At 61.2% G+C, this 48,039-nt stretch carries 44 protein-coding genes and 3 tRNA genes (1 of these 47 running past the window's edge); 31 read left to right on the top strand and 16 right to left on the bottom strand.

What is annotated here, in order from left to right; all coding sequences use genetic code 11:
• The 3 genes from QZ564_RS01890 to QZ564_RS01880 form a co-directional block, all read left to right on the top strand.
• Positions 1-1,448: sulfatase-like hydrolase/transferase (locus tag QZ564_RS01890; RefSeq protein WP_297103815.1), on the top strand; the 1,448-nt coding region annotated here is incomplete at its 5' end.
• 396 nt (positions 1,449-1,844) lie between these two features.
• Positions 1,845-1,921, top strand: a tRNA-Pro gene (locus QZ564_RS01885).
• Between the two features lie 59 nt (positions 1,922-1,980).
• A complete protein-coding gene (locus QZ564_RS01880) occupies positions 1,981-2,955 on the top strand; it encodes a phosphotransferase (RefSeq protein WP_297103813.1) in 975 nt (324 codons plus the stop codon).
• A gap of 4 nt (positions 2,956-2,959) precedes the next feature.
• Here QZ564_RS01880 and QZ564_RS01875 read toward each other — a convergent pair whose 3' ends face one another.
• From QZ564_RS01875 to QZ564_RS01860, 4 genes are all read right to left on the bottom strand, one after another.
• Positions 2,960-4,249: an O-antigen ligase family protein gene (locus tag QZ564_RS01875; protein ID WP_297103811.1), complete on the bottom strand. Its 1,290-nt coding sequence runs from the start codon at positions 4,247-4,249 to the stop codon at positions 2,960-2,962.
• Positions 4,246-5,763, bottom strand: coding sequence for an undecaprenyl-phosphate glucose phosphotransferase (locus QZ564_RS01870; RefSeq protein ID WP_297103809.1), 1,518 nt, complete (start codon positions 5,761-5,763; stop codon positions 4,246-4,248). Before QZ564_RS01870 ends, QZ564_RS01875 begins: the two co-directional genes overlap by 4 nt.
• Positions 5,764-5,856: 93 nt before the next feature.
• On the bottom strand, positions 5,857-6,993 hold the full coding sequence (locus tag QZ564_RS01865) for a glycosyltransferase family 4 protein (protein WP_297103807.1): 1,137 nt from the start codon (positions 6,991-6,993) through the stop codon (positions 5,857-5,859).
• On the bottom strand, positions 6,993-7,544 hold the full coding sequence (locus tag QZ564_RS01860) for a polysaccharide export protein (protein ID WP_297103805.1): 552 nt from the start codon (positions 7,542-7,544) through the stop codon (positions 6,993-6,995). Before QZ564_RS01860 ends, QZ564_RS01865 begins: the two co-directional genes overlap by 1 nt.
• A 152-nt stretch (positions 7,545-7,696) precedes the next feature.
• On the opposite strand from QZ564_RS01860, the gene QZ564_RS01855 reads away from it, so the two are divergent.
• The 3 genes from QZ564_RS01855 to QZ564_RS01845 all read left to right on the top strand — a co-directional run bounded on the left by QZ564_RS01855 (position 7,697) and on the right by QZ564_RS01845 (position 12,715).
• Positions 7,697-10,126 (top strand): GumC family protein, encoded by a 2,430-nt coding sequence (locus QZ564_RS01855; protein ID WP_297103803.1) that lies wholly within the window; start codon positions 7,697-7,699, stop codon positions 10,124-10,126.
• Positions 10,127-10,142: 16 nt separating this feature from the next.
• Positions 10,143-11,183: a polysaccharide deacetylase family protein gene (locus tag QZ564_RS01850; protein ID WP_297103800.1), complete on the top strand. Its 1,041-nt coding sequence runs from the start codon at positions 10,143-10,145 to the stop codon at positions 11,181-11,183.
• 194 nt (positions 11,184-11,377) lie between these two features.
• Positions 11,378-12,715: a PRC-barrel domain-containing protein gene (locus tag QZ564_RS01845; RefSeq protein WP_297103798.1), complete on the top strand. Its 1,338-nt coding sequence runs from the start codon at positions 11,378-11,380 to the stop codon at positions 12,713-12,715.
• A gap of 72 nt (positions 12,716-12,787) precedes the next feature.
• Here the strand turns inward: QZ564_RS01845 and QZ564_RS01840 are convergent, their stop codons facing one another.
• On the bottom strand, positions 12,788-12,994 hold the full coding sequence (locus QZ564_RS01840) for a DUF2842 domain-containing protein (RefSeq protein ID WP_297103796.1): 207 nt from the start codon (positions 12,992-12,994) through the stop codon (positions 12,788-12,790).
• A 79-nt stretch (positions 12,995-13,073) separates the two neighbouring features.
• Here QZ564_RS01840 and QZ564_RS01835 point away from each other — a divergent pair, with 79 nt between their 5' ends.
• From QZ564_RS01835 to QZ564_RS01815, 5 genes are all read left to right on the top strand, one after another.
• The gene (locus tag QZ564_RS01835; protein ID WP_297103794.1) at positions 13,074-14,135 is read left to right on the top strand and encodes a COX15/CtaA family protein; all 1,062 of its coding nucleotides are present in this window, start codon (positions 13,074-13,076) and stop codon (positions 14,133-14,135) included.
• Positions 14,136-14,275: 140 nt separating this feature from the next.
• Positions 14,276-14,740: a 50S ribosomal protein L13 gene (gene rplM, locus QZ564_RS01830; RefSeq protein WP_220306686.1), complete on the top strand. Its 465-nt coding sequence runs from the start codon at positions 14,276-14,278 to the stop codon at positions 14,738-14,740.
• A 1-nt stretch (position 14,741) separates the two neighbouring features.
• On the top strand, positions 14,742-15,224 hold the full coding sequence (rpsI, locus tag QZ564_RS01825; RefSeq protein ID WP_297103789.1) for a 30S ribosomal protein S9: 483 nt from the start codon (positions 14,742-14,744) through the stop codon (positions 15,222-15,224).
• Between the two features lie 64 nt (positions 15,225-15,288).
• Positions 15,289-15,690 (top strand): VOC family protein, encoded by a 402-nt coding sequence (locus QZ564_RS01820; protein WP_297103787.1) that lies wholly within the window; start codon positions 15,289-15,291, stop codon positions 15,688-15,690.
• A gap of 3 nt (positions 15,691-15,693) precedes the next feature.
• Positions 15,694-16,356, top strand: a complete 663-nt coding sequence (locus tag QZ564_RS01815) for an SdpI family protein (RefSeq protein ID WP_297103782.1) — start codon at positions 15,694-15,696, stop codon at positions 16,354-16,356.
• On the opposite strand, the gene QZ564_RS01810 is transcribed toward QZ564_RS01815, so the two are convergent.
• A complete protein-coding gene (locus QZ564_RS01810; RefSeq protein ID WP_297103839.1) occupies positions 16,353-17,609 on the bottom strand; it encodes a cytochrome P450 in 1,257 nt (418 codons plus the stop codon). The genes QZ564_RS01815 and QZ564_RS01810 overlap by 4 nt on opposite strands.
• Before the next feature lie 137 nt (positions 17,610-17,746).
• On the opposite strand from QZ564_RS01810, the gene QZ564_RS01805 reads away from it, so the two are divergent.
• Positions 17,747-17,974, top strand: coding sequence for a hypothetical protein (locus tag QZ564_RS01805; RefSeq protein WP_297103780.1), 228 nt, complete (start codon positions 17,747-17,749; stop codon positions 17,972-17,974).
• Here the strand turns inward: QZ564_RS01805 and QZ564_RS01800 are convergent.
• On the bottom strand, positions 17,967-18,359 hold the full coding sequence (locus QZ564_RS01800; RefSeq protein ID WP_297103778.1) for a hypothetical protein: 393 nt from the start codon (positions 18,357-18,359) through the stop codon (positions 17,967-17,969). The genes QZ564_RS01805 and QZ564_RS01800 overlap by 8 nt on opposite strands.
• Positions 18,360-18,442: 83 nt before the next feature.
• On the opposite strand from QZ564_RS01800, the gene QZ564_RS01795 reads away from it, so the two are divergent.
• The 3 genes from QZ564_RS01795 to clpX all read left to right on the top strand — a co-directional run bounded on the left by QZ564_RS01795 (position 18,443) and on the right by clpX (position 21,099).
• Positions 18,443-18,802 (top strand): helix-turn-helix domain-containing protein, encoded by a 360-nt coding sequence (locus tag QZ564_RS01795; protein ID WP_297103776.1) that lies wholly within the window; start codon positions 18,443-18,445, stop codon positions 18,800-18,802.
• A gap of 215 nt (positions 18,803-19,017) precedes the next feature.
• Positions 19,018-19,647 carry an ATP-dependent Clp protease proteolytic subunit gene (locus QZ564_RS01790; protein ID WP_297103774.1) on the top strand — a complete coding sequence of 210 codons (630 nt, stop codon included), beginning with the start codon at positions 19,018-19,020 and terminating at the stop codon, positions 19,645-19,647.
• 174 nt (positions 19,648-19,821) lie between these two features.
• On the top strand, positions 19,822-21,099 hold the full coding sequence (clpX, locus tag QZ564_RS01785; RefSeq protein WP_297103773.1) for an ATP-dependent Clp protease ATP-binding subunit ClpX: 1,278 nt from the start codon (positions 19,822-19,824) through the stop codon (positions 21,097-21,099).
• Between the two features lie 125 nt (positions 21,100-21,224).
• On the opposite strand, the gene QZ564_RS01780 is transcribed toward clpX, so the two are convergent.
• Together QZ564_RS01780 and rocF are read right to left on the bottom strand one after the other, a co-directional pair.
• Positions 21,225-22,259: an ornithine cyclodeaminase gene (locus tag QZ564_RS01780; RefSeq protein WP_297103770.1), complete on the bottom strand. Its 1,035-nt coding sequence runs from the start codon at positions 22,257-22,259 to the stop codon at positions 21,225-21,227.
• A 10-nt stretch (positions 22,260-22,269) separates the two neighbouring features.
• Positions 22,270-23,241, bottom strand: coding sequence for an arginase (gene rocF, locus QZ564_RS01775; protein WP_297103768.1), 972 nt, complete (start codon positions 23,239-23,241; stop codon positions 22,270-22,272).
• A 116-nt stretch (positions 23,242-23,357) separates the two neighbouring features.
• Between rocF and QZ564_RS01770 the strand changes: the two genes are divergently transcribed.
• Both QZ564_RS01770 and lon read left to right on the top strand, forming a co-directional pair.
• A complete protein-coding gene (locus QZ564_RS01770) occupies positions 23,358-23,789 on the top strand; it encodes an Lrp/AsnC family transcriptional regulator (protein ID WP_297103766.1) in 432 nt (143 codons plus the stop codon).
• Between the two features lie 230 nt (positions 23,790-24,019).
• On the top strand, positions 24,020-26,446 hold the full coding sequence (lon, locus tag QZ564_RS01765) for an endopeptidase La (RefSeq protein ID WP_297103764.1): 2,427 nt from the start codon (positions 24,020-24,022) through the stop codon (positions 26,444-26,446).
• A gap of 46 nt (positions 26,447-26,492) precedes the next feature.
• Here lon and QZ564_RS01760 read toward each other — a convergent pair whose 3' ends face one another.
• The gene (locus QZ564_RS01760; protein WP_297103762.1) at positions 26,493-28,490 is read right to left on the bottom strand and encodes an NAD-dependent epimerase/dehydratase family protein; all 1,998 of its coding nucleotides are present in this window, start codon (positions 28,488-28,490) and stop codon (positions 26,493-26,495) included.
• A gap of 62 nt (positions 28,491-28,552) precedes the next feature.
• A complete protein-coding gene (locus QZ564_RS01755; RefSeq protein WP_297103760.1) occupies positions 28,553-29,842 on the bottom strand; it encodes a glycosyltransferase in 1,290 nt (429 codons plus the stop codon).
• Between the two features lie 422 nt (positions 29,843-30,264).
• Here QZ564_RS01755 and QZ564_RS01750 point away from each other — a divergent pair, with 422 nt between their 5' ends.
• From QZ564_RS01750 to QZ564_RS01700, 11 genes are all read left to right on the top strand, one after another.
• A complete protein-coding gene (locus tag QZ564_RS01750) occupies positions 30,265-31,476 on the top strand; it encodes an LL-diaminopimelate aminotransferase (RefSeq protein WP_297103758.1) in 1,212 nt (403 codons plus the stop codon).
• Positions 31,477-31,565: 89 nt separating this feature from the next.
• Entirely contained in the window at positions 31,566-32,537 is a 972-nt protein-coding gene (locus tag QZ564_RS01745) for an iron-siderophore ABC transporter substrate-binding protein (RefSeq protein ID WP_297103756.1), read from the top strand.
• Between the two features lie 11 nt (positions 32,538-32,548).
• Positions 32,549-33,529 carry an ABC transporter substrate-binding protein gene (locus QZ564_RS01740; RefSeq protein WP_297103753.1) on the top strand — a complete coding sequence of 327 codons (981 nt, stop codon included), beginning with the start codon at positions 32,549-32,551 and terminating at the stop codon, positions 33,527-33,529.
• 260 nt (positions 33,530-33,789) lie between these two features.
• Complete coding sequence (locus QZ564_RS01735) at positions 33,790-35,130, top strand: homoserine dehydrogenase (RefSeq protein ID WP_297103837.1); 1,341 nt, start codon at positions 33,790-33,792, stop codon at positions 35,128-35,130.
• Positions 35,131-35,156: 26 nt separating this feature from the next.
• Positions 35,157-36,143, top strand: coding sequence for a class II fructose-bisphosphatase (glpX, locus tag QZ564_RS01730; RefSeq protein ID WP_297103751.1), 987 nt, complete (start codon positions 35,157-35,159; stop codon positions 36,141-36,143).
• A gap of 97 nt (positions 36,144-36,240) precedes the next feature.
• Positions 36,241-38,031 carry a single-stranded-DNA-specific exonuclease RecJ gene (gene recJ, locus QZ564_RS01725; protein WP_297103749.1) on the top strand — a complete coding sequence of 597 codons (1,791 nt, stop codon included), beginning with the start codon at positions 36,241-36,243 and terminating at the stop codon, positions 38,029-38,031.
• A gap of 226 nt (positions 38,032-38,257) precedes the next feature.
• Positions 38,258-39,511, top strand: a complete 1,254-nt coding sequence (locus tag QZ564_RS01720) for a cyclopropane-fatty-acyl-phospholipid synthase family protein (protein ID WP_297103747.1) — start codon at positions 38,258-38,260, stop codon at positions 39,509-39,511.
• Between the two features lie 66 nt (positions 39,512-39,577).
• Positions 39,578-40,522: an ABC transporter substrate-binding protein gene (locus QZ564_RS01715; protein ID WP_297103744.1), complete on the top strand. Its 945-nt coding sequence runs from the start codon at positions 39,578-39,580 to the stop codon at positions 40,520-40,522.
• A complete protein-coding gene (locus QZ564_RS01710) occupies positions 40,503-41,555 on the top strand; it encodes an iron chelate uptake ABC transporter family permease subunit (protein WP_297103742.1) in 1,053 nt (350 codons plus the stop codon). Before QZ564_RS01715 ends, QZ564_RS01710 begins: the two co-directional genes overlap by 20 nt.
• Entirely contained in the window at positions 41,552-42,604 is a 1,053-nt protein-coding gene (locus QZ564_RS01705) for an iron chelate uptake ABC transporter family permease subunit (protein WP_297103740.1), read from the top strand. The genes QZ564_RS01710 and QZ564_RS01705 overlap by 4 nt, the downstream gene beginning before the upstream one ends.
• A gap of 13 nt (positions 42,605-42,617) precedes the next feature.
• Positions 42,618-43,460 (top strand): ABC transporter ATP-binding protein, encoded by an 843-nt coding sequence (locus QZ564_RS01700; RefSeq protein WP_297103738.1) that lies wholly within the window; start codon positions 42,618-42,620, stop codon positions 43,458-43,460.
• A 9-nt stretch (positions 43,461-43,469) separates the two neighbouring features.
• On the opposite strand, the gene QZ564_RS01695 is transcribed toward QZ564_RS01700, so the two are convergent.
• On the bottom strand, positions 43,470-44,111 hold the full coding sequence (locus QZ564_RS01695) for an alpha/beta family hydrolase (RefSeq protein ID WP_297103736.1): 642 nt from the start codon (positions 44,109-44,111) through the stop codon (positions 43,470-43,472).
• A gap of 147 nt (positions 44,112-44,258) precedes the next feature.
• Here QZ564_RS01695 and dinB point away from each other — a divergent pair, with 147 nt between their 5' ends.
• Positions 44,259-45,506, top strand: a complete 1,248-nt coding sequence (dinB, locus tag QZ564_RS01690) for a DNA polymerase IV (RefSeq protein WP_297103734.1) — start codon at positions 44,259-44,261, stop codon at positions 45,504-45,506.
• Positions 45,507-45,610: 104 nt separating this feature from the next.
• Here dinB and QZ564_RS01685 read toward each other — a convergent pair.
• The 4 genes from QZ564_RS01685 to QZ564_RS01670 form a co-directional block, all read right to left on the bottom strand.
• Positions 45,611-45,685 (bottom strand) — tRNA-Glu (locus QZ564_RS01685).
• 48 nt (positions 45,686-45,733) lie between these two features.
• Positions 45,734-45,808, bottom strand: a tRNA-Glu gene (locus tag QZ564_RS01680).
• Between the two features lie 93 nt (positions 45,809-45,901).
• Complete coding sequence (locus QZ564_RS01675; RefSeq protein ID WP_297103732.1) at positions 45,902-46,378, bottom strand: D-Ala-D-Ala carboxypeptidase family metallohydrolase; 477 nt, start codon at positions 46,376-46,378, stop codon at positions 45,902-45,904.
• Positions 46,379-46,511: 133 nt separating this feature from the next.
• Entirely contained in the window at positions 46,512-46,934 is a 423-nt protein-coding gene (locus QZ564_RS01670; RefSeq protein ID WP_297103730.1) for a VOC family protein, read from the bottom strand.
• A 190-nt stretch (positions 46,935-47,124) separates the two neighbouring features.
• Here QZ564_RS01670 and QZ564_RS01665 point away from each other — a divergent pair, with 190 nt between their 5' ends.
• Together QZ564_RS01665 and QZ564_RS01660 are read left to right on the top strand one after the other, a co-directional pair.
• Positions 47,125-47,745, top strand: a complete 621-nt coding sequence (locus QZ564_RS01665) for a cold-shock protein (RefSeq protein ID WP_297103727.1) — start codon at positions 47,125-47,127, stop codon at positions 47,743-47,745.
• A gap of 16 nt (positions 47,746-47,761) precedes the next feature.
• Positions 47,762-48,039, top strand: partial view of a DUF192 domain-containing protein gene (locus tag QZ564_RS01660; RefSeq protein ID WP_297103723.1) — the 5' portion only. It continues 211 nt past the right edge of the window; 278 of the gene's 489 nt are visible here — the first part of the coding sequence; the start codon lies at positions 47,762-47,764; the stop codon falls past the right edge of the window.

Genomic DNA, 48,039 nt, shown 5'->3' with positions numbered 1-48,039 from the left:
CGCGCGTCACGCGCTTCGATGACTTTCGCGTGGCTCTGCCCGTCTGCATGCCCAACCGGGCATCGCTGCTGACCGGGCGCTATCCCTCCGTGCACGGACTGCGCCACAATGGCTGCGTACTTTCAGAACGCGCCAACACCTTCGTGGATGTGCTCGCCGCTGCCGGATACCGGACAGCCACGATCGGCAAGAGCCACTTGCAGCCCTTTTCCGCGAACCGGCCGAAGGGTGGGCCGGACTTTGCGGCCGGGCCGATCGCCGAGGCCTGGAAACCCGACGCCACGTCCTATGAGGAGGAACAGCCGGACAGCTATGCGGACAAGGGGAGCTACGCCGTGCGTACCCCCTATTACGGTTACCAGCACGTCGAGATGGTTACCGATCATGGCGACAAGTGTGGCGGCCATTATGGACAATGGTTCCGCCGGACGCATCCGAACTGGCGGGAACTGCATGATCCCGCCAACGAGCTGCCACACAATTACAGCTGTCCTCAGGCCTATAGGACGCCCGTTCCGGAGGAGTCCTATTCCACGGCCTGGATCGCCGACCGTGCGGCTGCATGGGTCCGCGAGCAGGCGGGCAGCGAAGCTCCGTTCTTCGCCTTCGTGTCGTTCCCTGACCCGCACCACCCCTTCAATCCACCCGGCAAGTATTGGTCCATGTATCAGCCGGAGCAGTTCGAGGTCGGTCTGCCCTATTCGGCGCACGAAAACCCGCCGCCGCCGCTCCGATATCTGCGCGAACGCTGGGAGCAAGGCAAGAGCGAGGCCGTCTCCCAGGCAGCGTTCTACGCGGACGATCAGGCCGTGCGCGAGGCCATGGCGCTCACCGCCGGCATGATCACCATGATCGACGACAAGATCGGCGAGGTGTTGGCCGCGCTGGAGGAATCCGGGCAGAAGGAGGACACGATCATCATCTTCACCTCCGACCACGGCGACTATCTCGGTGACTACAACCTGCTGCTCAAGGGGTCGCTACCGACGCGCGCTATCACCCGAACGCCATTTATCTGGGCCGATCCCGCCGACACCCGACAGCGAAGCTCCAGCATGCTCGGATCAACCATAGACATTTCGGCCACGGTCCTGGATCGCGCCGGCGTTGCTCCTTACTGGGGCATGCAAGGCAGGAGCCTGCTTGCAGGCATTGAGGGCAGCCCCGTCCGCGATGCACTGCTGATCGAGCACCACGACGGTGGCCCCCGCATGGGATTTGACAAGCCCGTCCGGGCCCGATGCCTTTTGACCGAACGCTGGCGCCTGACGATTTTCAAGGATGAGGACTGGGGCGAACTCTACGATCGCCAGGCCGATCCCGGCGAGACGCGCAATCTTTGGAGTGATGAGGTCTATCGAGATGTGCGCGCGGAACTGACCAGTCGCCTCGCGCATGAGATGATCCGAAACATGGAGGAAAGTCCGCGAGCGACACGCCTTGCCTAGCGGGCTGGTCAGCGGCCAGTCGGTTACGTGTGTCAGGACCGGTGGCTGGGCGAGCGGGCAGAGACGAAGACGTGCCATAAGCCGGGGAAGGGGTGATCTGCCGACAGTGGGTTTTCCGAACTGTGTTACCGCGGGCGACTGGAGCTAAGCCGTTTCCATTTTGGCGGTTCTGCATGCCGGGCGTTGAAGCCATATCAACCTTCTCACATATTCTCACGATGGGACCGAGCTATCCGGTTGGAATGAACCCGGAGCGGAGTGTCCATAGCCGTGGGACTTCGTGGGATCTTTAGCCTCATGCCTGCCCGCTCAGACCTGTATCGTCCTTGTTTGTTCACACCCACCTCAAAAACGGGGTTGCGCTAAAGGCCCGGAATCTCTATGTCTCCGCGCAGTCGGGGCGTAGCGCAGCCTGGTAGCGCATTTGTCTGGGGGACAAAGGGTCGTCGGTTCAAATCCGGCCGCTCCGACCATTCATCCTGGTGCTGCTCGCGGGCCCAAGAGGCGTCCCGCCTCATAGCTGGAGCCTGCCATGCCGCTACAGGTGAGCGACCTGGAAGACGCCATTCCGCTCTGGGATGAACTGGCCGAGACAACGCCGCGGCTGATCAATCACTCCGAAAACCACACGTTTCTGTTCTCGCAGCCCTCTGGCGAGGCCTACTGCCTGCGGGTCCATCGGCCCGACTACCAGAGCGCTGCGAATATCGAAAGCGAACTGGCTTGGCTTGAGGCCCTGCACCGACAGACCGAACTGGCCATTCCCGAGCCGATAGCTGGCAGCAATGGCAGGCTTCTACAGCGTTTCTCGACGCCGTCCGGTGATCGGCAATACGCCGTGCTGTTTCATTTCATTGCCGGACAGGAACCATCGCCCGAGAGCAATCTGGTCGAGTTGTTCTCAGTTCTTGGCCAATACGCCGCCGGTCTGCACCTGCACACCACGCAATGGCAGCGTCCGGACGGCTTTGAACGTCAGGCTTGGACAGCAAACGTGATTTTGGATGCCGACGGGCTCTGGGGGGACTGGCGGACCGCGCCTGGCGTGTCCTCAGATATGCGATCCCTGCTCGGGCGCGCCGAACGTGTCCTGCGCGAGCGGCTGGCTGACTATGGCACGGGACCCGACCGCTATGGCCTGATCCACGCCGACATGCGCCTGGGCAATCTCCTGGTGCATGGCGACCAGGTGAGTCTCATAGACTTTGACGATTGTGGCCTGTGCTGGTTCGGCTACGACTTCGCCGCAGCCATCTCCTTTCACGAAACCCACAAGGCGGTACCGGCGCTCAAGGCCGCATGGCTGGATGCGTATCAAGCCGTTCGCCCGCTATCGAAGCATGACATCACCATGCTCGATTCAATGGTCATGCTGCGCCGCATGGCACTGCTGGCCTGGATTGGTTCCCATAGCGAGACGAACTTGGCTCAAACCCACATGCCAGGCTTTGCCGAGGGCACGGCGGCATTGGCGGATCGCTACTTGCACGGACCCATCTGGTCCTGATCGTCTAGATCACGGTCTCCGTCCGTGGGGCCCAAAGGCGCAAGTCGCGCCCGGCCGCGCTGGACAGACCCCAGATCAGCCCGATCAGAAGATAGACGTGGCGCCAGTGGTCGCTGTCGATAATGGCCGATTCGAGCATCACCATAGTGAAGGTTGCCATAAGCGGTATGGCCATCAGCCGGTAGGGCGACGGGCGCGCCAGAAGTAGGGCGCCTTTCCAAAGGGACAGCCCGATCAGCACATAGAACATCACGCCACCGCCCCAACCATAAACATGCAGCACCGTCACATAGACATTGTGCGGCTCTTCCATGATGCGTAATTGGCTGAATTCCCCGGGCCCTATACCCCATGGGTGTTCCAGCGCCAGCTCGAACGCATATCCCTGCCGTCCAAACCGGCCGGTTTCTCCTGTGTCGTAGTTCTGCGAGGCGGTTCGTGTTTCGAACAAGTCCGCCACTGCGGGAATCGAAAGCAGACCTGCCAGCGCCACCAGCAACATCAATGCGCCAGCAATCGAGACCAGGATGATGCGCACCTTCTCCCGGCCGCCGGCCTCAAGCAGGAATACCAGCGCCAGCACGATCAGCGATGACGCCGCGAAGTGACCCCACGCCGCGCGGGAGAAACTGACGAATACGCCTACAAACAGAACCAGATAGACCGTCCCTGAAAGCACCATGGTCTTCAGGGAGTTGGCCAGGAGCAGGCGTTGCAGGGCATACATTGCCGGCAGAACGAGGAACGGCCCGAATACGTTCGGGTCCTTGAATGTCGCACGAGCGCGGCCATAGAGCAGAAACAGGTCTGATGCTGGCATCAGGCGCAGATAGGCGAGGATGGCGATGGCCGCAGCGAGTACCGCTGCCACTGTGTAGGCCGCCACCACCAGGCGCATGCGCGGCACGGTCTTTTCGGCCACGTAGTTCGCCGCAACATAGGACGTCAACAGCAAGAAAATAGTGACCAAAGTGAAGATCAGCGCGTCGGTCACGCTTGTATGCCGAACCTGAAAGACGGCGATCAGCGCAAAGGGGGTGAACGCCAGGATGATCCCCAGCAGTCCCAGCGTTGATCGAAAAAGGCCAAGCCCGGCAAGGATCGAGACGGCCAGAACCAGAAGGAAAGTCAGTTCATAGGGCGAGGGCTCGACGAAAACGAAGAACCCGCTGAAAACCCACAGCGCCACCGCCCAATCCAGCGCGCGAGCCGCCCGGGAACGCACAAACTCAAGGCCGGGCATCTCGCGCTCAGCCTCGCCCATGGCCAGCTGCGTGGTTCCGAAGCTGCTCAATAGGCGTTCTCGTTCTTGGACACGAGCGACACTGGCGTCATCGCGACAATGTAGAGATCGAACAGGATCGACCAGTGTTCGATATAGTAAAGGTCGTGGTTCACCCGCTGCATGATCTTGTCGATCGTGTCGGTTTCTCCGCGCCATCCGTTGATCTGTGCCCAGCCGGTCATGCCCGGCTTGACACGATGACGCGCGAAATATCCTTCCACTGCTTCGTAATAGAGCTGGTTGGCAGCCTTGGCGTGCAAGGCATGGGGACGCGGGCCGACGATAGAGAGTTCACCCTTGAGCACATTGATCAGCTGCGGCAGCTCATCGATCGACGTACGACGGATGAACTTGCCCACCCTGGTAACCCGTGGATCGTCCTTTGTGACCAGCTTTGCGGCCGTGGCGTCCAGCATGTCCGTCCGCATGGAGCGAAACTTGTAGATGCGGATCAGCTCATTATTGAAGCCGTGCCGGTTCTGCATGAAGAAGATCGGCCCCTTACTCTCCAGCTTGATCGCAATGGCGGTCACCAGCATCACTGGAGACAGCAGGATCAGCGCGGTGGCCGCCACGACTTTGTCGAAAACCCACTTGAACACCAGGTTCCAGTCGGAAATCGGGCGGTCGGCCATATCGAGCACGGGCAGGTCGCCGACATAGGAATAGGCCTTCTCGGTGAAGCGCAACTTGCTGGCGTGGGCGGAGAGCCGGATATCGACCGGCAGCACCCAGAGCTGCGTCAACATGTCCAGCACGCGTTTCTCTGCCGAAAGCGGCATCGAGACAATCACGAGATCGACTGGCGTACGCCGCGCGAACTCAATCAGTTCCGAGACTTTTCCCAGCTTGTCGTAACCTGAAACCATGTCGGGGGACCGTTCGCCGACGCGGTCATCGAAAAGCCCCAGCAAATTGATGTCCTTGTCCGCGCTCGCCTTGATCCGCTCGATCAGCAGCGCCGCATCGTCGCCGCCACCCACGATGACGGTCCGGCGCTTCAACCGGCCCTGATCGGTCCACCTCAGAACAAGCCCGCGCAGGAGCAGGCGATATGCCACCAGCGCCACGGCGCCGGTAAGAAACCACGACAACAGCCACACGCGCGAAACCATGTCTCCTGCCTTGAACAGGAAGAGCCCTGCAGTCAGGATCAGCATGACGCCACTCCATGCGCCGATGACCCGGCCCATTTGCGAGGCTTTGGTGCGGTAGGCGCTGATGCGATGAGAACGCGCGGCGTTCAGGGCAATATTGGTAATTAGGACGCTGGCTAGGATGATCGGTACGTAGAACCCTTCCTGGCCCGGCTCCACATAGACCAGATAGATCGCGTAGCCCAGGATCGCCAGAATGCCAGCCTCGGCAATCTGCGCGATGCCGGCAATCACCGCACCAGAATATGTCCGTTCGACCGGCGAGGCGATGATCTGCTCGGCGCGATCGGACAGCTTGGCATCATTGGGTGTGTCCTGGCGCGAGGCGTGGCTCTCGATGGCCTTCTTGGGGTCGACGCGATACATTGGGGTTACCGAAGCTTCTGATTTGTATCGGTACCGTTGCGCGGCAGACCTTTATACTCAGTGAAATCTTTGGAGGCAGAGCCGCAGATTTCCCTAAGGGTTACCGTGAGGTTGTCCCTCATAAAGCTGCTCAATAGCGCTTGCCATGCGCTCGACCGAGAACCCGGCAGCGATGTGATCCAGCCTTGCACGAGCTTCGGTACGAGCAGCCTGGGGATTGGCGAGCGCCTTGTTCATGGCATCGGCAAGGACTTTGGTATCCCCCGCTTCGATCAGGCTGTCGGCCGTAGGTCCGAAGATCTCTGGAATGCCGCCCACATTGGTTGCGATAACCGGGAGCTGTGCGGCGGCCGCCTCCAGAACGACATAGGGCAGGGATTCCGCCAATGACGGCACCACGGCGCAGCGACCTTGCGCGAAGACCGAGCGTGCCGGTTGTGACCCAACCAGCCGGATGCGCCCCTGAAGCTTGAGTTCGCTTATGCGTCCCTCGAGTGCTGCGCGGTCCGGCCCGTCTCCAGCCATGACCATTGTGGCTGGTTGCCCGTCAGGGCGGTTGACCTGTGCCAGTGCATCCACCAGGGGGAATATTCCCTTGAGCGCCCGCAATTCCCCGACAAACACAAAGTCGGATGCACGATCCTGGGAGGCAACGGGCTCGAACTCCTCGGCCCTGAGTCCGTTGTGGATGACGGCGCTCCTGCAGGTCGGTGCTCCGATCAAGGCCGAATAGGTTCTTTCCGCATAGGCGCTTTCGAAGATGATCGCGTCGGTTCGCTGCATCAGCAGGCGCTCGATGCGATGAAAGACTCGGCCTGACATTTTTGTCGCCGGAAAGTGCAGCACCCCGCCATGCGGCGTGTAGAAGACCTTGACACGCCTTTGCCCGATCGAAGCCAGGCGGGCATAAAATCCGCCCTTGGCACCGTGTCCATGAAGGATGTCGATGTGGAGTCGACTTGCCAGCGCCCGGACGGCGAACGGCGTCGACAGGTCGCCCCGGCCGAACAGACGCGGCATCGGATACCGGTGAATACCCAACTCTGCGTGCTGCGCGAGTGCCGTCAGAAGTGTTTCGGTCTGCGCGTCATTGGCTTCGCTATCGACTACCAACCCAATGCTGTGGCCCTTGGCGGCAAGATATCTGGTCAGATCGGCTACGTGCCGGAACAGTCCACCGACGGGCGCCCGGAGGATTTGCAGGATGCGAAACCCATGGGTGTGGGACACTAGAACCAGCGCTCCTGCACCACGATCGTGTCACCAGGAAAGATGGGGAAGTCGAGATCGACAGCGCCCTTGGCCATTTCGTTGCCCTGACGACGATAGACTACGGCGCGATCACGATCAGCAGTCTCAGTATACCCGCCCGCCGTGCTCACTGCAGCCCGAACGGTCATGCCGTAGACATAGGGATATTGGCCAGCAGTCTTGATCTCGCCTTGAATGAAGAAGGGGCGGTACTGGTCGACTTCAATCGCAACATCGGGGTTGCGCATATAGCCGTTGGAAAGCGCCCGGGCGAGACGGCGCGCGGCATCCTCCGTCGTAGCACCACGCACAGGCACGGGCCCAACGAGCGGGAAGGCGATCGCACCCTTGTCGTCCACCTTGTAGCTCTTGCTCAACTCGGCATCACCGTAAACGGTTACCCTTACAATATCGCCCGTATCGAGCTGATACGGACCCTTCGTGTCGACCAGATATGTTGCTGGCCGCGTAGTTGCGCAGCCAACAAGCGTTACCGACATAAGGGCAGCGAAAATGGGTAGCCAGTGCATAAGAATCCCTAGCTTTAGAAATGACCTCATTTTGGTCTTTCATGGTTAAGATTTCGCTTATGCATGAGGCGCTTGGTTGCGCAATGCAGCGCAGGTTAACCGAATATTGACCACGTCTGGCGTAGCTCTGGGGCAATACTGAGGGGCTTGCCATGACCTACGAACAGCCACCAATGGACGACACGCGGATCGATGTGGCGGCCTTGTTGTCGGCTATGGTGCGGCGATTGCCGCGCATCCTTCTGATCACGCTGGTGCTACTGGTTGCCACTTTTGTCGTGCTGATGTTTCAGCCACGGATGTACAGTTCCTCCGCCTCGATCCTGGTGGAGCCGCGTGCGAACGCTTATGTGCGTGCATCCAATGAGCAGGTCCCGACGTCCTCCGGAAGTGAGGTTGGCGTCGTCTCCAGCCAAATCGAGCTGTTGAAATCCCGCGACACCTTGCTCGGCGTTATTGATGAGTTGGACCTCCGCTCGGTGCCCGAGTTCAACGGGATGGCATCGGGATTTTCCCCAATCGGCATGATCATGCAGATTGTCGGCCGCCGCGTGGCGACACCCAATAGTATCGATGAGACGGTACTGAATGCGCTTTATGATCGCCTGAGTGTCGCCCAGGAGCGCGACTCTCGCATTATCTCGGTAACAGTCAGTACAACCGACCCTGAGCTGTCAGCGCGCGTGGCCAATGCCGTAGCCTCGGCCCATGTTGCCCGGCGCGCGCAACTGTCCATCTCCGACACAGCAGACGCCACCGGGTGGCTACGCGCCGAGATCGACCGCCTGCGCTCAAGTGTTCAGGAGGCAGAGTCTGCCGTTGCCGATTTCAGGGTCGAGAACGATCTCTTCAACGGCCAGAACAATACCAGTCTCCTCGATCAGCAACTCTCCAACATTTCAACGCAGATCACTGCCGCCCTGGAGCGGAAGAATGCGGCTCTCTCGCGCGCCTCTCTCATTCGCGGCCTGATTGAGCGCGGCCAGCCAATAGAAGGCGTGGCTGACGTGCAGGCGTCGGTTGTCATTCAGCGCCTGAGCGAGGAGAAGGCTCGCCTGCAAGGCGAGCAGGCCCAGCTTTCGGCCACTCTCCTGTCAAATCATCCGTCCATTCGCGCCCTCAATGCCCAGATTGCCGAACTCAACAACCAGATCCGCATAGAAGGTGGGCGTGTTGCCGCGTCGCTTGAAGCGGAAGCGCAAATCGAGGCCGATATTGCCGACTCGCTGGAGGCAGAACTCGCCCGGGCGAAATCCAGCGCCTCCGTGGCGACGCGCGAGTCGGTGACCCTTGATAGTCTGGAGCGTGAAGCAAAGGCCCAGCGTGATCTTCTCGAAGCCTACCTTTTGCGCTTCAACGAGGCCTCTTCGCGGGTAGACACCAACTCGGCCCTGCCGGACGTACGGGTGGTGTCAGAAGCCGCTCCGTCCGTCACGCCGTCCTCGCCCAAGACTGCACTCATCATGATGGGCGTAGGGCTGGTGTCCTTCGTCCTGCAAGTCGGCGCCCTGGCGTTCAGCGAACTGATGTCGGGCCGGGCACTGGTACCTGTTGTGCGGCGACCAACCAGCACGGACGCGCTCGACGAGGCGCCATTTGATGCCGAAGAGCTCGATCCCGATCAGCGCTGGGGAATTGAAAGTGCCGGGTCCGACAAGATCAGCGCCGAAGGGACAGATGACCTGGGCCCGGACGGTGAGCTGGTTGATCCTATCGAGCCATTCCAGGGAGATGAAGATCTGGTCATATCCGACCCTGTCGATGAGCACTCCGCGCCGCGCCCCGCAAGTTCGACACTGCAACCCTCAGCAGTGGACCAATCCGAACCGGCTCCCGAGGCCGCACGGGCCTTCATTCGAGCCTTGATGGAAAGCAGCGCCACCGCTGCCGCAACGACACCAGCGGAGGACGATGCGGATGAGCCAGTCGAAATATTGGTCGCGAACGACGAAGAACTCGAGATGGCAGCGCCTCCGGAGCCGCCGACCGACGCCCGTGTTTCAGATGTGGTCGAAACCAACACCAAGCCCCTGATGGGTGTCGTCCGCTACACTGATCTGGTCTCCGACCTCATCCTGCGCCGGACGCATCTGCTCTTGCTCGCCGACCATCGGAGCGGCCAGTCCAGCCGTCTGTTGGCAGAGCAGATCGTGGGCGACGCGATCTCCAAGGGGGTCAGTGTGGCGCTCATCGATGCAGGCACCGGTATGCGCTCACACGAGCCGGGCATTAGCGATCTCAGCAGCGGAGCCGCCAGTTTCGGCGATGTCGTGCAGAAGTCCGCCGACAACGGCTTTGCTGAAGTGACCTGGGGTCAGGGTGCCGAGATTGATCGTCGCTCCGCCCGGCCCACCACGCTGGTTGAGGCTCTCGGTGATATTTACGAAGTGGTGGTCGTACTGACGGGCCAGGTTGGCGGCAAATCCACACTGGACATGTTCATTGAGTTGGGTGGACGGGTTGTGCTGGTCGCGGACGACGATGGCGAACTGGATCGTGCAGAAGAAGCACGCAGGCTGCTCAAGGATGCGGGCCTGACAGGCGTGGAGATCACGGCCCTGGCCGAGCCGGTCGCGGCTTGAGCGACGAGTTCTGTTCATGTCGCTGAAATACGCCGCTATCCGTGCCAGTTTCGAACTGCTGTGGCTGACTGGCATGCCGCGTCTGTTCAGGCTGCTGTCGCGATCTCGTGGCGTGATCTTCACCTTGCATCGCGTTTTGCCAGAGACCCCTGCAGATTTCTCTCCCAACGCAATCCTCCAGGTCCAGCCAGACTTTCTTGACTACTGCCTCGAGCGCATCCGCGACCTGGGCATCGACATCATCAGCCTGGACGAGGCCCTGGAACGCCTCGCCGCGCCTCGCAAGGGACGCCCCTTCGTTGTCCTGACCTTTGACGACGCCTATAAGGACAATCTGCAATTTGCGTTGCCGATCCTGCAGGAGCACGAGGCGCCGTTCACGCTCTATGTGCCGACAGCCTTCGTTGACGGGGTCGGCCAGCTCTGGTGGCAGGCCATCGAGGACATCATCGCCCGTCAGGACGCTGTCGCCTTCACTGAAGGTGCAGATACCGAGTATGTCGAAACGCGAACACTGGCGCAGAAGAATGACGCCTTCAATCGCCTCTATTGGCGGATGCGCAAACTTCCAGAGCCTGAACGCCTCACACTCCTGGCTGAGTTCTCCAAGGCATATGGCTACGATCTGGATCGGCAGTGTCGCGACCTGATCATGGATTGGCAGCAACTGCGTTTGTTCGCCGGCGACCCGCTCTGCACCATTGGCGCCCACACGGTGCATCACTACGAATTGGCCAAGCTCCCCCTCGAGCAGGCGCGCAATGAAATGGCGCAATCGGTGGATGTGATCGAGGCGCAGTTCGGCATCAGGCCGCGCCACTTTTCCTATCCCCTTGGCGGACCGCTCTCATGTGGCCCCAGGGAATTCGACCTTGCGCGGGAATTGGGTTTCCGCACCGCGGTGACTACGCGTCCTGGCGGCCTTTACCCCCACCACCTCAAGACTCCGACGCAACTGCCCCGGGTGTCGCTCAACGGTTATTTCCAGCAGCGCCGTTATGTCGAGGTCTTCGCCAGCGGCGGACTGTTCTCACAGCTTGGTCGGTTGACCGGCTAGTTCCGTAGGTTCCCCACCTTAACTCAAATTTGCCCCTGGAACCGGGGGAAGGTCGTTCCGTTGCCACCGCATGCCCCCGGGCAGAAAGCGCAAGCGCGGCCGCCGCTTCACTCCTCAGACAAGCAGTGTCGGGGCGCTGGCGCTTGCCGCATTGGAAGCCGCCGCGCGGCTCAAACATTTTGGAGGAAGGCATAATGAACAAGAATTTCATGCGCGCAATCGTGGCATCTGCGATCGGCGCCACTGTACTTACGCCTGTCGCCTACGCTCAAACCGCGAGCACTCTGGCTGATCAGGGCGAGCACTGCCAGGCTCTACAGACGCTGGCAGAGGAAGACCGGGACCGCCTGCGTCCTGAATGGATTGATGAGAGCCGGTCCGTGGTGCAGGCGGGCGACGAAGCGCGTTGCGAAACCTACTATGAACAGGCCAATGAGGCCTTGGGTCCGAACGCCGCGCAGATGGACCGCGAGGCCGCCGCCCGGATCGTGGTTACTCAGCCCGATCCTCAGGTTAATGTCCAGCAGCGAGCCCCCTTGGTCTCGGTGACGCAACAGGAGCCGCGTGTCCAGGTGAACCAGGGTCGGCCCGAGATCATCGTGCGGCAGGCCCCTCCCAATGTGCGCGTTCAGATTCCGCAGCCGGTCATCACCATCGATCAGCCGCAGCCCGAGATTATCGTCCGCATGCCCGATCCGGACATCGCGGTCACCAATCCCGAGCCTCAGGTCGAGGTGCGCCAGCAGCCGCCCGAGGTCAACGTGACCCAGCCCGAGCCGCAGGTGTCGGTGCAGGCCGAACAGGCCATGTCGCAAGGCGATGAGGATGACAGCAATGTCGACCTGCAGCGACAGGAGCCACGCGTGGAAGTCCAGTCGACCGGTAACGAGGCGCAGATTGACGTGCAGCGACAGGAGCCTTCCGTCGATTATCAGGAGGCCGAGCCCACTGTTCAGGTCGAACGGCAGGGCGAGCCGGAGGTCAGGTATAACAGGACCGGCGAACCGACCATTCGGTTCGAGGACCCTGCTGGCGACCAGCGCGGCGATATGAGCCAGGACACCACCAACGCCGGCACCCGGGCAGAAGGCATGGACGAGCAGCAGGCGCAGGCCGGTGACGTCCAGCAGCCGAACCCGACCCCTGCGCCCGGTGACCTCGCCCAGACCTCTGCCCCCAGCCTCTACCAGGTTCTGGGTCAGAACCAGCAGATGGAAGCCGGTGAACCGGTCGAATATTACGCCGGCGATCTTGAGGGCAGGGACGTCCGCAATGCGCAGGACCAGCCACTGGGTACTGTCGATCGCGTCGTTCTCTACAACGACCGGCACTATCTCGTGCTGGCCGACGGCGAAGTCGTGGGCATCGCCGAGCGTGAAGTGGCTATCCCGCTTGAGACCGTCTCGGTGATTGATGGTGGCCTGGTACTGCGCGGTATGACGGAGCAGGATATCCAGCAGATGCCGGACGTGAGCGGCCAGAACACCGAACAGCTCACCGGTCAGGATCGCGTGGAAATCGGCACCCCGTAGGTTTCAAGCCAGCATGACCGTGACCGACCGGCCCCGCCAGGGGCCGGTCTTTTTTGCGCGGCCGCTTTGCGGCTAGCGATCTGGCTTTGCCATCCACTTGATCAACGGCATGGCCGGCAGCATCCAGCCCATCCCCGCCACAATGAAAAATCCGATCAGCACTAATCCTGGTAGCCCCTCGGGCAGGGCAAGGTAGATCCATGTCGCCAGCACAGACCACAGGACGATGGAGCCGACCAGTAGGAATGCACCTATCAATTTGCGGTTACGCTGCGTCATGTGCGGCATCTGGGCTGTTGCGAGGGGCTGGAGAGGGGATTACCACTCCCGCACTTCCATCGGAACCGGAAACAGTGACGTGAACGCTACGCAAGATGCCGCACCGGGCCAGGTCAGTTACGCCAGCGACGCTCTGCGACCCGTGCGCGTTTGGCTCTACGGTCTGGCTGCGTTCGTCCTGCTGATTGTGGTGGTCGGCGGTATCACGCGACTGACAGAGTCCGGGCTCTCCATCACGTCCTGGAAGCCGATCTCCGGCGTTGTGCCGCCTTTGAACCAGGCCGAATGGGAGGCCGAGTTCGAAGCCTATAAGCAGATCCCGCAATATTCCGTTCTCAACTCCTGGATGACTCTGGACGACTTCAAGTTCATTTTCTTCTGGGAATGGTTCCACCGCTTGATCGCGCGTTTCCTGGGCGTCCTCTTCATTGTGCCCTTTGTGATCTTCCTTGTTCAGAAGCGCTTGCCGCGTGATCTTGCCTGGCCGCTTTTCGGGCTATTCATCTTGGGGGGCTTCCAGGGAGCACTTGGTTGGTGGATGGTATCTTCGGGGCTGACTGAGCTCACGTCCGTGTCCCAATACCGTCTCGCAGCGCATTTGACTGCCGCCAGCCTGCTTTTCATCGCCCTGGTCTATGTTGCACGCTCCATCTCTCCCGGCCGCGTGCTGGGCCGGGTGACGGGCTTCCACATGGGTACGGCCATGGTCTTGCTTGTCGCCGTGATCCTTCAGATTGGGGCAGGGGCCTTCGTGGCCGGCCTTGATGCAGGTATGGGCTACCAGACCTGGCCGTTGATGGACGGTTCCATCATCCCCAACGGCCTCTTCATTATGCAGCCGGCCTGGCGAAACCTGTTCGAGAATGCCCTGACCGTCCAATTCATCCACCGGGGCATCGCCTATCTCATCATTGCTTACATAGGCTGGCTCATCTGGCGCCGTAACAAGGATGGAGGCTTCGGTGGCGTGCATGGCTGGTTGCCACGCATCGGGGCGATTGTCCTTCTGCAGGCAGCTCTTGGGGTGGCGACCCTGCTGGCAGGAGTGCCGATCAGCCTGGCAGTCGGCCATCAGGCACTGGCCTTCATGCTGGCGGGCCTGTCGGTTGCCTATATAGCAGACATGCGGCGTGTGCGGTAATATGATACCGTATTTGTAAGTTATTGATTTCAAACATGAATTTATTGGGTGTTGACGACCTTCGGAATCTCCCCTAGAGAGCCGCTCGAACTGGCCGGTCCATGCGTGGGCCGGCTGCTTGAATCTTAGGGAATTCGATTATGAGCACGTACTCGGCAAAACCGAGCGAGATCGAAAAGAAGTGGGTCCTGATCGACGCCGAAGGGCTGGTCGTGGGTCGTCTGGCTTCGATCATCGCCTCGCGTCTGCGCGGCAAGCACAAGCCTACCTTCACCCCCCATATGGACATGGGTGACAACATCATCGTCATCAACGCCGACAAGGTGAAGCTGACCGGTCGCAAGCTCGATCAGCACCGCTTCTACTGGCACACCGGTTTCCCCGGCGGCATCAAGGACCGCACCGCGCGCGAGCTGCTGGAAGGTCGCTATCCGAACCGCGTCCTCGAGAACGCCGTTCGCCGCATGATGCCGGGTGGCCCGCTGACCCGCGCCCAGCTCAAGAACCTGCGCGTCTATGCCGGTACCGAGCATCCCCATGAAGCGCAGAACCCGACCAAGCTCGACGTCGCTGCGATGAACTCCAAGAACGTCCGGGTGAAGTAATATGGCCGAAACCATCAACTCTCTCGAAGACCTCGGCACCACCGCTGCCGCTCCGGCCGCCAACACCGCGCCGGTCCATGTCCAGAAGCTCGATAGCCTCGGCCGCGCCTATGCTACCGGCAAGCGCAAGAACGCCGTTGCGCGCGTCTGGATCAAGCCGGGCAAGGGCACGCTGACCATCAACGGCCGCGAATTCGCCAAGTACTTCGCCCGTCCGGTGCTGCAGCTCATCGTTAAGCAGCCGATCGTCGCCTCCGAGCGTCTCGACCAGTATGACGTCAACGTCACCGTCGCCGGTGGTGGTCTGTCCGGTCAGGCCGGTGCCGTTCGTCACGGCATCTCCAAGGCTCTCACCTATTTCGAGCCGGCCCTGCGCCCGGTCCTGAAGAAGGGTGGCTTCCTGACCCGCGACAGCCGCGTTGTTGAACGTAAGAAGTACGGTAAGGCCAAGGCCCGCCGTTCCTTCCAGTTCTCCAAGCGCTAAGCTTCGGAACAAATGCTATTGCTGCGAGGGGCCGGGAAACCGGCCCCTTTGCTTTGGAGGTGCCATGTTCAGCCACGTGACAGTGGGAAGCAACGATCTGGAGCGGGCAGGGCGCTTCTACGATGCCGTTCTCCGTCCTCTTGGATTGCGGCGGCGTGAAGTGGAACCCGATGGCGGCCCTCAGGCCCTATGCTGGGTTGGGGCGAAGCCTTACCCGCGCTTTTATGTCTACGAACCATTCGACGGGCAGGCCGCAAGCCCAGGAAATGGATCGATGCTCGCCTTCATTACGCCTTCGCGAGGTGCGGTAGACGAAGCTTACGCCGCCGGCCTCATAAATGGCGGAGGTGACGAAGGTGCTCCGGGTCTCCGTCCGCACTACGCTCCGGACTACTATGGCGCCTATTTGCGGGATCCGGATGGCAACAAGCTTCACCTGGTTCATCGACCCGCACTGCTTGCCTGACCCATGCAAAGTCTCGTCACCCGCTTCCACTTGCTGATTTTGGGCGTGACCATCGCTATTGCCGGTGTCGCCCTGCTCCATGTTCCTGAAGGCTATACCTATCCCGCTCATTGGCAGGGCAGTACGGCCGATTGGCTCTGGCCACGAAATGTCGCCCTGTCCGTCGCACCCTTGATCCAGCTTGTCCTGATGGTTGGATTTTTCTTGCTTGGCGGGCTCTTGACCAAAAACCATCTCGCCAAGACGCGTCACATCCTCGACCCGGCCCTGACACTGCTGCTGGCGGTGGTCGCCGGGTGTGAACTTGGGCTGCTTTTGAGCGGCATCGGATCGGACTTCGATATGTTCCGCATCACTGCCGGTGGTCTGGCCGTGACGCTACTGGTCCTGGCGGTGGTGATCTTCGAAGCGGAGCGCAATTCCTACGCTGGTCTGCGGATGCCTTGGCCAGTTGCCTCCGATCGCGCCTGGACCATAGTGCATCGCACCAGCGGCATAGCCGCCGCTGGCGCAGCACTCAGTTTGGGTTGGCTCGCTTGGATCGATCCTGGGCCTGGCATTCTCGTCCTGGGCATGTCCGCCACCCTGACAGGGTTGCCGCTCCTGGCCGCCCTGGTGACCCTCCTTGTCACCGGCCTGACAAGGGCAGACTCAGGTCCGCGCTAGCGCCAGCTGACCACCAGCTTCTCCAGCCCGTGGAAGTGGTAGACATTGCCGTAGCGCGGCGGCTCGGCGATCCTGAGCTTCGGCAGCCGCTGGAACAGAACGCCCATGGCCTCCTGCAGTTCGATCCGCGCCAGCGGTGCGCCAATGCAGAAATGGATACCGGCGCCGAAGCTGACATTGGCGCCGTCGGTGCGGAACGGATCGAACCGATCCGCATGAGCGAAACGGGCAGGGTCACGATTTGCGGCGCCCAGCATCAGCCCGACCACGTCGCCCTTGCGCAGCGCAATGCCCTCATAGTCCATGTCCATCAGCGCATAGCGCGTGAACAGGTGCAGCGGCGCGTCAAAGCGCAGGCACTCTTCCACAGTCGCCTCGGCCAGCACCGGCGTGGCGAACAGGCTTTGTGGATCCAGCCCGCTTTCTAGGATGGATTTCACCCCGTTGCCGGTCGTGTGCACCGTCGCCTCATGCCCGGCATTGAGCAGCAGGATGGCCGTCGACATCACTTCGTCATCGCTCAGCACATCGCCATCACGATCAGTCGTCAGCATGTGGGTGAGCAAGTCTTCCCTGGGCGACTTCCGCCGTTCCGCTATCACGTCGCGCAGATAGGCCGTGAAATCGGCTGCGGCCCTGTTGGCGTCAAGCTCGGTCTCGCGCGTAACGTTGTACATATACATGGTCACCATGCGGTTGGACCAGTTGAGCAATTGTGGCGCCATTTCCGCCGGCAGGCCGATCATCTCAGCGATTACGATTGCCGGTATCGGCGCGGCAAAGGCCTTGATCAGATCGACGCTCTCCTGGCTCTCGAACTGGTCAATCATCTCATTGGCCAGTTGCCTTATGCGTGGCCGCAACTGTTCCACCTGCCGCGACACAAATGCCCGGTTCACCAGCGTCCTGAGACGCGTATGCGCCGGCGCTTCCAGGTTCAGTAGCGAGTACTTTTCGGTCAGGTCGAAATCAGCCACATGCGGCTTGGGCTCGGGAAGCCCGATCTCTTCGCGGCTCGCTACATGCAGAATGTCCCGCCCGAACCTCTTGTCGCGTAACAAGGCGCTGACCGATTTGAAGTCGGCAAAGCACCAATGACCGTACTCTTCCCAGAAAAATGCCGGGTGGCTTGCAAGTTGCCGGGCGTAGAACGCATAAGGGTTTTGGTAGAAAGTCGGGTCCTGCGGCTGAGCACTGGCGCGCAAACGGTCGGGCACATCGGTGATCGGTTTGATTTGTAGGATAGCGGCCATGGTCTGGAGAGAGTTGGTGGTTTTTGATCGACTGGTCAAATCTAGACCGTTGAGAACCGCCTGCCTATGACCTCCTGCCTTGCTCCCAACGAAAAAATCGCTAGGGAAGATGGCAACGTATTTGAGGAGCCGAACGCGTGAGCGACATCACCTATACCGAGGCCGTCGAGGCCATCTACGCCTCGATCAGCAATGATAATGAGGACCTGGATATCCACATTGCCGCGCTCAAGTCCGCCATGGCTCGCGAGGGTGTCAAGGAAGCGACCTTTGAGACAGCAAAGTTGGCCCAGCCCAATCGTCAGGGCCGCAAGCTCATGCAGGCCTACTTCCGCAAGAAGGGCATTGCTGTCGGTTTTAGTTGACGGTCAACGGTCTACCCGTGCGCTGCAGGCCAATTGTCAGAAGCAGGCTCAGGGCTGCAGCGTTGAACATGGGGAAGGCCGACACGGCCAAGGGCAGAACACCCATGCCGGTATAGAAAAGGCCAACGACCAGATCGACAACCTGGATGCCTAGCATGGCCTGGAGCCAGAGCGGTTCGGCCCGTCCGCGACCCGCCAGCTTCGCCATGGCCACGCCGATCACCAGAAAGCGCGAGGCCAGCATGCCGATGAGGTAGAACGTGTCTGCCGGTGGTGCCGTGAGGCCCATGAGGGCGAAGAACGTCGCTGGCGCCAGAAGGGTGAAGGCCCCCAGGACCAGTTGCGAAGCGGCAAGAATGCCCAAGATCGTGCGCAGATAAGTCATGTCCGGTGTCCTTTGCGTTTCAGATTGCCGGACCTTAGAATTGGGGCTATACAAAAGGAAGTAATTACAAAAAGTATAGCGACTTGGTTCAGCTTCTTGAGACCTGCCAGCCAGATTGTCCCGTTGCGGCCGCGGCCTCCGTACTCGACGGCAAATGGACGACATTAATTTTTCGCGAATTGCTGGCCGGCACGCGCCGTTACAGCGAACTGCAGCGCGCCTTGGTTGGGGTAACGCCGAGGATGCTGGCGCTCAGGCTCGCCGAGCTAGAGAGGCACGGACTTGTCCACAAGACGATCTATCCGACCATTCCGCCCAAGACCGAGTATGCGCTGACCTCCCTGGGGCGTGCGGCTGAACCCGTTATTGTGGCCATGGCGCAGTTCGGTCGTTCCGTGCAGGCCACACAGGGAACGGATCCCGTTCACCCTGCGGGCAAATGATCGGCACACGACTATTGAAGCCTGCCTCATTGCCGCCTATCTGTGCCTTTACCGCCCGTTAAGGCGGCATCGCCTGCAATCGGCCCGTCGCGCCGATTCGATTTTCCGGCAAGCCGGTCTGCCCCTCCGAGTGCGCGTTCGGGGCAGGGGCCTGTCCAACCAACCAAGCCTTCCATCCGGACCGCGACCCGGGGCAAGGCCAAGGGGCAAAATATATGCGGGATCCGCACGATCTTTACATGAACACGCTCGTTCCCATGGTGGTCGAGCAGTCGAACCGTGGCGAACGCGCCTTCGACATCTACTCGCGCCTCCTGCGCGAGCGCATCATCTTTGTGACCGGCGTGGTCGAGGACAATATGGCCTCGCTCATCGTCGCCCAGCTTCTGTTCCTCGAATCAGAGAACCCGAAGAAGGAAATCGCCATGTACATCAACTCGCCCGGCGGCGTGGTGACGGCAGGCCTTTCCATCTACGACACCATGCAGTTCATTCGCCCGGCCGTTGCGACCATGGTCATGGGCCAGGCGGCATCCATGGGCTCTCTGCTGCTGGCAGCAGGCGAAGCCGGCATGCGTTCGAGCTTGCCGAACTCGCGTGTCATGGTTCACCAGCCGTCCGGCGGCTTCCAGGGTCAGGTCACCGACATTCTGATTCATGCCAAGGAAGTCGAGGGTTTGAAGCGTCGCCTTAATCAGATCTATGAAAAGCACACCGGCCGCTCTTACGAAGAGATCGAGAACGCACTTGAGCGCGATCGCTTCCTCTCGCCGGAAGAAGCCAAGGCTTTTGGTCTGATCGACAACGTGATGGAAAAGCGCGCCGTGCCGGAGGCATCCGCCTGACTTGGTCCGCGTTAAGCACAATGCTGATGCGCCGTGGACTGTGATCCAAGCGCAATTGCACGGAGCCGGAACGGCCTTTAAGGTCGTTTCGGCTTAGACTTTCTTTATGCCTTGAGCGTTAGCCTGCCTGTTAACGCTTGAATTTGGGGGCGCTCAGCTCCCGGGAGTGACTGGATGTCCAAAGAGACCACCAACGGCGAAACCTCCAAGAACACGCTTTACTGCTCGTTCTGCGGCAAGTCGCAGCACGAAGTACGCAAGCTGATCGCCGGTCCGACAGTATTCATCTGCGATGAATGCGTTGAACTGTGCATGGACATCATCCGCGAAGAGAACAAGACCTCCATGGTCAAGTCCTCCGAGGGCGTGCCCACCCCTGCAGAAATCTGCAAGGTGCTGGACGACTACGTCATCGGCCAGGGCCGCGCCAAGCGCGTCCTCTCCGTGGCTGTCCACAACCACTACAAGCGCCTGCACCACGCCCAGAAGAATCAGGATGTTGAGCTCTCCAAGTCCAACATCATGCTGATTGGCCCCACCGGGTCGGGCAAGACGCTACTGGCCCAGACCATGGCCCGCATCCTCGATGTGCCCTTCACCATGGCTGACGCCACCACGCTTACCGAAGCCGGATATGTCGGCGAGGACGTGGAAAACATCATCCTCAAGCTTCTGCAGGCCGCCGACTACAATGTCGAAAAGGCTCAGCGCGGCATCGTCTATATCGACGAGGTCGACAAGATTTCCCGCAAGTCGGACAATCCCTCGATCACCCGTGACGTCTCGGGCGAGGGTGTGCAGCAGGCCCTGCTCAAGATCATGGAAGGCACCGTCGCCTCCGTGCCCCCCCAGGGTGGTCGCAAGCATCCGCAGCAGGAATTCCTGCAGGTTGATACCACCAACATCCTGTTCATCTGCGGCGGCGCCTTTGCCGGTCTTGAAAAGATCATTTCGGCGCGTGGCGAGGGTTCGGGTATCGGCTTTGCTGCGACCGTCAAGGATCCGAACGATCGCCGCGTCGGTGAACTGCTTGCCGAGGTCGAACCCGAAGATCTGGTCAAGTTCGGTCTGATCCCCGAGTTCATCGGTCGTTTGCCGGTTCTGGCCACGCTGGAAGATCTCGATGTGCCCGCGCTCATCGAAATCCTCACCCAGCCCAAGAACGCTCTGGTCCGTCAGTATCAGCGCCTGTTCCAGATGGAAGAGATCGAATTGACCTTCCACGAAGATGCCCTCAAGGCCATCGCCGAGAAGGCCATCGAGCGCAAGACCGGCGCTCGCGGCCTCCGCTCGATCATGGAAGGCATCCTGCTGGACACCATGTATGACCTGCCTTCGCTCGAAGGCGTAGAGGAAGTCGTCATCAGCGAAGATGTGGTCAAGGGCAAGGACGTGCGTCCGCTCTATATCTATTCCGAGCGCAAGAAGGACGAGGCGCCGGCAACGGCCTGATCCAACGTCCATTCAATACGAAAACGCCGGGCCTCGCGCCCGGCGTTATTGTTTGAAGAGCTGTGATCTCGGAAGACCTCATGGGGAGGCGCGCGAAGCGCCTCGGGCCACGAGGTCGTGGCGCGTCAGGCCACCCGCATTCCCATCTCCACTCCGCCCAGCAGGGCCCCGTAGAGATCTTTGGGATTGCCGAGATCAGGCACGAGGTCGAGCCGCTTGCCGCGGCCTTCCATCAAGTCGTGCACCAGCCGCAGCGCCGAAAAGTCTTCGACAGCAAAACCGACCGAGTCGAAAACCGTGACAGCATTGGTATCGGTTCGCCCGGCCTTGCGCCCGGTCTCAACCTCCCAAAGCTCAGTCACTCCAAACTCGGCGCCCATCTGCTGGATTTCGCCTTCGATCCGCGTCTGTGGCGTGAATTCCACGAAGACCTGCGCATCGTCGAGAATGTTGCGATCGAGTTCAGTCTTGCCCGGGCAGTCGCCGCCAATCGCGTTGATATGTACGCCCGGTTTGAGCATATCCCGCGAAACCAGTGCCTGCCGGCCTTTGACGGCCGTGCAGACGGTAACCATATCTGCACCGGCCACCGCCGGCTCGACAGACGACGCTGCCCGCAGCGTCAGCCCAAACCCGGCGGCGTTGCGCATATACTTTTTCACCACTGCCGGGTCGGGGTCGAACACCACGACCTCCTTGATGCCCAGCACTTCTTGGAAGGCGAGCGTCTGGAATTCCGACTGGGCGCCCGCGCCGATCAGCGCCATCACCCGGCTCTCCGGCCGCGCCAGCAGCTTTGCTGCATAGGCCGAGGTCGCCGCCGTCCGCAGAGCCGTCAGCAGCGTCATCTCGCTGATCAGCAGGGGATAGCCTGTGGCGACATCCGACAGCACGCCGAAGGCGGTGACCGTCAGCTTGCCCTGTTTCGGGTTGCCCGGATGCCCGTTCACATATTTGAAGCTGTAGAGTGCCCCATCGCTGGTGGGCATCAGCTCGATCACGCCGATCGGCGAATGGCTGGCAATCCGCGGCACCTTTTCAAACTGCCCCCAGCGGGCAAAGTCGTCTGCCAGGTACTCGACCAGCCGCCGCAGGAAACGGCGCGGGCCCATGGTACCGACCATTTTGCTTAGATCGTTCACACCGACGAATTGGGTCATGGGTCTGCTCCTAGCCATTGCTGCTCTGGGCGGTGAGGGCCTCGCGTGCAGTCCGGCGGGGCATGATCTGCCGGCCGAACAGGCTCGCTGTCAGGTCCACCAGCAACCTTGCGCTCATGCCGGCATGGTCGAGGATCGGGTTGAGTTCGACGATGTCGAGCGACCCCATCAAGTTGCTGTCATGGATCATCTCCATGGCCAGATGTGCCTCACGGAAGGTCAATCCTCCGGCCACGGGCGTACCCGCGCCGGGCGCGATGGAGGGATCGACGGCATCGACGTCCAGGCTCACATGCAGATGTCCGTCGTCTGCGGCGACGCGCTCGAGCACTTCGCGGATCAACGCAACCGTTCCTGTTTCATCGATCCGGCGCATGTCGATCACATCGACACCACGTCGCTCAAGCAATTCCCGCTCTGGCCGGTCGATATCGCGGGCGGCGAATATGGTGACGTTTTTTGGGTCGATCCGGCCGCGCCAACCGCCGTCGAATTGCGGACCGAAATCGGGTTCGCCACACGCCAGAGCCAGTGGCATCCCATGAAGATTGCCCGTCTCGGATGTGGCCGGCGTGTTGAAATCTCCATGCGCATCAATCCACAGGACATGGACCGGCTTGCCCTTTGCCACTCCAAAGCGTGCGACGCCGCTTAAGGTCCCCATGGCGATGGAATGGTCGCCTCCCAGGAAGACGGGCTGACGGCCGCCGGAGAGGCTCGCATAAGCGGCCTCGCTGCTTTGCTTGGCCAAGGCGAGCACTTCGGCCTCCCGGGCTTCGGACAAGCGCCAGGGTAGGGCAGGATCGCTTCGCCGCGGGCGAACCAGGTCGCCAAGGTCTGCCACATCATGGCCTTGCGCAGCGATTGCTTCGCCAATGCCGGCGATGCGCAGCGCTTCCGGTCCCATGCCGCATCCACGGCAAGATGCGCCCGCGTCCGTAGGGACACCAATCAGGTCGATGCGCTTGAAGCTGGGGTCCATTGGGGTGCCTCTCCTTGTTGCAGCTCAGTGTGCGCCAGCCAGGTGATGACGAAAAGTCAGAAATGTGCTAGATTTGCGAATGGAACTTCGCATTCTGATAAGCAGAGATGAGCAAAATGGTTCTCGACGACCTCGACCACCGTCTGATCGCGCTTCTTCGCAGCAATGCGCGCTTGCCCATCGCCAAGCTCGCGGCCCATCTCGGGGTTTCGCGTGCCACCGCCAAGGCACGTTTGGACAGGTTGGTGGAGGGTGGGGCTATTGCCGGCTTCACAGTGGTGACGGCGACTGCTCAGAGCCATGGCGTGCGGGCCATCACCATGATTGAGGTCGAGACAAAGCGAGAGGATGCGGTGCTCAAGCGTCTCATGGGCATCCCCGAACTGCGCCAGCTTCACACCACAAATGGTCGCTGGGACTATATTGCCGAGCTGGAGGCTGCCGACGTTGCCGCCTTTGACGAATTGCTGCGCACCATCCGGCAGATCGAAGGCATCGGCGCCACCGACACCTCAATTTTGCTCAAGGCACGCAAGGTCGCCCGCTAGGGTGCGAAACGGCCCCTTTTCTGGCCATGGGCACATCGGTGTTGCCGGATTTTTGGCATATCTCCTGTGCGTTGTGGGGCCAACGTTCACAAAACCGCAAAGCTTGACTTGCGGGCAGGGTGGTCCACCCTATTTATTAACCTGAATCGCCCAGCCTCTAGGGACTGGGCAGTCGCAATACGGGCGCGCTACCACTTCCTCCCTCCGGCGCGCCCCGGAAAGGAAATGTGATGTCGGAAGTTACCTCCACCGGCGAAACGAGCCGGGATCGGGTTTACCCGGTCCTCCCCCTGCGCGACATCGTCGTCTTCCCCGGCATGATCGTGCCGCTGTTCGTCGGCCGCGAGAAGTCGGTCAAGGCGTTGGAAGAAGTGATGCGCGACGACAAGCACATTCTCGTCGTGACGCAGAAAAATGCGCAGGATGATGACCCTGCCCCTGATCAGATCTACCCCACTGGCACCATTGCCACCGTGCTGCAGCTGCTCAAGCTCCCGGACGGCACAGTCAAGGTTCTGGTGGAAGGGCTGCATCGTGCCACCATCGACAACTACCTGCAGACTGAGGAGTATTTCGAGGCCGAGGCCTCCATGCTCCCTGAGCCTGAGGAAGATGCCACCGAGATCGAGGCGCTCGCTCGCTCGGCCCAGTCTGAGTTCGAGAATTACGTCAAGCTCAACAAGAAGATCTCGGCCGAAGTCGTCGCCGCCGTCGGGCAGATCGAGAATGCCAGCAAGCTGGCCGATACCATTGCCAGCCATCTCGTCATCAAGATCCCCGAAAAGGAAGATCTGCTGCAGACTGTGTCGGTCATCGAGCGCCTGCAGAAGGTCATCGGCCTGATGGAAGGCGAGATTGGAGTCTTGCAGGTCGAAAAGCGCATCCGCTCCCGTGTCAAGCGGCAGATGGAAAAGACGCAGCGCGAATACTACCTCAACGAGCAGATGAAGGCGATCCAGCGCGAGTTGGGCGATGGCGAAGACGGCGCCAACGAGGTCACCGAACTTGAAGAGCGAGTGGCCAAGACCAAGCTTTCAAAAGAAGCGCGGGCAAAGGCCGAAGGCGAGATCAAGAAGCTCAAGGGCATGAGCCCGATGTCGGCCGAAGCCACGGTTGTTCGTAACTACCTTGATACGCTTCTGGGCCTGCCCTGGGGCAAGAAGTCCAAGGTCAAGCGCGATCTCGCCCTTGCCGAAAAAGTGCTGGATGCCGACCACTACGGCCTCGAAAAGGTCAAGGAGCGCATCCTTGAATACCTTGCTGTGCAGGCGCGTACGGGCACGCTCAAGGGTCCGATCCTCTGCCTCGTCGGACCTCCGGGTGTCGGCAAGACCTCACTGGGCAAGTCGATCGCCAAGGCGACCGGCCGCGAATTCGTGCGCATGGCACTCGGCGGCGTCCGTGATGAAGCTGAAATCCGTGGCCATCGCCGCACCTATATCGGCTCCATGCCTGGCAAGATCATCCAGTCGCTGAAGAAGGTGGGCAAGAACAATCCGCTCTTCCTGCTCGACGAAATTGACAAGATGGGCCAGGACTTCCGCGGCGACCCGTCTTCGGCTCTGCTCGAAGTGCTAGATCCGGAACAGAACAACACGTTCTCCGATCACTATCTGGAGGTCGATTTTGACCTTTCGGATGTGATGTTCGTCACCACCTCGAACACGCTCAACATTCCCGGCCCGTTGATGGACCGCATGGAGATCATCCGCCTCTCCGGCTATACCGAAGAGGAAAAGCATGCGATTGCCAAGCAGCACCTGATCCCGGAAGCGGCCAAGGAAAATGGCATCGCCCATGGCGAGTTCGTGCTCTCCGACGAGATGCTGATGAAGGTCATTCGCGGCTATACCCGCGAAGCCGGCGTCCGCAACCTCAAGCGCGAAATCTCCAAGCTGATGCGAAAGGCCGTGACCGACATCGTTCGCACCAAGGTCAAGTCGATCGAGATCACTGAGGAGAAGCTCGCCGAATATCTCGGTCCGCAGATCTTCAAGCATGGCGAGATCGAGGCCGAAGCGCAGGTGGGCCTGGTGACTGGCCTCGCCTGGACCTCGGTTGGTGGCGAAATGCTGACCATCGAAGGCGTGATGACGCCGGGCAAGGGCCGCATGTCGGTGACCGGCAACATCAAGGAAGTGATGAAGGAATCGCTGACCGCCGCCCAGGCCTATGTGAAGTCCCGCTGCATCGACTTCGGCATCAAGCCACCCATGTTCGATACGCGCGACATTCACGTTCACCTGCCCGAAGGCGCCACCCCCAAGGATGGTCCCTCGGCTGGTATTGGGCTGGCCACCGCTATCGTTTCGGTAATGACCGGCATTCCCGTCCGCAATGATGTCGCCATGACCGGTGAGATCACGCTGAGGGGCAGGGTGCTGCCGATCGGCGGTCTCAAGGAGAAGCTATTGGCGGCCCTGCGCGGCGGCATCAAGACCGTGCTGATCCCCGAAGAGAATGTCCGCGACCTCCAGGATATCCCGGACATCGTCAAGGAAGGCATGGAGATCGTTCCGGTCAGCCGCATGGACCAGGTCATCGAGCGTGCGCTGGTGCGCAAGCCCGAACCGATCGAGTGGGATTTCGATGCAGAACCCGCCGTGGCGGCCAAGGCGGATCCGGCCGACGACGCCGGCGCCAGTGTGACGCACTGATCGCTGCTTCCACGTCACAAGAATGGCGGCCCCGGGGCCGCCATTTTCATTTCTGCGTCTGGTTTCGCGGAATGTAGAGGTGCTCGACGCCAATATTTGCTGGCACATATTTGCCGCGGTGCAGCCAGAACTGCTCGCCACATGCTGCCCGGGCCATTTCCACCATGGCATGCATCTGTGAGACGTCTCGAGACGTCATCTCGACCCACACAAACCCGCGCCCCGAGACGGGGTCGCGGGTGAACCGCACGCCGATACCCTGTCCGGGCATCAGCTTCATTTCCGGCAGGTGCCGCCTGAGCTTGGCGACGAACTCCGCAGCATGCGTATCGGGAACGCATACCTCCATATTGCGCACCCGCCGCCGCGTATCACGGAAGAATTTGCCGAGCAGACGCTTCGCCGGAACACCTGTCCAAGGTGCCAGCACCCTCTCCGAGGTGCCTACGATCCGCTGTCGCCCGCGCATGCGCAGATTGAGCAGCAGCTTCTGGATCCAGTGCGGCGATCCGCGCATCGGTGGAAACGGCCGCCTGTCGCCCGGCTCGACGCCCTCGACCGGGTTGACATTGTAGACCATCAATTCGTGACTGCGCGGATACCAGTGGACGGTGGTGCTGAAATTGACGCGGTATTCGCCGGCGACGTAATCCTCCAGCCGGCTCTCCCTTTGCCATTCTATGCTGTTTGCGAGCAGCTGGTTGGGGCGGCAGCGAAAGGTGACTTCAGTCACCACAATGCCGCCATCGCCGCGCAATCTGTCCCAGCTTGCCTCGTCACGCGTGGAGAAAACCTCTTCCCCGCGGCTGTCGACGAACCGGATAGCCATGATCACATCATAGACGGAGATATGTTCGGCGCTGCTGCCATGCACTTCGGCAAAGAAGCAGGCCCCTGCAGAGATGTCGACGAATTCGGGCAATGTCGCCAGGGTCAATCCGCGCGGAACCAGATAATCCAGAATGTCGCGTAGGGTTGTGCCGGCCTTGACCGTCAGGGCATCGCCTTCCAGCCCGACAATGCCGGCATAGTGCTCCATGACCAGCTGATCGGTCTGCTTGCGATCGTTGAACCACAGGAAGTATCCACGCCCAATGGCGTGATACGGCTTGCCGCTGCGAACCGTGTTCCGGATGTCGTCCAGCGTTCGTGCTTGTACGACCCGGGCAGGGGGCTCGAAAAAATCGTCCAATGTTCGTCCGGTCGTGATTCCGCTGAGCGACCGTACCTTCTCTGAAGCAACCCGCACGTCATGCGACAAGAACCACAACGTAGAGGGGATGACCCCGCCCGCCACACTGCTCACCCAATCGGGCAGCAGCAATATCGAGCGGTTGGCGAGCTTGGCTGCGTGCCGGAAATAGTCGTCGGACCTGACATCGAGGTCACCGAGATTGACGACCTCATTTGATACGCCGCGCTCGATCAGAGCGAGAAGTTGAGCGGCCAGGTCCTCAACATGAACCAGATTGATCGTACGGCCCCTGAGGCCGATCGGCGCGACCCGCATGGCTCCGACAATGCCGCTCGACCAGGCCATGCCGGGTCCCATGACCATTGTTGGCCGGACGATGAGATAGTTGATCTTCCTGCTGGTACAGGCCTCTATGACACTGGCCTCTTCGGCCATCTTCAGCCGGGTGTAGGCGTCCAGTTTCCCGGTCTCGACCAGGACCGCGTCCTCGCTCTGGTGTGGCGCATTGATCGGATCAAGTGCGGCATAGACCACCTGCGAGCTAAAATAGACAAAGAGCCTGCAGCGTTCCGGCGACAGCAGCTCCAGCAGCCTTTCGGTCGTGGCGCGATTGGTCTCTATGAAGCGCTTGCCCCGCGCCTTGCTGTTGAGCGCAGCATGGACGACAACGTCCGCCGCGGCGACCGCCGAGGCCAGATCACTGCCATTGCTGAACTGCACGGCTTGGATGCCGGGTGGCACTCCGGCCGGGGGGCTCCGATAAACCGCTGTGACCGAATGACGGTCCGAGAAGCTTTTTGCGAGCTGGCGGCCAATGCCGCCACCAGCCCCGACGAGGCAGATATTCATCGGCCGGGTGTCGGCCTGAACGGGCCCGGAGGCGCTCTCCGGCGAGATGTGTTCGCGCCGATTCACCCCGTAACCGGATAGCGCCGCGCGCCCGCCTCGGCAGCCTCTATCGTCGTCTCGATGAACCGCGCCGCGGTCTCCAGCCCTTTTTCTTCCGATAGAATGCGGCCAATACTCTTCGCATTGGCGGCCATGGCCTTGTTGTTGGTCAATTCAAACAAGGCCTTGGCCAGAATTTCTGGTGTGATCGCGCGCAGGCGCACCGGAGCAGGGCCGCATCCCAGTGCTCTCACGCGCCGGCCCCAATAGCGCTGATCATAGGCCTGGGGCACGGTGAAGGTTGGTTTGCCCGCCCGCAGTCCCGCGGCAGTCGTTCCCGCGCCGCCATGATGAACAACCGCCGACACCAGCGGGAAAAGCATGTCATGGGGGGCCTCGGCCACGGCGAACACGGTGTTCGGCAAATCGGCCGGGTTGATCCCGCCCCAGCCCCGCGCAACGATGGCCCGGCCGCCCCACTGCTCCAGCGCGGACCGCAGCAATTGCGTATTGCGCTCGGCCCCGAACGGCATTGAGCCGAAACCGATATAGACTGGCGGCGGGCCAGCATCCAGAAAGGCCTGAAGTTCTGGTGATGGCGTCCAGCCGCTGATGTCGTCCAGAAACCAGAATCCAGTCACCACCGCAGTCTGTGGCCAGTCGCGCGGGCGCGGCGATACAGTGGCGGAAAAATTGTAGAGTGTCGGGATGTTGTTGCCATTGCTGTCCTTGAACAGCCCACCGCGCTTGCGTGGCCCCAAGCCCATCAACTGCTTGCGCACCCGGTCTCGCGGCATGTCGTAATAGGCCTGCTGCAAGTTCATCGCAATGTAGCTGAGCTTGTTGAAGGTGGGCCCCAGATCAGGCACCTCATAGGCGCAAATGGGGAATTCCCTGGTCGGGTTCAGCGGCTGCATCGCCGTCATGATCACGGGGATATCCAACGCTTCAGCGATGTCTATGCCGAAGCTGGTATTGATGTTGACCACGATCGCGTCGGCACCTTGGGACATTGCCCATGCGTTGCGCGCCGCCCGCTCCACCAACGCCTGGCCTTCCCGCAGCAGCGCCGGAAAATGGTGCAGCTTCATCTGGCTGATTGCGTTGTCGAAGCGTGATTCCTGCAACCAATCCTGGATCTTGGTGCCCAGGGAGTGGAACTCCACCCCGTGCGACGTCACCAGCTCCTCAAAGTCCGCATTGGTGCCCAATACGACGTCGTGACCGTCTTCCTTTAGGGTCTTGGCCAGCGCAAGATAGGGCCGGACGTCACCCGAAGTGCCGATTGTTGCGATTGCGACGCGTTTTCCCATGCACCTATCCGAGCAGCCCAGGCCGCGCTTCGGCCGACAAGGTGATTACATGTAAAGGCCGCCTGGCATTTACAAGACTTGTCCGAGGCCATAATAAGACGCTAACCACGGTTGGGTGGTATCAGAAGTCTTTTCTGAAGGGCAAGAGACATGGCGTCCCCGTTCACTGTTGCATGGTTTGGAGCTTTGCTCGCCGGCACACCGGTGGCGGCTCGCGGCGCGGCGGCAGCAAGCGCCCGATAGCTCTTCCCGATGGCCACCTGGTGGCCGGGAAGAGCCGAATAGATATGTCGTCGGCCCGCTTGGGCCGCTTAACCTGCATAAAACCATAATTCCGCGATAATTGGCCTCACATGACAAGAGGCGTGGCGCTTTGGCGCGTCGCGGCCCAGCTACAGGTCCGAGGGACCTCCGAGGAAATAATGAGCGAAGTCTTCCATCGCATCCGCCGTCTGCCACCCTACGTGTTCGAGCACATCAACCCGATCAAGGCCAAGGCGCGCGCCGAGGGCGTTGACATTATCGATCTGGGCATGGGCAATCCCGACCTGCCCACACCTGAGCACATCGTCAACAAGCTCAAGGAAACCGTGCTCGATCCGCGCACCCACCGCTATTCGACGTCCAAGGGCATACCCGGGCTCCGCAAGGCGCAGGCCAGCTATTACGGTCGCCGCTTCGGTGTGAAGCTCAATCCCGACACCCAGGTCGTGGCGACCCTTGGGTCAAAGGAAGGCTTTGCCAATATGGCGCAAGCCATTACCGCTCCAGGCGACGTGGTCCTTGTGCCCAACCCCACCTATCCCATTCACTCCTTCGGCTTCATTATGTCGGGCGGCGTGGTGCGCTCCATGCCGGCTGATCCGAACGAAGACTTCATGCGCTCGCTCGATCGTGCTGTGCGCCATTCCATTCCCAAGCCGATCGCACTGGTCCTGAACTATCCGGCGAACCCGACCGCCTACACTGCAGACCTCGATTTTTACACCGAGGTCGTCAAGTACTGTAAGGCCAACGACATCTTCATCCTGTCCGATCTCGCCTATTCCGAGATCTATTTCGATGACGTGCCGCCGCCATCGGTGCTGCAGGTTCCCGGAGCCATGGATATCGCGGTGGAGTTCACCTCGATGTCCAAGACCTATTCCATGCCCGGCTGGCGTGTCGGATTTGCCGTCGGCAACGAGCGCCTGATCGCCGCCCTGGCGCGCGTGAAATCCTATCTCGACTACGGTGCCTTCACTCCCATTCAGGTCGCAGCCGTTGCTGCATTGAATGGGTCGGATTCGGTGGTCGACGAGGTCCGCAAGATTTACAAGCACCGCCGCGACGTCATGGTGGAAAGCTTTGGACGCTCTGGCTGGACCATTCCGGTGCCGCGCGCCACCATGTTTGCCTGGGCCCCGATCCCAGATCAGTTCGCCCATCTCGGCTCGCTCGAATTTGCCAAGCTGCTGGTGCAGGAAACTGGCGTTGCGGTGGCCCCGGGCGTCGGTTTCGGCGAATATGGTGACCAGTACATCCGTCTCGCCTTTGTCGAGAACGAGCAACGCATTCGCCAGGCCGCCCGCAACGTCAAGAAGCTGCTCGGCGCCAAGACCGGGCAGGGCAATGTGGTGCCTCTCAAGGCCTGACATAATCGGAGTGTCGAACTCCGAAAATAATACATGACAAATGATATCACCTTTTGTATGGAGACTCGTCTCCGTGCAAAGGGTGGTTCATGTCCGTACATTCGCTAGTCTTTTCCGTAGCCATTGCCTTGGGCACGGCTGTTGCCGCCCAGGCGCAATCCTTTCCCGTCACGATTGCGCATGCTCATGGCGAAACTGTCATTCCCGCTGAACCGCAGCGCATTGTCACTTGGGGCTGGAGCAATGAGGACGTCGTCATCGCCCTTGGCGTGACGCCGGTCGGTATGCCCTTTCAGTCATACGGCGGCGGCGACAACGGTATTCACGAATGGGTGGAGGAGGCGTTGGCTGCTTCCGGCGCCCAGACGCCGACCATTCTCGACGCCGGTGGAGAACCACCGATAGAGCAGATTGCCGCTCTGGATCCCGACGTCATCATCGCGGCCTATTCGGGTATCACCGAGGACCAATACGCGCTGCTTTCTGGCATTGCGCCCACTGTCGCCTATACCGGAGCGCCCTGGTCAACCTCTTGGCAGGACCTGACCCTGATCATCGGCAAGGTCCTCGGCAGGGAGGATGAGGCTCAGGCTCTCGTCTCCAAGACAACCGCCTGGGTCGAGGCTGAATTCGCGCGCTATCCGGAGCTCAAGGACGTCACATTCGCCAGCGCAAACGATTATGATGGCTCTATGGCCGTCTATGCGCCGCTGGACGCTCGAATGAAGTTCCTGACCGATTTCGGCATGGTCATGAACCCGAGCGTCGCTGCCATGGCGCCCGGAGACGATGCCTTCTATTACCCACTCAGCTATGAGCTCTTTGACCAGCTCGAAGCCGATATCTTCATCACCTATCACGAAGAACGGTCGGCCCTGGACGCTTGGCTGGCGACACCCGCCGCAAAGACCTATCCGCCGATCGCCAATGGCGGTTTGGCGGCCCTTGTGGGTACCGAAAACGTGGCCTCCGTTTCTCCGCCCAGCGTTCTTTCTCTGCGCTGGGGTCTGCCGCGCTATCTCGAAGTGCTCGCCGCCGCGGCACGAAACGCCCAGAACTAGGAGCGACACCAATGCGCAGTATTCTTGCCGCAGCCCTGTTCGCGACAGCCAGCGCTGCAATGCCGGCGTCTGGTGTTGAGGCCTTTCCCGTAAGTATCGAGCATGCGCTCGGCACCACAATCATTGTGTCGGAGCCAGAGCGCGTTGTTACCTGGGGTTGGTCGGCTCAGGATGTCGTCATTGATTTGGGTATACAGCCCGTCGGCATGCCGTTCTTCGCTTATGGCGGCGGCGATGACGGCATCCTGCCTTGGACGGAGGAACTCCTCGCCGAGAAGGGCATGGAAATGCCCACTGTCCTGCCCAACGCTTCAGAAGTGCCCCTCGAAGCCATTGCTGCCCTAGGGCCCGATGTGATCATCGCGCCCTATTCTGGTCTGACGGAAGACGAATATGCGGCACTGAGCCAGATTGCCCCGGTGGTCGCTTTTCCAGAGCGCGCATGGTTCGCCAGCTGGCAGCAGGTCGTGTCCACGACCGGCCGGGCCCTAGGCCGTTCGGAGCAGGCCGATGCCCTAATCGCAGATACCATGGACTGGATGATCGAGCAGCGGAACGCCTATCCGGATATCGAAGGAACGGTCTTTGCCAACATCGTCAATCGAAATGACGGCCAGGTGTCTGTCCGTATCGCCGGAGACCCTCGTGTTCAGCTATTTGCCGATATCGGTATGGTTCCCGCAGGAGAAGCTGAAGGCGGTGCACTGGTGGACACCAGAATTGCCTACCTGCTGAGCTACGAGAACTTCGATACGATTCCAGCAGACATGCTACTGAGCTTCTTCTCCAACCAGCAATCAGCGGATGAGTTCTTTGCCATGGACCTCATCCAGCTCTCGCCGCTGGTGCAGAAGGGCGCTTATACAATCCTGGTCGGGGACGAACTGACCATGGCGGTCAGTGGCGCCATCACCCCAGCTTCGCTTCGTTGGGGTTTCCCCGAGGTGATCGCCGAAGTGGGGCGGGCGGCCGCCGCCGCCAGGTCCGAATAGGCGCTAGCGTTGGGCTGATCGCCGGATCGGCCCAATTTCCTACTACAACTCCTATTGACGGCTAGGCGAATTCCTATGCACATGGCGGCACCATGAGCGATATCCAGTCTTTCCGCCAAGCCGTTGAATCCTTCATCTCCGCCCGGGGGTGGACGCCGACCCGTTTCGGCCGCATCGTGGCGGGCGACCCGCTATTCGTTTTCGACCTCAGAGATGGTCGCGAGCCGCGCAGCGAAACGCGCGCGCGCATCCTCAAGGCCATGACTGAGCTGGGGGATACGGACCGGCAGGCACCGCTGAGGGTTGGCGTTGCCGGACTGGGTAATGTGGGCGCGACGCTGGTGCGTATCCTGCAGAAGGATGGCGCCGAGCTGACGCGAAAGCTTGGCCGGCAATTGGAGGTCGTGGCGGTTGCGGCGCGCTCACGCTCCCGCGACCGCGGCATAGACATTTCCGGCCTGGAATGGTTCGACGACCCGGTGGCTCTGGCCAAATGGGACGGTATCGATCTTTTTGTCGAACTGATCGGCGGAGAGGATGGTCCGGCCTTTGCCTCGGTGAAAGCGGCGCTGGAGATCGGACGGCCGGTGGTCACGGCAAACAAGGCGTTGCTCGCCAAGCATGGCGTTACCCTGGCACGGCTGGCCGAGGAATCAGGTGCACAGCTGGGATTTGAAGCGGCGGTTGCCGGCGGCATTCCCGTCATCAAGACATTGCGCGAAGGCCTGGGCTCGGCCCGCATCGCCAAGGTCTTTGGCATCATGAACGGCACCTGCAACTATATCCTGACGCGCATGGGCAATGAGGGCATCTCCTTTGCCGATTGCCTCAAGGATGCACAGGCACTCGGTTATGCCGAAGCCGACCCAACCTTCGACGTGGAAGGCTTTGACACAGCACACAAGCTCTCCATCCTGTCCACGCTGTGCTTCGGCTACGAGATCGCGCCGGACAAGATGCGGGTTGAGGGTATCTCCAGGATTACCCAGCACGATATACAGGTCGCGGCCGAACTCGGCTACAAGATCAAACTGCTGGGCATTGCCGAACGCACTAATGGTGGTATCGAGCAACGCGTTCATCCCACCTTTGTCCCAAAGGGCAGCGCCATTGCCGGTGTGGATGGCGTGATGAATGCCGTAGCGCTCGAAACCGACCATGTCCACGAATTGCTGCTGGCCGGCCCGGGCGCAGGCGGTCCGCCCACTGCCTCGTCTGTGCTCTCGGATATTCTCGATATTGCCCGCGGCACGCGGGTGCCACCGCTTGGCGTCCCCAGCGACGAATTGCTGCCCTATCGCGAGGCGCCTGATCGTGCCCATGAAGGCGGCTTCTACATTCGCCTCAGTGCCAAGGACGTGCCCGGTGCCCTTGCGGCCATTGCGACCCGCATGGGGGAAAAGTCCATCTCCATCGATAGTGTCATCCAGCGGTCGGATTTGAGTGCCAAGGCTGTCGCACCCGATGGCTCGCCAACGCGTACCGTGGTGATGATTACTCAACAGACTTTGGAATCATCGGTGCGCGAAGCGCTTGCACAGATCGCCGATGATGGGTTCATAGTCGGCGAACCGCAATTGATCCGCATAGAGAAGCTCTGAGCCTGGCTTGAGCTTCGGGGGAAGACATGAAGCTCAGCAAGGTCGTGGACGGCAAAAGCCCGGCAAACCTGCATCGTACCCTGACACTCGAAATGGTGCGGGTCACGGAGCGCGCGGCAATCGCGGCTGCCGAGTGGCGTGGCAAAGGCAATGAAAAGGCCGCCGACGAAGCAGCGGTCTCAGCCATGAAGGCTGAACTGGACGAAGTTGCCATATCCGGCCGCATTGTCATCGGCGAAGGCGAGCAGTTCGAGTGCGACGATCTCTATGTCGGCCAATCCGTCGGTATGGGGCAGGGGCCCGAGGTCGATATCGCGGTCGACCCGCTCGAAGGTGTCACCCTCTGCGCCAAGAACCAGCCTGACTCGCTTGTGGTGCTCGCCATGGCCGAGCGTGGCGGGCTGCTCAATGTTGCTCGAAACGTTTACATGCACAAAATCGCCATCGGCGCGGAATACCCGCCCGAAACGGTGCATATCGAATGGTCCGCCGCGGAAAATGTCCGCGCGCTCGCCAAGGCCAAGGGCGTTCCGATCTCGGAAATCACTGCAATCGTGTTGGATCGTCCCCGCCATGGCGGCCTGCTCGAAGAACTACGTACGGCCGGCGTTTCGGTCAAGCTGTTGAGTGATGGCGATATTGCGGGCGTCATCCATGCCGTGAACACCGCCGATACCGGCGTCGACATTTATCTCGGCTCGGGCGGGGCACCCGAAGGCGTGCTCGCGGCCGCCGCACTACGCTGCATAGGCGGGCATATGCAGGGCAAGCTGATCCTCGACACGCCAGACAAGCGCATGCACGCCAAGGAAATGGGCATCGAAGATCCCAACCGCATCTACGACGTCACCGAGCTGGCGTCAGGCGACGTGCTGTTCTCCGCGACCGGCGTCACTGACGGTTCCCTGGCCGAGGGCGTAAGATTGCGCCGCGGCTGGGTCGAAACCAGTACGGTGGTAATGCGGAGCTGGAGCCAGACGACGCGCTGGATCAAGGCAAGGCACGCGCGGTGAGGGCAGGGCTCATCCCAAGGATGCGACCAAGGAGGCGCCAACGCGTCTTATGCACATAGCCCTTTCCATACCCTGCCAAACCGACTAACCCCGGCCCATGCTCGAAAACCCGCGCCCTTTCCTCGACATCGCCCAATCGGTTAGCGGCCGCGCCTGGGTCGATCGGCTCGACAGCGCTGCGGCGCGCAACGCGACGGCGATCAGCCAACGCACAGGCATTCCGGACATTCTGGCGCGGGTGATGGCGGCCAGGGGTGTCAGCCTGGAGGCTGCTGAAAGCTATCTCGAGCCGACTATTCGCGCGCTCATGCCCGACCCGTCCACATTGACGGACATGGATGCTCTGGCCGAACGGTTGGCCAAAGCCATCACCGACAATGAACCTGTCGCCCTGTTCGGAGACTATGACGTGGACGGCGCCTGTTCCTGTGCGCTGATGACCCGGTATCTCCGCCATTTCGGCATTCAGCCGCAGGTCCATATTCCCGATCGCATTTTTGAGGGGTACGGCCCCAATGTGGCGGCGATGGACAAGCTCATTGATGGCGGCGCCTCTCTCATCATCACACTCGATTGCGGCACCACCAGCGACCAGCCCATCGCTAACGCGCGCGGCCGTGGCGTCGACGTTCTGGTGGTCGATCATCACCTGTCGGATCACGATCTCCCGCTAGCGACAGCACTGGTCAATCCAAACCGCCCCGATGACATTTCCGGTCTCGGCTATCTCTGCGCGGCCGGTGTGACCTTCATGGTGCTGGTCGCCGTGAACCGCACATTGCGAAACCGTGGCGACACGGGTCTGCCGGATCTGCTGGGTCTGCTTGATCTGGTTGCGCTGGCCACGGTCTGTGATGTCGTCCCGCTCACCGGCCTGAACAGGGCCTTTGTTGTGCGGGGCCTGGAAGTCGCCCGTCGCGGAGACAAGCCAGGTTTGGCTGCCTTGGTCCTTGCGGCGCGCGTCGGCGGTCCACTCAATCCATACCATCTGGGGTTTCTCATAGGTCCGCGCATCAATGCTGGTGGTCGCATTGGCGATGCGGCCTTGGGTACGCGGCTGCTCGCGCTGGACGATGAACATCAGGCCATGGTGATCGCGGCTCAACTGGACGAATTGAACAGCGAGCGCCAGCGCATTGAGGTCGAGGCCGTCGAACAGGCCTGCGCTGCTGCCGAAGCGGAGATCGGCGGTGGGGAAGGCCCACCGGTGCTCGTACTCGCGTCTGCGGATTGGCATCCCGGCATTGTTGGTTTGGTCGCTGCCCGTCTGCGAGAGCGCTTTGATCGCCCGAGCTTCGCGATTGCTCTCAATCCAGATGGAACCGGAACCGGTTCGGGGCGCTCGATTCCCGGTGTTGACCTCGGAAGTGCGGTCATCGCCGCGGTAGAGCAGGGACTTGTTCCCAAGGGCGGCGGTCATGCCATGGCCGCCGGTGTGTCGCTCAAGCCAGGCGATTTGGGGCCGTTTCGCGTATTCCTGACCGAAGCACTCGCCGCCGGTGTCGCGTCGGCACGGGCGGCCTCGGCACTCAAGATTGATGCGGCGCTCACCGCGCGGGGTGCCACGCTTGACCTGCTCCACAGTCTGGAGCGGGCGGGTCCCTATGGCTCGGGCAATCCATCGCCGGTATTTGCCTTTCCCGCCCATCGCGCCCGTTTCCCTCAGATCGTCGGCAAGGGCGGACATGTGAGCTTCTCCCTGTCGTCGGACGACGGGGCCAGGCTCAAGGCAATCGCATTCCGCGCCGCCGGGACGCCACTGGGCGACGCGCTTATGCGGGGCGGAGATGAGCCACTGCATTTCGCAGGCGGTCTCTCCATCGACCATTATCAGGGGCGCGAGCAGGTACAATTCCGCCTGCACGATCTAGCCCGCCCCCCGCGTTGAAGGTCGCGAGATCCAAAACCATGTCCGTGGCGTAGTGGAGTGTGGTGAGGGGCGCACTGGCTTCCAGGTTGCGCGAGGCGGCTTGCATATCCAATTGCGGCAGCTAAACTATCTGCTGGTGTCCGGTGGGAGGCGACGCCGCCCCTTGTGCACCTCCAGACGCTTTGCCAGGCGACGGGCCCGCGCTGCGCCGCCACATGTAGTGACAGTTGGACCAAGCGGCACAATGACAAAAACAGCCGTCGAACACTCCCAGACCGGCGCCTCGCTTTGGACGCACCTGACGTCCTGGCTGGTGGAGCAGGTTGGCGTTTCTCTGATCGGCAAGCCGATGCATGGCTCGCTGACGGTGATCTTTCCAAATGGCAGGACACGCACCGTGGGCCAGGGCAACAGCGGCGAGCATGCCACGCTGCGCCTGAACAACCTGAAGGTCATCTCCGAGGCCATGCAGCGCGGCACGGTCGGGTTTGCTGCCGCCTACATGAATGGCGACATCGAATCGGACGATCTGACCGCGCTGTTCCGCTTTTTCCTGCAGAACCGTGACATGTTCGACCAGGCGGGCAAGGGGTTCTTCCGCCGTGCCGCGGGCGATCTGCACTATCATCTCTCCCGCAGAAACACGCTCGAAGGGTCCAAGAAGAACATTGCCGAGCACTACGATCTGGGCAACGACTTCTATGGCCAGTGGCTCGACCCTTCCATGACCTATTCGTCGGCTGTCTTCACCTCCGGCGACCAAAGCCTGGAGGAGGCGCAACTGGCCAAGTATCGGCGCGTCGCCGACATGGCCGGCATCAAGGAAGGCTCCACCGTACTCGAGATCGGCTGCGGCTGGGGCGGCTTCGCCGAAACGGTGGCGCGCGACTACAAGGCCAATCTGCGCGGCATTACGCTGTCAGCCGAACAACTCAAATTCGGCCTCGAGCGACTGGCTCGGCAGGGGCTCGATCAATATGCAACACTGGTCTTCGAAGACTATCGGCACACCCAGGGGCAGTTCGACCATATCGGCTCGATCGAAATGATCGAGGCGGTCGGTGAGGACAATTGGCCCAGCTATTTCCAGACCCTACACGACCGGCTCAAGCCCGGAGGCACCGCCGCCATTCAGGCCATAACCATCAACGAGGCCGATTTTGAAGGCTATCGCGCCGGTCCGGACTTCATTCAGCGCTACATCTTCCCCGGCGGCATGCTCCTGACCAAGACGGTCATGAAGGAGTTCGGCGAGCGATACGGCCTCATTCTGGAGCAGGTGGAGACCTTTGGTCAGTCCTATGCACGCACGCTACGCCTGTGGCGCGAACGCTTCCTTGAGCGGTGGCCGATGATCGCCCCCTTGGGTTATGACGAGTATTTCAAGCGCAAATGGGTCTACTATCTCTCCTATTGCGAGGCCGGATTTGCCGAAGGCTCGATCGATGTTGGCATCTACCAATACCGTCGCCCGATTGACCGTTCAGCGTCCAGTTAACATGACTTGACCGATCATCTTATGGAGTTTAGGGATCGCTATCCCTGAAACCTGAAGATCGTTGTCATGTTTCGTGCTGTCGCATTCACCCTCGCTCTCTTCACGATGACGACGCTCCCAGGTATGGCCCAAGGCTGGCACTACGTGGGGGGCGATGGCAACGCCGTCGAGCTGGACGCAGTGCCCCAACGCATTATCGCCAGCCAGGATGCGGCCGCAGGACTTATCCCACTGGGAATTCGCCCGGTGGGCATCTATGCCGACAGCGCAGTCGCCGATGCCAAGGCCCTGCAAGGTCTGGACCTGGCCGGCATCGAAATCATCGGCCAGGCCTGGGGCGAAGTCGATATCGAGAAGGCTGCCGCATTGGAGCCGGACCTGATCGTCGCAGAATACTGGCCACTCGAATCTACCTGGTCCGGTGGCGATGACGTCGTTTCCGCGCTGGCGCCACTGGCTCCGGTCACCGGTCCGGAGCAGGGCGCATCAATCCTGACCTTGATCGAGGACTATGAGGCATTGGCCCAGAGTCTGGGTGCCGATCTGGCTGCTCCGTCCATCGCCGCGGAGAAGTCTGCCTTCCAGGCCGCCTTGGCCGAATTCAAGGCTGCGACAGCTGCCAAGCCAGACCTTACCGCCCTTGCCGTCTGGGCCGGGGCAGACGCGCTCTATGTCGCCGCCACAGCTGGCTCTTCCGAGCTGATGGATTTCGCCAATTGGGGCCTCGATCTTATCGACCCTGAAGTGGCAGACGACCGCGGATATTGGGAAATTCTCTCCTGGGAGAACGCAGACAAGTACCAACCCGACCTGATCATGGTCGACAACCGCTCGGACGCCACAATGCAGACAGCCATGGCGCAACCGACTTGGACACTGATGAAGGCTGCCCAAGCAGGTCAGGTCGCCGATTGGCCGGCATTCTGGCTGCGCAATTATCGAGTTTATGCCAGCGAACTGGCTAAGCTCACAGCCGCTATCAAAGCCGCCGATGCTGATCTGGCGCCCTGACCACCGGCCGACCTCGGAGGGCGGACGGGCGCGCGCGGCAGCGCGGTTGGCCCTCGGCCTGTTGCTGCTCGCCTTGGCCCTGTTCGCCCTGGCTCTCATCTCGCTGGCCACCGGTGCCCGCGCAATTCCGCTCGAAAATGTCTGGGCGGCGCTTGTCGCTTTCGATCCCAATGCCACAGAACACAGGATCGTTTGGGATCTGCGTTTGCCGCGCACTATCGTTGGCCTGATGGTCGGCGCCGCTTTGGGCCTTGCTGGTGCCGTCCTGCAAGGAGCAACACGCAATCCCCTGGCCGACCCCTCGATACTGGGCATACACGCCGGGGCCTCTCTCGCGGTCGTTCTCGGTGTAGCTCTTCTCGGCATGACGCAATTGTCCAGCTATGTCTGGCTGGCATTTGCCGGGGCAGGGCTTTCCATGCTCGTGGTCTATTCTGTCGCCTCTGTGGGACGGGACGGCGCGACACCTGTCAAACTGGCCCTCGCCGGCGCTGCCATCACGGCGGTGCTCTATGCCATCATCAACGCCATTCTGCTAACCAGCCCGCGGACACTGGATGAGGTTCGATTCTGGCAGGTTGGCTCGTTGTCCGGCCGCACCGTGGATATTGCGCTGCAAGTTGCGCCCTTTCTTTTGATCGGTGCTCTCCTGGCGCTGGCGACCGCGCGCCTGCTGGATGGGCTGTCCATGGGTGACGACGTCGCCAGGGCCATCGGCCAGCGCGTCGGCCTGTCCAGGGGGCTGGCTGGGCTCGCGGCTGTAGTCCTGGCAGGCGCGAGTACCGCAGCGGCCGGCCCCATCGCCTTTGTCGGCCTGACCGTGCCGCATGTCGCCCGTGCGATTGCCGGTCCAAGCTACCGCTGGATTCTCCCTTACTCGATGCTCCTCGCTCCCATCCTGCTCCTGGGTGCCGACGTGATCGGTCGCGTCATTGCCACACCTGGCGAGGTCCAGGTTGGCATCGTCACCGCCTTTCTGGGCGCTCCGGTCTTTATGGCGCTGGTCCGGCGCCGCAAGCTGGCCGCACTATGAGCATGGCCACCTATGCCGGTCGCATCAGGACCTTGCGCCATGCCGCGGCCAGCCGCCGGCGATCCACCTCCTTGGCACTCCTCACGGCACTGGGCGCAGCCTTTGCCCTGGCGCTCTATCTGGGCGATTATCCCATACCGCCCTTGGCAGTCGTCCAGTCGCTGTTCTCGCCGCTCACCGGATTGACCGATCGTAGCGTCGATTTCATCGTGCTGCAGGTTCGCCTGCCGCGCGCCGTTCTTGCCCTTCTGTCAGGCGCATCCTTTGGACTGGCCGGAATCATTTTTCAAACTCTTCTGCGTAACCCCTTGGCCAGTCCCGACATTATCGGGATCGCCCACGGCGCCAGCGCTGCCGCCGTATTCTGCATCATTATCCTGGGGTGGACCGCTCTTGCCGTTTCCGTCGGCGCCTTCCTTGGCGCCATTCTGACGGCGTTGGCCATCTACCTTCTTGCCTGGCGCGATGGCGTTACCGCGTTCCGGGTTGTGCTGATCGGCATAGGCATGGCCGCAATGCTCGCCGCCGCGATTTCCTATCTGTTCACCCGCGCCCGCTTGAACGAAGTGCAGCAGGCCATGGCGTGGCTGGTCGGCAGCCTCAATGCCGCGCGCCCGGAAGACTGCATTGTCTTGGGTGGCGCGATGCTCGTCCTGGTGCCGCTATTGATCGGACTGGTCCGCGGCCTGGACGCGATGGAACTTGGCGATGATACCGCCCGTGCACTGGGTGCTACCGTGGAGCGCTCGCGGCTCGGCCTGATGCTGGTGGCCGTCGGCTTTGCTGCCTTCGCCACCGCCGCCGTGGGGCCGGTCGGCTTTGTCGCTTTCGTCTCCGGTCCGCTTGCCCGCTATCTGCTCAAGGGGACCGGGCGCGGTTTTCCTCAGGCCGCTTTGGTTGGCGCGCTCGTCATGTTGGTCTCAGACCTGATCGCGCAACATATGCTACCGGCCGTGCAACTGCCTGTGGGCGTCGTCACCGGCGCCTGCGGCGCCCTGTTCCTTCTCTGGCTTTTGATGTCTTCTGGCCGATCGGGCCGGATCAATTGATGTGATTCCCGCTATGTCAAACAAGCACCAATTGCTGGCCGCCGGTCTCGACCTGGCCTATGGGGACCGGCAGATCGTTACCGGCCTCAGTCTCACCGTGCCGCCGGGTAAGCTCACCGTCATTGTAGGCGCCAATGCCTCGGGCAAATCCACGCTGTTGCGAGGCCTGGCGCGCCTTTTGACGCCGACCCGTGGCGCCGTTTATCTCGATGGCAAGCCGATACATCAGATGCCGACTCGCGAGGTGGCCACCCTGCTGGGCGTCCTGCCGCAAACCCCCATTGCCCCGGACGCCATTGCGGTGACCGATCTGGTCGGTCGCGGCCGCTATCCCCATCAAGGCTGGTTCCGTCGCTGGACCACCGAGGACGATGCGGCCGTGGCTGAGGCGCTGAACGCCACCGATACTGCGGACTTGGCCGGTCGCGCCGTTGACGAGCTCTCGGGTGGACAGCGCCAGCGCGTCTGGATCGCCATGGCCCTGGCGCAGGACACCCAATTGCTGCTGCTTGATGAGCCCACAACCTATCTCGACATCAATCATCAGGTCGAAGTGCTTGATCTGCTGACCGATCTGGTCCGGCAGCGTGGCCGCACCGTGGTCGTTGTGCTGCATGATTTGAACCTGGCGTGCCGCTATGCCGATCACATCGTGGCCATGAAGTCCGGTCATATCGTCGCCGAGGGTTCGCCCGGCGACGTCATGACCGAGGCGGTGGTCGCCGATGTATTCGGCATGCCTTCGCGCATCGTGCGTGATCCTGTGTCGGACACGCCCATGGTGGTGCCTATCGGTCGGCATCATGCCGGTAGCCTGGAAGGTCAAGCAAAGCGCGGTGTGGCAGTCACGTACTGACCGGCATGCTTATCCCGTCACGCGCTTGATCCAGTCCGCCGCCTTCGTTGCCATGGCCTGCATGTGGTCCCCGGCAGTGAAGCCGGACACGGATTTGCGCGGTTTCAGGTCATGATCGCCATCCTCTAGCCAGAACAGTTCGATCCGCGGCGACAGGACATATCCCTGGACCTCGTCTCTGGTTCCGAATGGGTCTCGTGTGCCTTGGGCGATGAGGGCAGGGGTGCTCAGCCCTTCCAGATGCGCCGTCCGCAGTTGCTCCGGCTTGCCGGGTGGATGGAACGGATAGCCCAGGCACAACAGCCCTGCGATCTTGCCAGTGGCGAACAGCTCATCGGCCACCATGCTCGCCACCCGGCCGCCCATGGACTTGCCCCCGATGATCAGCGGTCCCGCAATTGGTCCCAGCGCATCGACCGCATCTCGATACTCCACAATGAGCTTGTCGGCTTTTGGCGGCGGTTTGCGCGTGCCATCATTGCGTCGACCGACCATATAGGCGAACTCGAACCGCGCGACGCGCAGACCTTGTCCGGCCAGCGCCTGGGCGGCCGCCGTCATCGAGGCGGAGTCCATGGGAGCGCCTGCGCCGTGCGCCAGTAGCACTGTCGCGCGCGCGTCGTCGGGTCCGTCAAAGATGAATTTCGTCATCGTCTGCCCCAAGTTCCTCTACCGAAGGGATCTCAGCACTGGGGGAGCACTCGTCCACCCGACTGCTGTTTGCCATCGCTGCATAACCATTGACAACTCTGCGTAACATGAGAACAAAATGGCAACATACTGCGCATAGGTGACGCCATGGCTGCCTCAGCGACGATCCTCCACGCCGATCTCGACTCGTTCTATGCCTCAGTCGAGCAGCTTCTGAACCCGGAACTGCGCGGCAAGGCAATGGCTGTGGGCGGCGGCGTGGTGCTGGCCGCGTCCTACGAGGCCAAGGCGTTCGGTGTGCGGGGTGGCATGTCGGGCCGCAAGGCTCGGGAGCTTTGCCCGCACCTGCTCTTTGTCCCCGGTCATTTCGATCAGTATCAGCGCCTCGGCGACGCTGCGATTGCCGTCATGCGCGACTATACCCCCGTGGTGGAGCGCATCTCCATCGACGAAGCCTTCGCCGATGTCGCCGGATGCACACATTTGTTTGGCCCCCCCGAACAGATCGCCCAGACCATCCGCCGCCGGATCCGCAACGAATTGGGGTTGCCCATCTCGGTCGGTGTGGCGCGCACCAAGCATCTGGCCAAGGTCGCTTCGCAGGTGGCCAAACCGGATGGGCTCGTGGTTGTGCTGCCTGGTACGGAACTGGAGTTTCTTCACGATTTGCCCGTCGGTCTCATGTGGGGCGTTGGTCCGGTCACAGAGGCGAGACTGCGCAACGAGGGCATTGTCACCATAGGCCAACTCGCCAACACCCCCGGCAAGTCGCTGCGCGGCCTCCTGGGCGAGGCGGTTGGCGACAAGCTCTGCGATCTCGCTTGGGATCGCGACACCCGTGCTGTCCAAACCCGCCACGGCGCCCGCTCGGCTGGCGCTCAGTCCGCGCTGGGCCGCAGACCAGCTACAGAACAGGTTTACAAGCCTACCCTGCGCCACCTTGCCGACCGGGTGACCACGCGGCTGCGGGCCAAGTCTCTGGCCGGACGAACAATCACGGTGCGTATTCGCTTCGCGGACATGCGCGCCATCACCCGATCATCGACCCTTGATGCACCGGTGTCCGCCACTGCCATTGTTGCGGAAATCGCCGAGGAATTGGTCTGTGCGGCGCTGGCTGAGCACCCACACGAAAGAATCATCACGCTTCTTGCTGTTTCCGTCTCCCATATCGGGCCGCAGTCGCATATCCAGCTCGAACTTCCTCTGGGGCTCGTTGACGAGAAGCATCGTCCCGGGACGCGTCAGAGCCTTGCCCGCTGGTCTGCAGACTGCGCCATGGACAAGGCCCGCGCCCGCTTTGGTCGCGACGCCATCGGCTACGCTATCAACCAGCTCAACAAGCGGCAGTCCGTGCCCGACGCGTTCAGGGAACTGGCCGAGAAGAGCCTTTAGCTGTGGTGGGAAGATAGGTGCGCAGGAGAAGGCATAATGAAGCAGAACAACGTACTGGCTGAAATTCTTCACGCCAGGCATCAAACATGTCTGAAGAAGGAGATTGGTACGCCCAAGGGGAATCGAACCCCTGTTTACGCCGTGAGAGGGCGTCGTCCTGACCGCTAGACGATGGGCGCACGGTCATCGCTTTGGCCTTGCCACATGCTTGAAAAGCAGGGGGAAGGTGGTACGCCCTAGGGGAATCGAACCCCTCTCTGCACCGTGAAAGGGTGCCGTCCTAACCGATAGACGAAGGGCGCATCAGCGCGATGGGCGTCGTATAATGGGGTGCTTTTGATTGTGCAACCCCGTTTGCATTGATCCGTCGCGCTTTTTTTCGCCTGCCCGACTTATCAACAGCCCGAGAAGGTCACCGGGCGGCGGTAACCGCGTGGACGATCTCGGACATCGACATGGATGAAAGCCCGCCCAGGATAGCATCCCAGACCGCCCACCCCGTCCACCGTCATGGCAAAGGCGATCAGGTCCTGCTTGGAAACGCCCGGAATATAGAAGTCAGCCGCCATGCACTTGGTGTGATACGAATTGTCCGCGCCTCCGACCGAGGCATTATGGAAGGCGTTCCGGTAGCCCGAGTTCATCACCACCTTTCGGCCAAACCGGCCTTCGAACTCCCAGATCACGAAGCGCAGCTTGGGGGAGATACACAGCGCATTGACATTGTTGGAGCTGACATAGGTGCCCCAATCCTGCTTCAGGCCGGAATAGCCTGGGCCGTTGCCGCTGGCGAACAGTGCCATGGGCAGGCATCCCGCCAGTACGAGGGCGGCGGCGAGAGAAACAAGGACGGAGCGGAGCAGACGTGTCATGGCGACCTTCCCGTGGCGTGTCGCGCTTTGGCAACAGGCAATGGGCTTCGGGGTTCGGTCGCTAAAATTAGAGCGGTTTCACTAACCGCGCGCTAAGTGGCACGGTTAGCGAATGTTTAACTCTGGTAGAGTGCTACCAGCTGCCAGTATTGGGCATGGAGGCCCAGGGTTCCTTGGGCTCGAGGTGCCCGTCCTGGATGAGTTCCACCGATATGCCGTCTGGCGAGCGCACAAAGGCCATGTGTCCGTCGCGCGGCGGGCGATTGATGGTGACCCCCATATCCGAGAGGTGCTGGCAAAGCGCGTAAATGTCCTGAACGCGATAGGCCAGATGCCCAAAGTTGCGGCCGCCCGAATAGGGCTGTGGGTCCGGGTCCCAATTGTAGGTCAGCTCGACCTCGCCACCCTCGTCACCCGGCGCGCGAAGGAAGATCAGCGTGAACCGGCCTTTCTCGTTCTCTGTCCGGCGCACCTCTTCCAGGCCCAGACCCTCACAATAGAACCGCAGGCTCTCCTCGATGTCGGTGACACGCACCATTGTGTGCAGATACTTCAAGGTCGTCTCCTTTGGTTGTCTGTTGCGGCCAAGGCCTATCAAGCCGGTTGGCGCCCGGCAACAATCCCGCGCCGAGAGCTGTCAACAAAATCGCAACACCTTCTTAACTTTTGCCGCTGAATCGGCGAGACTGTGTCTGTCTAGTGAGGAGTACCCGCATCAAGCGGGCGAGTGAGAAGGCGTTTGGACGATGGGGGCCAAGAGCAACGGCGAGGGAAGTGATGCCATTGGCCTGACGCGGTCGGATGCAACCGCGCAGGGCGAGCACATCCGGGCTGACCATCAGCCGGCCAGCGATACCATTGAGGTGGCCGGCACGATCAAGTGGTTCGATGCGGGCAAGGGATTCGGCTTCATCGTTCCCGACAATGGCATGGCCGATGTGCTTCTGCATGTGACCTGCCTTCGCCGCGATGGCTACCAGACAGCCTATGAAGGCGCGCGCATTGTCGTCGAAGCCCTCAATCGTCCGGGTGGCCTGCAGGCATTTCGCGTCGTTTCTATGGACGAATCGACCGCGCGCCATCCCTCACAGATGCCGGCACCGCGCACCCACGTGGTCGTCGAACCGACGTCGGGTATGGTCCGGCTCGAAGTGAAATGGTTCAATCGCATCCGCGGCTTTGGTTTCCTGTCGGCCGGCGAGGGTACCCCTGACGTCTTTGTACATATGGAGACGCTGCGCCGCTTCGGGATTACCGAGTTGCGGCCTGGGCAGTTCGTTCTGGTCCGCTATGGCCAGGGCCCCAAGGGCCTCATGGTTGCCGAGATCAGGCCCGATGGCTGGGGCGACGCGCCGTCCTCGCACTAGGCGGTCAAACCCAGCTATGGCTCTGAGCACTCCCCCAATCACCAAGGCACCCATAGCGTTGCGCGGTGTTGCCGCCATCTTCGCGGCAACCCTGATCACTTTGCCGCTCGCTGCTTGCAGTGACGAGACGCGTCTGGTGGTGCATTCCGAAAGCGGTGATCATGCCTTCACCGTTGAGATCGTGGATACTCCGGAAACGCGGGCCAAGGGTCTGATGTATCGTCAGGAACTGGCCGATGACGCCGGTATGCTGTTCGACTTCAAGGAGGAGCGGCCGGTCTCCTTCTGGATGCG

It is taken from the genome of uncultured Devosia sp., from assembly GCF_913055165.1.
Lineage (GTDB): Bacteria > Pseudomonadota > Alphaproteobacteria > Rhizobiales > Devosiaceae > Devosia.
The sequence above is the reverse complement of the archived record's forward strand: the minus strand, read 5'-3'. Positions and strand labels throughout refer to the sequence as shown.

Excerpts from the sequence above, each read along its gene's own strand:
- QZ564_RS01880 (WP_297103813.1), top strand. The coding sequence starts at position 1,981 with ATGCCGCTACAGGTGAGCGACCTGGAAGACGCCATTCCGCTCTGGGAT.
- QZ564_RS01870 (WP_297103809.1), bottom strand. The coding sequence starts at position 5,763 with ATGTATCGCGTCGACCCCAAGAAGGCCATCGAGAGCCACGCCTCGCGC.
- QZ564_RS01860 (WP_297103805.1), bottom strand. The coding sequence starts at position 7,544 with ATGCACTGGCTACCCATTTTCGCTGCCCTTATGTCGGTAACGCTTGTT.
- QZ564_RS01855 (WP_297103803.1), top strand. The coding sequence starts at position 7,697 with ATGACCTACGAACAGCCACCAATGGACGACACGCGGATCGATGTGGCG.
- QZ564_RS01850 (WP_297103800.1), top strand. The coding sequence starts at position 10,143 with ATGTCGCTGAAATACGCCGCTATCCGTGCCAGTTTCGAACTGCTGTGG.
- QZ564_RS01845 (WP_297103798.1), top strand. The coding sequence starts at position 11,378 with ATGAACAAGAATTTCATGCGCGCAATCGTGGCATCTGCGATCGGCGCC.
- QZ564_RS01840 (WP_297103796.1), bottom strand. The coding sequence starts at position 12,994 with ATGACGCAGCGTAACCGCAAATTGATAGGTGCATTCCTACTGGTCGGC.
- rplM (WP_220306686.1), top strand. The coding sequence starts at position 14,276 with ATGAGCACGTACTCGGCAAAACCGAGCGAGATCGAAAAGAAGTGGGTC.
- rpsI (WP_297103789.1), top strand. The coding sequence starts at position 14,742 with ATGGCCGAAACCATCAACTCTCTCGAAGACCTCGGCACCACCGCTGCC.
- QZ564_RS01820 (WP_297103787.1), top strand. The coding sequence starts at position 15,289 with ATGTTCAGCCACGTGACAGTGGGAAGCAACGATCTGGAGCGGGCAGGG.
- QZ564_RS01815 (WP_297103782.1), top strand. The coding sequence starts at position 15,694 with ATGCAAAGTCTCGTCACCCGCTTCCACTTGCTGATTTTGGGCGTGACC.
- QZ564_RS01810 (WP_297103839.1), bottom strand. The coding sequence starts at position 17,609 with ATGGCCGCTATCCTACAAATCAAACCGATCACCGATGTGCCCGACCGT.
- QZ564_RS01800 (WP_297103778.1), bottom strand. The coding sequence starts at position 18,359 with ATGACTTATCTGCGCACGATCTTGGGCATTCTTGCCGCTTCGCAACTG.
- QZ564_RS01790 (WP_297103774.1), top strand. The coding sequence starts at position 19,018 with ATGCGGGATCCGCACGATCTTTACATGAACACGCTCGTTCCCATGGTG.
- clpX (WP_297103773.1), top strand. The coding sequence starts at position 19,822 with ATGTCCAAAGAGACCACCAACGGCGAAACCTCCAAGAACACGCTTTAC.
- QZ564_RS01780 (WP_297103770.1), bottom strand. The coding sequence starts at position 22,259 with ATGACCCAATTCGTCGGTGTGAACGATCTAAGCAAAATGGTCGGTACC.
- rocF (WP_297103768.1), bottom strand. The coding sequence starts at position 23,241 with ATGGACCCCAGCTTCAAGCGCATCGACCTGATTGGTGTCCCTACGGAC.
- QZ564_RS01770 (WP_297103766.1), top strand. The coding sequence starts at position 23,358 with ATGGTTCTCGACGACCTCGACCACCGTCTGATCGCGCTTCTTCGCAGC.
- lon (WP_297103764.1), top strand. The coding sequence starts at position 24,020 with ATGTCGGAAGTTACCTCCACCGGCGAAACGAGCCGGGATCGGGTTTAC.
- QZ564_RS01760 (WP_297103762.1), bottom strand. The coding sequence starts at position 28,490 with ATGAATATCTGCCTCGTCGGGGCTGGTGGCGGCATTGGCCGCCAGCTC.
- QZ564_RS01755 (WP_297103760.1), bottom strand. The coding sequence starts at position 29,842 with ATGGGAAAACGCGTCGCAATCGCAACAATCGGCACTTCGGGTGACGTC.
- QZ564_RS01750 (WP_297103758.1), top strand. The coding sequence starts at position 30,265 with ATGAGCGAAGTCTTCCATCGCATCCGCCGTCTGCCACCCTACGTGTTC.
- QZ564_RS01745 (WP_297103756.1), top strand. The coding sequence starts at position 31,566 with ATGTCCGTACATTCGCTAGTCTTTTCCGTAGCCATTGCCTTGGGCACG.
- QZ564_RS01740 (WP_297103753.1), top strand. The coding sequence starts at position 32,549 with ATGCGCAGTATTCTTGCCGCAGCCCTGTTCGCGACAGCCAGCGCTGCA.
- QZ564_RS01735 (WP_297103837.1), top strand. The coding sequence starts at position 33,790 with ATGACTGAGCTGGGGGATACGGACCGGCAGGCACCGCTGAGGGTTGGC.
- glpX (WP_297103751.1), top strand. The coding sequence starts at position 35,157 with ATGAAGCTCAGCAAGGTCGTGGACGGCAAAAGCCCGGCAAACCTGCAT.
- recJ (WP_297103749.1), top strand. The coding sequence starts at position 36,241 with ATGCTCGAAAACCCGCGCCCTTTCCTCGACATCGCCCAATCGGTTAGC.
- QZ564_RS01720 (WP_297103747.1), top strand. The coding sequence starts at position 38,258 with ATGACAAAAACAGCCGTCGAACACTCCCAGACCGGCGCCTCGCTTTGG.
- QZ564_RS01715 (WP_297103744.1), top strand. The coding sequence starts at position 39,578 with ATGTTTCGTGCTGTCGCATTCACCCTCGCTCTCTTCACGATGACGACG.
- QZ564_RS01710 (WP_297103742.1), top strand. The coding sequence starts at position 40,503 with ATGCTGATCTGGCGCCCTGACCACCGGCCGACCTCGGAGGGCGGACGG.
- QZ564_RS01705 (WP_297103740.1), top strand. The coding sequence starts at position 41,552 with ATGAGCATGGCCACCTATGCCGGTCGCATCAGGACCTTGCGCCATGCC.
- QZ564_RS01700 (WP_297103738.1), top strand. The coding sequence starts at position 42,618 with ATGTCAAACAAGCACCAATTGCTGGCCGCCGGTCTCGACCTGGCCTAT.
- QZ564_RS01695 (WP_297103736.1), bottom strand. The coding sequence starts at position 44,111 with ATGACGAAATTCATCTTTGACGGACCCGACGACGCGCGCGCGACAGTG.
- dinB (WP_297103734.1), top strand. The coding sequence starts at position 44,259 with ATGGCTGCCTCAGCGACGATCCTCCACGCCGATCTCGACTCGTTCTAT.
- QZ564_RS01675 (WP_297103732.1), bottom strand. The coding sequence starts at position 46,378 with ATGACACGTCTGCTCCGCTCCGTCCTTGTTTCTCTCGCCGCCGCCCTC.
- QZ564_RS01665 (WP_297103727.1), top strand. The coding sequence starts at position 47,125 with ATGGGGGCCAAGAGCAACGGCGAGGGAAGTGATGCCATTGGCCTGACG.